This window comes from Cobetia sp. cqz5-12 (assembly GCF_016495405.1).
In the GTDB taxonomy this organism is placed as follows: Bacteria; Pseudomonadota; Gammaproteobacteria; order Pseudomonadales; family Halomonadaceae; genus Cobetia.
In genome coordinates this window covers 2,071,049-2,128,719 of the sequence record NZ_CP044522.1, presented here as the reverse complement: position 1 = coordinate 2,128,719, position 57,671 = coordinate 2,071,049, and the positions used below count along the sequence as shown (strand labels likewise).

Below are 57,671 nucleotides of genomic sequence, written 5' to 3'. Positions count from 1 at the left end.
GTCACCAATCTGACCGGGATGCGGTCGACATGAAAGCGCGGGCACATGGCGCTCTGGGTCATCTCCAGCCGCATGCCGATATCCTTGACCTCGAAGAGCTCGCCCATGGCCTCACCCAGTACACGGATATCGTCTATCAGCGCAGCCCCGGCATCCGGTGCGGGAAGGTAACGCTCCAGCGCCTCACGCAGGTCATTGATAGGCCCGCGCCAGCGCATGCGCAGCGGGTAGGCACCCGAGGACTGAGCCTTGACCGCCATTTTCAATGCCGCATCGATGCGGCGCTGCATCACGGCAAGGCTGATGTCGGGTTCGAAGATCGCCCCCAGATCCTGTGCTTCGTGCCCGATATGCCAATGGGTCGCGGGCCTTGGCGCTGATGTGTGAGCCGAAGATGACGGACTGGCTGCCAGCCGTGGCTCGGGCCGTGTGGAAAGGGGTGGGTGCAGCGCCTCGAACTGGGCCATGAAATCCTCCTGTCAGGGATGGTCGCTGGTCTACCGCCGCGACCAAGAAAGCAATAATTGTTATGTTATATCATATTGATCGCTTGTCCACGATTTCATGTCGGTCCCCACCGTGCGTTGCCTTTGAGTGACTCACGCAGCCCCGATGCCTTTGCCGGTGGCCCGTCATGGCCCATTTGCCCTAGAATAAGCATCTGGTCATTCAGGCTGCGCGCTGACGGACTTGCCCTCATCGCGCTTGACGCCTTTTGACATCCGGGATTCACGACACTCAGGATTCTTCATGCCAGAGCCACTTTCGCTGATCGACCAGGCTGAACGTCAATGTCTGGCGCGCGGTGTGCGATTTACGCCGATTCGGCGACGTGTACTGGAAATGATCGCGACCAGTCATGGCGCACTCAAGGCGTATGACCTGCTGGATCAGCTCGCCAAGGAACATGGCGCTGCCCGCCCTCCCACGATCTATCGTGCGCTGGACTTCCTGCTCGAACAGGGGCTCGTCCATCGCATCGAATCACTCAATGCCTACCTTGCCTGCCACTGCCCGGAACATCAGCACGGATTTCAGCTGTTGATCTGCCGCGGCTGCGGTCGTGTCGAGGAAATGCATGATGACGATCTCGGCACCCGGCTCGTCGCCAGCGCCGATCGCCATGGTTTCTCGATCGAACGCCAGACCATCGAACTCGAGGGGCGTTGCCAGGATTGCATCTCTCAAGCAGCTGTCATGGCAGAAAACGCTCAGTGAACGGCGCTTGCGAGCGCTTTTGATACGATATAACATTTGCTTCCCACGGAGGACGTCACATGCTGGACATCCGCATCTCACAGGCGCAAGTCGTCAATGAAGGCACCATTTCCACTCAGGATGTGGGCATCAAGGACGGGCGTATTCACGCCATCGGCAGCGACCTGTCTCACCTCGATGCACGTGAAGTGATTGATGCCGCTGGCCGCCATCTGCTGCCGGGCATGATCGATGATCAGGTGCACTTCCGTGAGCCGGGCCTGACCGCCAAGGGCAACATCGCCACCGAGTCTGCTGCCGCCGTAGCCGGGGGGATTACCACCTTCTTCGACATGCCCAACGTCAAGCCGGCGACTCTGGACAGCGATGCACTGGAGGCCAAGTTCGCCGTGGCGGCCGGTCGTGCCCATGCCAACCACGCCTTCTATCTGGGTGCCAGCAACGATAACCTGGAAGCGATCAAGACGCTGGATCCGAATCAGACCTGCGGCATCAAAATCTTCATGGGCGCCTCTACCGGCAACATGCTGGTCGATGACCCGGAGATTCTCGAAGGCATCTTCAAGCATGCCCCGACGCCCATCGTCACGCATTGCGAAGACACGCCGATGATTCTCGAGAACGAGGCGCGCTGGCGTGAGCGTTTCGGGGAAGATGTGCCCTTCTCCGAACACGGTCTGATCCGCTCGCGCGAAGCCTGCATCAAGAGCTCGCGTCTGGCGATCGACCTGGCGACCCGCAACGGTACCCAGCTGCATGTCCTGCACCTGACCACCGCCGAGGAAATGGCGCTGTTCAAGGCCGGCCCGATGAAGGGCAAGCAGATCACCGCCGAAGTCTGCGCGCATCACCTGTGGTTCAGCGACGCCGATTACGACACCCGTGGCAGCCTGATCAAGTGCAACCCGGCAGTAAAGACCGCCGAAGACCGCGCCGCCCTGCGCGCTGCCGTGATGGATGGCCGTATTGATATCATCGCCACCGATCACGCGCCGCATACCTGGGAAGAGAAGCAGAACCCGTACTTCAAGGCGCCTTCCGGCCTGCCGCTGGTGCAGCATGCCCTGCTGTCACTGCTCGATCAGGTCCAGGACGGCATCTACGACCTGGAAACTCTGGTGCAGAAGACCAGCCACAACGTGGCGGATCGCTTCTCCATCGTCGATCGCGGCTATATCCGTGAAGGGGCCTTCGCTGACCTCGTGCTGGTCGATCTGAATGGCGAGACCAGCGTCACGCGTGACAACGTGCTCTACAAGTGTGGCTGGAGCCCCTTCGATGGCGTGACCTTCAAGGCGCGTATCGATGCGACCTTCGTCAACGGCGTGAAAGCCTATGACGGCAAGACCGTCAACCCGGTGGCCAACGGCCAGCGTCTCTCGTTCAACCGCGGCTGATGGCGGTCATGGCGTGTCGATTCTCGGCACGCCTTGCCCGCATCATGCCGTGATCACTAACAAAGGAAGTGGTGTCATGAGTATGCATGCGGGCTCTCCCCTGGCCTCTCGCCAGGTATTCTGCGAAAAGCTGCTGTCCCGGGTCCAGCGCACGCTGGGTTCGCGGGCCGCGCGTAGCCTGCCCCTGAGCGTGCTGGGTGCGCTTGCCGTTCTGGCGGCCCCCAACGCGCAAGCCGAAGACAGTGCGCCACTGCATGTCGCCGTCAGCGTGCCACCCGTCGAGTGGATGGTCGATCAGCTGGCCGGGGATCATGTCGCGATCACCACGCTGGTCAAGCCGGGCAACAGCCCGCACACCTATGACCCGACCCCCCGCCAGGTGGCCGAGTTGTCGACGGTTCCCCTCTATCTCGCCATCGGCGTACCCTTCGAGCAGGTCTGGTTGCCGCGTCTCGAGAAGAACAATGCCGAGATGCAGGTGGTGCATCTTGAGGAGGGCCTCAACACACGCCACTTCGGCAGTGGCGAGGCACATGATCATGGTCATGATGAAGCGCATGCTCATAAGCAAGAGCATGATGAGCATCACGACGCGCATCATGATGATGATCACTCCGACGATCATGCCGATCATGCCGATCATGCCGATCATGCCGATCATGCCGATCATGCCGATCATGCCGATCATGATGAGCATGCCGATCATGATGAGCATGAAGATCACGACGAGCACCACCACGATGAGCACGAAGGTCACGAAGAGCATCATGACGAGCACGCAGGTCATGACGCCCATCATGACGAGGATGAGGGTCTCGGCGAAGCCGATCCTCACCTCTGGCTGGATCCGCAGCGCATGCAGACCGTCGTCGAGCGTGCCGCCGAGGTGCTCGAGGCTCGCCTTCCGCAGCATGCCAGCGAGATCGATGCCAATGAGCAGCGTCTGCTCAAGACCTTGAGTGAGCTGGATGAGCAGATCGCTCAGACGCTGGCCCCCTACAAGGGCCGTAACTTCCTGATCTTCCATCCCAGTTTCGGCTACTTCGCGGACCGCTACTCGCTCGAGCAGCATGCCATTGAAGTCAGTGGCCGAGAGCCCACGCCGCGCGAGATGGCCATGCTGATCACGCGTGCCAAGGATGAGAACATCGGCACCATCTTCGTCTCTGGACAGTTCTCCCAGACGGCGGCCAAGCGGATCGCAAGCTCTCTGGAGGCCGAAGTGGCAGTGCTGGACCCGCTGGCAGAGGACTATCTCGACAACCTGAAGCACGCCACCGAAGCGCTGAAGGCAGGTTTCGAGCTGACTGACAGCCAGTAATTGCCGGCCGGGTATTGCGCATGGCGTCTGATCTTGCACAATGCCTGCCCCATCGAAAAGTCAGACGGGCGCTCATGCGCCCGTCTGCGTTGCAACGAGGTACCTTACGTCATGGTCAGCCCCATCTCCGTCGCGCGCCCGCGCACGGACAGCCATCCGGAGGCGTCAGCCACCGGGCGCAGTGTCGGACCGGTCTTTCGCCCGGTGCCGGCAGATGCACCGGATGCCATTGATATTCGCGGCGTGACCTTCCGGTATGGCGAGCAGGTCATTCTCGACGATGTCGACTTTCAGGTCGGCGCGCGCGAGATCGTGGGACTGATCGGGCCCAACGGTGGTGGCAAGAGCACTTTGCTCAAGCTGATACTCGGTCTTCACAAGCCAGCGGCTGGCTGTGTCCGGGTGCTGGGGCGCACGCCTCAGACTGCTGCGCGCCATATCGGCTATGTGCCGCAGTTTGCCAACTTCGTGAAGCGCTTCCCCATCCGTGTGGAAGATGTCGTGCTGATGGGGCGTCAAGGGCGTCGTCGCCAGTGGGGCCCGTGGCCACGCGCGGACCGTGAGGCGATCGGTGCAGTGCTGGAAGAAGTCGGCATCAGTCACCTGCGCCGTCGACATATCGATGCCCTCTCCGGCGGTCAGTTGCAGCGTGTGCTGATCGCTCGCGCCCTGGCGGCCGAGCCTCAGTTGCTGCTGCTGGATGAGCCCACCGCGAGTGTCGACAGCGACGGCGAGCGCTCGCTGTTCGAGCTGTTCAATCGTCTGGCCAACCGCATGAGCGTGGTGGTGATCAGTCACGATCTCGGCTTCATCAGTGACTACGTCGATCGAGTGGCCTGCCTCAACCGCAAGATGATCGTCCATGACACCGAGACGCTCACCGCCGAATCGATCGAGCGGCTCTATGGCGAACACGTCCAGATGATCCATCACCATCACTGATGTCGCGGCCGGTGACTGCTCGTCTGGCCTGTTTCACTTCCTTCACGTCGCCCGCTCTGCGCTCTAGGCTTACACTACATGAATTTCATCACCGCCCTGGGCAGCCAGGATTTTCTCCAGAACGCCCTCTTCGCCGGTCTGCTGGCCAGTCTTGCGGCCGGTCTGGTCGGCCCCTATGTCGTGGTACGCCGCATCGGCTATCTGGCCGGGGGGATCGCCCATACCGTGCTTGCCGGCATGGGGATCGCCTACTTCATGGGCGCAAGCCCTTTGGTCGGCGCCTTCATCAGTGCCATCCTCGCCGCCTTGCTGATCGGCTACATCAGTCTCAAGGGTTTTGATCAGGAAGACACCGTCATCGGTGCGCTGTGGGCAATTGGCATGGCTACCGGCATTCTGTTCATCAGTCAGACCCCGGGTTACAAGGTCGACCTGATGAGCTACCTGTTCGGCAACCTGCTGCTGGTGCCCGCGGATGCCATCGGTACCCTTGCCTGGATGGTGGGAGGTCTGGCGCTGGTGTTGTTGCTGGTACATCGCCCGCTGACTGCGGTGATCTTCGATGAAGAGTTCGCGCGTCTGCGGGGCGTGCCGGTCAAGACGCTCTATCTGCTGCTGCTGGTGATGGTGGCGATCACCGTCGTGTTGCTGCTGCAGGCCGTGGGCTTGATCATGGTGTTGGCCTTGTTGTCCTTGCCTGCCGCGCTTGCCGGCCATCATGCCCGCTCACTTGGCATGATGATCGTGATCGCGAGCCTGGCGGCCATGGCCTTCACTACAGGTGGGCTGGCGCTCTCGTGGCAGTTCGACCTGCCTGCCGGTGCGACCATCGTGCTGGTGGCCGGTGTCGCCTACCTGCTGTCGCTCATCTGGCGCAGTGCCCGTGGCGGGCTGCGTCGCTGATTCGCGGCTTGTGATACTGAATACTGCGTGAGCCCCTGCCAGCGTGACATGACACTGGCAGGGGCTTCGATATGGACTCTGCAAGGAAACACCCTCAATGGCACAGGATGGACTACTCAAGTCGCTGGAGACTGCCGATGTCGGCGAGAAGGTTGCGCTGGATGCGCTGATCGCCGCCTTGCCCTGGAATGGCGACGGCCTGATTCCCGCCATCGCGCAACAGCACGACAGTGGTGAGGTATTGATGATGGCGTGGATGAACGCCGAAGCCCTGCACGAGACGCTCTCCACTGGTCGCGTGTGCTACTTCTCACGCTCACGCAGCAAGCTGTGGCGCAAGGGCGAGAGTTCGGGCCAACAGCAGAGGCTGGTCAGTACGCATCTGGACTGCGATGGCGACACCCTGCTGGTCAAGGTCGATCAGACAGGCCCTGCCTGCCATACCGGCCGCAAGAGCTGCTTCTACTGGCGCCTGGATGCTGAAGGTGCCGAGATTACCGATGCACCGATCATTGATCCGAACACCCTGTATGGCAACGCCTGAACATCGCCACTCTCTCAGGCGCGGCGTGACGTCGGTCATGACGCGCCTGCTGACCGGTTTGCTGCGCGGCTATCAGCTGGTGCTCAGCCCGCTGCTGGGGCCGCGTTGTCGCTTCTACCCTTCCTGCTCCAGTTATGGACTTGAGGCCATCAAGGTGCATGGGCCCCTCAAGGGGTGCTGGCTCACGGCCAGGCGTCTGTCGCGCTGCCACCCACTGGGTGGGCCGGGTGGCGTGGACCCCGTGCCACCGCGCAAGAATCACGCCTCGTCTGCCAGCTGCTGTGATGCGCATGATAAGGACGACGCGCCCAGGTCTTGATGACGCATGACAGCGTCTTGCATCGTGGACGCTCGTACGCATGTGAAGAAATTATGTGCTATCATTCACATGTATATGGTGTCAGCTGTGACGCCATCGTCAGTCAGCAGGAGAATGTCATGTCCACCGCAGCCGCCCTCGATCGTGTGTCCCCGACCAGCCCCAGTGCGGGCCGCGTTGCCCTCAAGTCCTTCTTCAACATCATGGAGAAGTGGCAGTGCAGCGCGGCGGATCAGCGCGTGCTGCTGGGGGGTATCGGCACCACCACCTACCACAAGTACCGCAAGCTGCCGGAAGTGCGCCTGCCCAACGACACCCTGGAGCGTATCTCCTACGTGATGGGGATTCACAAGGCCCTGCGCATCCTGTTCAGCAATACGCCTGAGATGGCCCATGAATGGGTGCGTCGCCCCAATCGTGCGGCGCCCTTCAATGGCCAGAGTGCGCTGGACTACATGCTGGCCGGTCAGGTGGTCTCGCTGGCCGACACTCGCCGTTATCTCGACGGAGTGCGTGGATGAGCGAATGGACGAGCGAAGGCAAGCATGTCGATGACTCCGCCCTGCCCGCGCTGACGCTGCCGGACTGGCAGAACGCCTGGCGTGTGATCTCCAGCGCCTTCCCGCCCATTTCGGTATTCGAGGATATTCTCGAGCCTGATGAGCTGGAAATGGCGTTTGCCATCGAGGCGCTGACCAATGATCGCCTGCGCGAAGAAGCCGGCGAGCTGAATCGCGTCGCACCGCAAGACCGCATCAGCGGGCCGGGTTCCACGCCGGTGATGGCCGCCTTCACGCACATCGGGCGCGCCTCGCGCTTTACCGATGGCAGTTTCGGGGTCTATTACTGCGCCAGTACGCTGGACACCGCGATCAGCGAGACCCGCTTCCACATGGCGCGCTTTCTGGCCGATACCGCGCAGCCCAGTCAGGAAATGACCATGCGCAGCTACGTCAATCGCGTGACGCAGCCACTGCATGACATTCGCGAGGGTCATGACGCCCTCTGTCAGCCAGACATGGCCAGCTACCCTGCCGGCCAGGCCTTTGCCGCCAGGTTGCGAGAGGCTGGCAGCTTTGGCCTGCTCTATCCGAGCGTGCGCCACGCCCAGGTGGATGCAGGCGCCGAGTGCGCCGCCATTCTGCGTCCGCCGGCGGTCAGCATCCCCATTCAGGGGCCGCACCTGCGTTATGTCTGGGATGGGCAGCATCAGGCGATGACGCATGTGCTGGAGGTGCGCGAGCATCGCTGAGGGTGTGAAAACGCCCTGCTGAACGACCTGAGAAAGCCCTGAGAAATTCTTGAGAAAAACCCAAAAAAGACGCCCGCCATTCCAGTCTCGAGATTTCGAGCGGAATGGCGGGCGTCTTGCGTTACTCGGGTCGGCTCAGACCTGAATCATCAGGTCTGAAGCCTCAGAGCGAAAACGCCAGGCCTCAGGCGTTGGCGTGAAGCTCGGCTACGCCGTAGATACGCTTGAGCATCGCATGCAAGCCGTTGGAGCGCGTCGGCGACAGGTGCTTGTCGAGGCCAAGCTCATTGAGGAAGGTCGGCTGGGTGGCGACGATTTCCTGCGGCGTCCGGTCGTTGTAGATGCGTAGCACCACGGCGATCAGGCCAGCCACGATGGCGGCGTCCGAGGTCGCCTGGAAATGCAGGCGCTGCTCGCTGCCTTCGCCACGCACTTCGGGATGGATCCAGACGTTGGACTGGCAGCCATCGATCTTGGTCTCAGGGCCTTTGAGTGCCTCCGGGTATTCCGGCAGCGCCTTGCCCATGTCGATGATGTACTGATAGCGGTCCATCCAGTTGTCGAAGAAGCTGAATTCCTCGACCAGTTCCGCCTGCGCTTGTTGCGCGTCGCTCATGCTGACTCCCGATGATGTCGCTACAAAGTGTCTGAAGATACGCTGTCGCCATGATAACGCCTGACTCAGGCGGACGCACGGTGCCTTCGGCCTGAGCGCCCAGGACAACGCTCATTGGTCGTGTTCTGACGCCTCAGGGGGATAGCCTGGCGTCGCCAGCGAATGCCTGGCCATCTGCTGTTGCCACTCGCTGTCCTCGGCGTGCAGATAGCGCGATGTCGTATCCAGTCGCGAGTGTCTGGCGGAGCGTGACAGAAAGCGCAGCTCTACCCCGGCCTGTGCCTGATGGGTGATCGCGGTGTGGCGCAGCCAGTGAGGGCTTGCCTGGTCGAGGGTGCGTGCCATCAGCTCGCTGGCATCGCCGGGGCGCTGGATGCGCTGGCGCATGTCGTTGGCGGCTCGGGCAAAAGTCTGCTTGATCAAGCGGTAGAGCTGGTTGTCGCCGAGCGGTGTCGTGCCATCCAGGCGCGCCAGTAGCGGCAGCGACTCATCGGTGGGCAGTGCCTGCGGCAGATCACTGAGCCCGCGCAGGCGTCGCCAGCGAACCAGCGCCTCGAGCATCGGCGGCGGCAGCGGAATCTCGGCCAGCTTGGCGCCCTTGCCTATCACGCGCCACCACAACTGGCCTTCTCGCTTGACGATATCCCCCATCCTTGCGGCTGCCATTTCCGCAATGCGGGGCGCCATCAGATAGGCGAACGCGAACAGAAAGCGCTGGCGCTCGGCCACGAAGCGCTCGCGGGACACCTCGTCTTCAGGTGAAGCACGGACCGGTGTCAACTCCTCGCAATGCGCTTCGATACGCCTCCACAACCAGTCCCATAGCGGGCGCTCAAGATAGCGTTCGATGCGCAGCGTGCGGTTGTCCATGCGGCGCTTGTCGCGCATCAGACGGAACGGATTGCGTGACAGGTAGCCGGCCTCGATCAGCCATGCATACATGCCCTGCAGGATCACCAGGCTCTGACGGCGGCTGGCGGGGGCCAGCGGGCCGCGAAAGGGTCGCCACTGCGGATGCTTGCGGGCGCGCACGCTGCCGATCCAGACCTCTGCAGGCTGAGGGTCGGCCAGAAACGCCTCGAAGTGCGCGAGTCGTTCGCGATCCAGGCTGGCCAGGGCGGATGCTCTGCCCTGCTCTCCCTCGGCCTTGAGCCATAGCAGCAGGCGCTCCGCCTCCTTGCGATAGGCACGCAGCGTCTGAGCGCTGTGGCGATATTCGTTGAGCCAGGCGGCCACGGCCTCGACATCCGTGTGGGCGCGAATCAGTGAGCGATCATCAGCGGCCGTCAGCTGAGCATGTTGCTGCACTCTTGATAGCTCGCCCTCCAGATGCCCGACCAGCGCGGTGATGCCGTCATGCGTGCTTTCTTCCACCGATCAACTCCCGTTGCTGCTCATGGCTGTATATCGCCCGTCTGGCGCGTCATATCAGGCGTGCGCCGCGCTATGGCGCCCCTGGCATTCACTTGTCTGCCCTTTCCTGCTCTACCCATCCCTGCTCTGTCCTTGCCTGTTCTGCCCTACCCTATTCTCTCCAGCCTTGGCCTGTCCTCGGGGCTGATTGTGACGTTATGATCAAGATAATTCAAGATAAGGCGCGTAATCATGAATTTATAGAGTACAATGTATCGTAAATTACGTATTACGTAATATGTAATTATCTTTATCTTGTGAGAAAACATCGCTAAGATGGGCACCAGACTGGCGGCAGGCCGATGGCACAATAGGGTGAGTGACATCACGGCAATGCTCTCGTCAGATGGCGTGGCCCATCAGCTGTCAGCACGTGCTTGTAGAGTGCACGTTTGAGAGTGGTAGTTGGTCGCGCTTCGTGGCGTAATGGCGGCCAGGCAGCAAAGACTTGCGACGAATCAATGACAGACCATGTATCAATGACGGACTACGGACGGAGATTCCCATGGCGCGCACTGGCGTCCAGTACGAGGATGTACAACGAGCCATCGAGTCACTGATGGCACGGGGCGAGGCCCCGAGCGTGCAGAAGATTCGTGAAGTGCTGGGGACCGGCAGCTTCACCACTATCAGCGATCACCTGCGTGATTGGCGCCAGCGGCGCGCCGAGAAGCGTGATGAGCCACTGAGTCAGGCCATGCCTGACAGTCTCACCGAGACCCTGGCCACGGTCTGGAAGGAGGCGCAGTCATTGGCCAATGAAAGCTTGGTGCACTATCGCCAGGAAGCGGACAAGCAGACCGTCGAGGCGCGTGAGGCCCAAGCGCAGGCACAGCGCCGCGCGGAAGATGCCGAACAGCGTCTCAGCGCCCTGTCCGAGCAATTGGCCCAGGTGCAGGCGCGCCTCGAAGAGCGCGTGCAGGCATTGGCGACATTGACCAATGAGCAGGAACATTGGCAGCAGCTGCAGGACAAGCTCGAAAAGCGTCTGACCTTGGCCCAGGAAGACATCGCGGCCATGGAGCGCACGCGCGAAGTAGACCATGAGCGCCATCAGCAGGCGATTCAGGCGCAGGAAAGCGAGTGGAAGGAGCGCCTCGCGCAGGAAGAGGCGCGTCATGAAGCCAGTGAAACGCGCCTGATGAAGATGCTGGATGATGCACGTCTCGAGAAAAGCGAGCTCGACAAACAGCATCGACGTCGTCAGGAGCAGCTCGAGAAGCGCGTCGAGCGTCTCGATGCCCAGGCGGCCGAGCAACGCAAGCAGCTGCAGGAAGAAGAGCGTCGCCGCTTTGAGGAGGCCTCGGCTCGCCAGCAGCGCGAGACGGAGCTCAAGGACATGCGCGCGCAGCTGGAGCACTCCTCGGCGGAATACTCACGCCTGGAGGCTCAGCTTGGGCAGCTGACGCATGAAAACAAGTTGCTCAAGGAGCGTCTGGCCTTTGCGCCCTTGCCGCCTTTCGTATGCTGAAGGCCTGTTCGAGTGATCACCACGCACTTGCGGTGTGATCACCGTGACCGACATGACGCAGTGCACACGAAAACGCCGCCCAGATGGGCGGCGTTTTTTGTCAGTGCTGTCGTGTTCTCTATCTCGTGATGCCAAGCTCGTGATTTCAGAGCCGTCAGTGTCGTGATGGCGACGCCATCGAGTGGATAGCAAGTTGTCGAAGATGCAGCGAATACCTCACAGCAGCTCTTCCGCGACCAGCGCCAGGCGTGAGCGCTCGACGCACTTGAGTGTCACGTGACTGGCATGCGGCCACGAGCTGAAGCGCTGCACTGCCACCGCAAGACCACAGGTGTTGGCGGTCAGATAGGGAGTGTCTATCTGGCCGACGTTGCCCAGCAGTACCACCTTGGTGTTGGCGCCCGCCCGTGTCAGCAACCCCTTGAGCTGCTTGGGTGTCAGGTTCTGGGCTTCATCGATGATCAGGAAGGTATCGCTCAACGTGCGGCCACGCATGAAGGACGGGGAGCGAATCTGGACACGATTACCGATCCAGGCGCGCGTGGCCTCCTCGTTCCAGGCGCTGGTGCCTTCTCCCTCCTTGCGTAGCAGGTTGTCCATGTTGTCGTGGAAGGCGCCCATCCACGGCGACATCTTCTCTTCTTCGGTACCGGGCAGAAAGCCGATCTCTTCGCCCATCGCGATCGGCGCGCGGGTGAAGATGATGCGTTCGAAACGCTTCTTCTCCAGTGTCTGCTCGAACGCGGCAGCCAACGTCATGTAGGTCTTGCCGGTACCGGCACTGCCCGCGATCGACACCATGTCGACGCTGTCGTCCATCAGCAGATTGAGTGCAAAGTTCTGGCGACTGTCATGGGCGTTCACTCCCCAGGCGCTGCGCTCGTTGCGATAGTTCTGCAGCACTTCCAGACGTGCATAGTCGTGCTCCAGCTCGCGCACGATGGCCTCGAAGCTGGCGCCATCATCCCCATCGCAATCCGCGATCAGCATGCCAGGGTACCAGTCCTTGGGCATCTGGCCTGACAGCTCATAGAAGGTGCGATGGTGCTCGCGCGTGACGGTGACATCGACCTGCATGTCGTCCCAGACGCCCTGGCCGTCGTGGCCGGCCTCGTGAAAGAGCTTGACGCCCTCGATCATGACGTCGCTGTCGGTGAAGGCGCGGTCCGTCAGATAGTCTTCCACCGCCATGCCCAGGGCGGCGGCCTTGATACGTAGATTGATGTCCTTGGTCACCAGGATGACCGAGGCGTCCTGACAGCGTGCAGACAGGCTGCGAGTCTCGGCAAGAATGCGATTGTCGGCGCAGGCGTCGCTCTGATCGACATGGCCGGAGAGGAAGTGAAGGTTGCCCGCGCCATTCATGGAGGGCGGGAGCGGAATTCCACGCAGGATTTCCTGAGGTGTGACGTCCGCGGTGAGATCGGACAACGTACGGCTGATCTGGCGGGCGGTATGGGCAATCTCCTTGTTGCCATTCTTGTGCTTGTCCAGCTCCTCCAGCACCGTCATCGGAATGACGACATCATGCTCGTCAAACTGGAACAGGGCTGAGGGGTCGTGAATCAGCACGTTGGTATCGAGGACATACAGACGACGGGACTGCTTCTCGACTCTTACCATTGGCGACATGCCTTCCGTTGGAGTGTGCCCCTTGAAGCTAGCATGATGAATATGTCGATCGTGTTGCAAAAACGCGTTCAGATTTCACGCAAGCCTTGCAGACAGGTCACGCAAGGCAGGCGCATACTGTTGCTCCCTCATGAAATGCCCTCTTGCCAGGAGCCTGACAGCATCATGCTGAGCAGCCCCAACTAGTAGCAAAGAGAGCCAATCGCGCCGCACGCAAAGTCAGCGCCGCACGCATGAAAAAGCCGCCCACCGATAATCTCGGGGGCGGCTTTTGTTTACCCCCTCACGGCATCAGCCGTGAGGATTGGCGCTCAAACGCTATCTTGTCGAGTGGATAGCGCTTAGGCGTCAGGCAACGGCGGGTTGCTGACGACGTCGACGTACCTGCAGGAAGCCGATCAACCACAGCAACGCCAGTGCCGGCAGCATGGCGATTTCCTTCGGCGGACGCTCAGCCGTCTGCTGGATGCCATCGATGGTGAAGTCGAAGTCGATGCCGGCCTGCTGTGCCACGCTGCCGTACTCGATCATGCTGACCAGCACCTGCTCGTCGCTGATGTCCAGCGTCAGGCCGACATCGGTCAGACGGGCTTCGCCACTCTCGGCGTCAGAGACCGGCAGCAACACGGTCTTGGAAACCTCGTCGCCATCCAGGTTGATGCCCGAGACGTGAATCGGCAGCTTGCTGTCCACCGGCGCTTCGGCGATCAGCGTCTCGATCTGCTGCGGTGCGGCCATGGTGGTGGGCGGATAGATCATGTCCCACCAGTAGCCCGGACGGAACAGCGTAAAGGTGATCAGCAGCAGACCGATGGTCTCGTACCAGCGCGTGCGGGTCAGCCAGTAGCCTTGGGTCGCCGCTGCGAAGACCAGCATCGCCGCGACGGCCGAGGCCACCGTGATCGCCAGGTGCCAGTAGCTGTCGATGTTCATCAGCAGCAGGTTGGTATTGAAGATGAACATGAACGGCAGGATCGCGGTGCGGATATCGTAGGTGAAGCCCTGGATACCGGTCTTGATCGGGTCTGCCTTGGCAATCGCGGCCGCCGCGAAGGCGGCTAGACCCACCGGTGGCGTGTCATCAGCCAATATCCCGAAGTAGAACACGAACAGGTGCACGGCGATCAGCGGCACGATCAGGCCGTTTTCCGCGCCCAGATTGACGATGACCGGTGCCATCAGCGTCGAGACGACGATGTAGTTGGCGGTCGTCGGCAGGCCCATGCCCAGGATCAGGCTGATCACGGCGGTGAAGAGCAGGATCAGCATCAGGTTGCCGGCCGAGATGAACTCGACGAAGGCAGTCATCTTGAGGCCCAGTCCGGTCAGGGTCACGGTGCCAACGACGATACCTGCCGCCGCAGTCGCCACGCCGATACCGATCATGTTCTTGGCGCCGATCACCAGGCCATGGAAGAGGTCTTCGCCACCGCGTTGTGCGGCGCCGCCGACATTGCCTTCCTTGCGGAAGATGGCCACCAGCGGACGCTGGGTCACGGTGATGAAGATCATGAACAGTACGGCCCAGAAAGCCGATAGCCCCGGTGACATGCGTTCAACCGTCAGGCACCACACCAGTACCACGACCGGCAGCAGGAAGTAGAGACCGACCTTGACGGTCGGACCGACCGGCGGCAGTTCATCGATATCGCCTTCCCCAAGCTCCGGGAAGCGTGCCGAGTAGGCGATCAGTGCCACATAGGAGGCCAGCAGCAGCGGCAGCACGATCCAGGCCGCGCCGTCACCCGCCAGGGTCTTGATCCAGCCGATGCCGTAGTAGACGACCAGAGTGAGTATCCCCATGCCGATGAAGACGGTCAGGAAGGTCAGCAAGGTCGCGATCATGCTGGTCTTCTGGGTGCGCTTGAGGCCTTCCATGCCGGCCTTGCACGCTTCCAGGTGCACGATGTAGATCAGGGCGATGTAGGAAATCAATGCCGGCAGCAAGGCATGCTTGATGACGTCAAGGTAAGGAATGCCGACGTATTCGACCATCAGGAAGGCTGCGGCACCCATGATCGGCGGCGTCAGCTGACCATTGGTGGACGCTGCCACTTCCACGGCGCCCGCCTTGGTGGCCGGGAAGCCGACCTTCTTCATCAGCGGGATGGTGAAGGTGCCGGTAGTGACGACGTTGGCGATGGAGGAGCCGGAGATGATGCCGGACAGGCCAGAGGCGACGACGGCGGCCTTGGCCGGTCCGCCACGCATATGGCCGAGCATGGAGAAGGCCATGCGGATGAAGTAGTTACCGGCGCCTGCGCGTTCCAGCAAGGCACCAAACAGCACGAACAGGAATACGAAGTCGGTGGAAACACCGAGCGCGACCCCGAACACCCCTTCCGTGGTCAGCCACTGGTGGCCGAGCAGCTTGTTGAGGCTGGCCCCGGCATGCGCGATGACATCGGGCATGTAGGCGCCGAACAGACTGTAGAGCAGAAAGACGCTGGCGACGACCGCAAGTGGCGGCCCGAGTGCGCGGCGCGTGGCTTCCAGCAGCAGGACCAGGCCGATCCCCGAGAACACCAGGTCCACGGTGGTATAGGCGCCAGCGCGGCGTGCCAGCTCATCACTGAAGATCAGCACATAGGCGACACCCGCCACGGCGAAGATCGCCAATGCCCAGTCATAGAGAGGAATGCGGTTGGCGGGGGCACCCTTGTAGGCCGGGTACGCCACGAAGGCCAGCGAAATGGCAAAACAGAGATGCACGGCGCGCGCGGTGTCGGAATTGAGCAGTGACAGCGGCGAGGCGTGGTAAAGCTGAAACAACGACCATGCCAGTGGAATCAGCCACATGAAGTGGCGGCCCACGAAGCCCACGGGATGACGGCCGCCGGTTTCCGACTCCAGCATCTCGAGGACTTCAGCATCATGATGCGTCTCGGCGTCTGGCGCCTGAGACGTTGCTGCAGTTTGGGTTTTGGTCATTTTTTGTGATCCGGTACGCGAGTCAGGCGATGGCTGACAGGTCACCTTCCTGCTCGACCAGAAGGTCCTGCTCAACCACATGCTTATCAAGCTGGTTACGTCTTCAGTATGTCCGGCCTGACAGATGTTTCCATTGATTCACCCAATCAGGGCGCAAATTAACTGAACGCTTTCCTGAACGGGCAGCGAGCTAGGCTCGTGACGAGCGTGAGACCTTGCCTGGTCACGCTTGTCCATGCTGCGGCTGCCGTTACGCCACTTGCCACTCGCAGGCAAGTCTTGATTGCGCAATGACAGCGGGTGTCTCTGCTGCGCTATCCCTGCTCGGCCTTTTCTTGCTTGGCCCTTTCCTGCACGACCTAAGTGGCCGCCCGGGAATGCAGACTTTCCACAAGCACGGAGACCGCAACGAGTGCGGTCTCCGGGAATTCCCTGTGCTCCCTATGCTCGGGTCCTTGAGCACAGGGTGAGCGTTCATGCACGGCGCCTCGCAGGCGAGGCACACAGGGCATATCACTCGCTCAGCAGGCCAGCTTCCTTGTAGTACTGCTTGGCGCCATCGTGCAGCGGCGCCGTCAGGGAAGCATTGACCATCTCTTCCTTCTTCAGAACCTGGAACGCCGGGTGCAGGCGCTGGAACTGATCGAAGTTGTCGAACACGGCCTTGACCACTTCGTAGGCGACGCGGTCTTCGACTTCCGCGCTGGACACGATGGTCGCGCGGACACCGAAGGTGGTCACGTCGTCATCGTTGCCGCGGTACATGCCACCCGGGATGGTCGCGACGGAGAAGTAAGGCTTCTCTTCGACCAGCTTGGTGACGGCGTCGCCGGTGACATTGACGATGTTTGCGTCACAGGTGGTGGTCGCTTCCTTGATGGAACCGGACGGGTGACCCACGACGTAGACGTAACCGTCGATCTTGTTGTCACACAGCGCGGAAGACATCTCGGAGGCCTTGAGCTCGGAGGCCACGGAATACACGCTGGTGTCCTTGCCCTGAGAGGACAGCAGAGTGTCAATGGTCGAGCGCTGACCGGAACCCGGGTTACCGATATTCATGCGCTTGCCTTCCAGCTGGTCGAACTCGGTCACGCCGCTGTCCTTGCGAGCGACGACAGTGAACGGTTCCGGGTGCAGGGAGAACAGTGAACGCAGGTCCTTGTTCGGGCCGAAGTCTTCGAAGTCGCCCTTGCCTTCATAGGCATTGTAATGCGCGTCAGACTGGGCAACGCCCATGTCCAGCTCGCCGGTACGGATGCTGTTCAGGTTGTAGCCGGAACCGCCCGTGGATTCGACGCTGCAGCGAATGCCGTGTTCGGCCTTGCCACGATTGACCAAGCGGCAGATTGCACCACCAGCCGGATAGTAAACGCCTGTTACACCGCCGGTGCCGATGGTTACGAAGGTCTGCTCGGCGGCGCTGGCGCCTCCGGAGATCCCCATCAGGCCAAGACCTGCGGTCGCGACCGCCGCTGTCAGCGACTTCTTGATCATGGTCATGTTGAAACTCCCTTTGCTGGCTTGTTATTGGTCTTGCCGTCGTGCACCTCGGTACCGGCCAGGCCCTTGCTTTTATCGCGTGTGAAACAAGCCGATTTTCAGGCTTATCCACTGCCACATGGCTGATATTTCAGTAATTTGAGGTGCATAACGCTGCACTGAGACTAGCATAGCTGAAGTGTGCGAGTACCAGCTTGTCATGCTTTATGCTACGAAAGGTGTAGGTGTTGGCAGTGAACTGCGCAGGCAACGACTTGTCCCTCGCCACGCGAGGATTGCCGCTTCCTCATTGCGTGCAACTTTCAGCGCGGATTCAGGTGGTCGCTGCAGCTGACTGTGTAACCTGCACCGTTACTCAGTAACCATGCCCCCCCTTTCGCAGTCAATTTGCGCCTGGGAGCCCGCAGAAGACGCATGCAAGAACGCCCCACGGCAAGGCCGTGGGGCGTTTTATTTCGACGTTCAGTCTTTCAAAGCTCAGTCTTTTCGACGCGCTGTCTTGGCGACTGGCTTGTCAGGTGCGCGTGACACTGCGCATGGTGACGAATTCTTCCGCTGCCGTCGGGTGAATGCCCACGGTCAGGTCAAAGTCGGCCTTGGTCAGGCCGGCACGCACGGCGATGCCGATGCCCTGCATGATCTCACCGGCTTCATCACCGACCATGTGTACGCCGACGACCTTGTCGCTGGCATCATCGACGATCAGTTTCATCAGGCTGCGCTCATCGCTGCCGGACAGGGTGTGCTTGAGCGGACGGAAGTCGGCGGTGTAGACGCGGATGCTGTCGAACTTCTCGCGGGCCGCTTCCTCGCTGAGGCCGACGGTACCGATATTCGGATGACAGAATACTGCCGTCGCGATGGTGTCGTAATCCAGACCACCCACGACGCCGTCGCCGAAGTGCGCACGCACCAGGTGCATGGCTTCTTCAAGTGCCACCGGCGTCAGTTCCGGGCCACCGATGATGTCACCCAGCGCGAGGATGGACGGGGTGGTGGTCTCGAAGCGCTCGTTGACGCGCACGGTGCCATCGACATTCAGCGCCACATCGACATTCTCGAGCCCCAGGCCTTCGATGTTCGGCTTGCGGCCGGTGGCGGCGAGGATGCAATCCACTTCCAGCGCCTGGCCATCGCTGAGACGCACGCTGTAGACGTCGCCCTGCTTGTCGATGGACTCGACCGTGGTGTTGAAGTGTAGATTGACGCCCTTCTTGGACATCTCGTCACGCGTGAACTCGCGTACTTCGTTGTCAAAGCCACGCAGGAACAGATCGCCGCGATAGCTCAGGTGCGTCTCGGCCCCCAGGCCATTGAAGATACTGGCGAACTCGACGGCGATATAGCCGCCACCAATGACGAAGAAGCGCTTCGGGAAGCTTTCCAGGTCGAAGATGCGGTTGGAATCCAGCGCATGTTCACGACCCGGGAAGTCCGGCAGGAACGGCCAGCCACCGGTGGCAACCAGAATCTTGGCCGCGGTGTGGCGCTCGCCATTGACGACGACGGTGTTGGCATCGGCGATGCTGGCACGGCCTTCGATCAGCGTGGCACCGGAGTTGTTGAGCAGATTGCGATAGATGCCGTTCAGACGAGAGATCTCGGCGGTCTTGCGATCGCGCAGGGTCGCCCAGTCAAAGCGAGGGGTGTCCCCCAGATCCCAACCAAAGCCGGCGCTGTCCTTGAAGGAATCATGGTAATGGGCAGCGTAGGAGTAGAGCTTCTTGGGCACGCAACCGACATTGACACAGGTACCGCCGAGGTAGCGGTCTTCTGCCACGGCAACGCGGGCGCCGGTCGCGGCGGCGGTACGGGCAGCGCGAACGCCGCCGGAGCCGGCACCAATGACGAACAGGTCGAAGTCAAACTGGCCTGTCGCAGGCTGATGGGTCTGATCGGTCACGGGAATCTCCTTGATGAATTGGCCACATGGTATCAGGACTCGCGCGCCCTCGGGAGTCCCGTGACGATGGGCACGGTTACCCGCGTATCGGCCTTCAGGTTGACCCTGTGGCCTCTGACACGGTAAATATGTGCAACAAGCATGTTAGACAAAAGTTACAACGTGCTGGCACAGGGGCTAGCACCGTCATTGGCGAAGCGCTCTACGGGCGCGTAACATCGTCACTCTGTCTCGAGGGCCTGAGCCCGGAAGGTCTGCGCCCGAGAGGCATCACGGCCAACGCCTCTGTGTGAGAACCATCCCCTGCCCCCGTCATTTGAAAAAGTGGTCTCCCTGCCATGAGCAATATCGAAAAGCTGCTTGAGCAAAACAAGGTCTGGGCTGAATCCATGACCGAGCGCGACCCTGAGTTCTTCAAGCGCCTCTCGGACCAGCAGAATCCTGACTTTCTGTGGATCGGCTGCTCGGATTCCCGCGTACCGGCCAACCAGATCATCGACCTGCCGCCCGGTGAAGTCTTCGTTCATCGCAATGTCGCCAACCTGATCCACTACAACGACATGAACGCGTTGTCGGTGATCCAGTACGCCGTCGATGTCCTGAAGGTCGAGCACATCATGATCGTCGGCCATTACGGTTGTGGTGGCGTGCGTGCCTCGATCACCGGCGGTGACAATGGCATGGTCGACTACTGGCTGCACACCCTGCGTGAGCTCTACAATCTGCACTATGACGAGCTCAAGGACCTGCCGCTGGATGAGCAGGTCGACCGCATGTGCGAACTCAATGTCCGCTCTCAGGTGCAGAACCTGGCCAGAACCAAGATCCTGCAACGCGCCTGGGAGCGCGGTCAGAAGCTGGAAGTGCACGGCTGGGTCTACGGCCTGTCCGATGGTCGAGTGAACAACCTCGATTGCACCATCAGCAACCTGTCACAGGTGCCGCAGCTGTATCGTGTGGACCGCATCGAGCCGTTACCGCAGCAGGACTGAGCAAGCCGCCCTGATCCAGCTGCCGGTGCCACAGGGTGCCGGTGGCGTTATCGTCAGTGCCCTCCTGAACGCGCCTCCCACTCGGGAGGCGCGTTGCGTTTCAGGACTCCCTCTTATCGAGACTGGCCCTCAGTCGCCTTACCTCAGCCGCCTTACCTCAGACGCTCCTCCCTCCTCAAACGCTCCTCCCTTCTGCCAGTGCATAGCCGCGAGTGCTTGCCAGCGGCGACTGCCTTGTCGCCTATCTGCCTGACCTCCAATGTGCTGACTTGCAATGTTCTGATCACCTATGGCTTGGCGTCTATTGAGTGGGGACGGGGCTCGTGATCATCTACGCTGGAAAGTCTTTCACGTGCTTTCAGCGCAGCGTTTGTGAATTTTACAGCGCAATAGCGACCTTGCAGGGCTTCGTGAAAGGCCTCAGAGGCGCAACTTTGGTCGCAGAACGCCACGCGCACCAATCAAGTGCAGAGGCTGCACTCATCAAAAAATCACCACGTATCCTGTCGGCTTTTCTACCGCTGATGGCGTCTGCTGATCGCCAGGTGACGTGACGCTTGATTGTCGCCATACGGCGTACGCAATGTCTCTCGAGCAGGCGCTGTCGACTGACGGGACGCACACACAACACGGCCACACCGCGGCCGGGAATCTTCCCGAGGCCCGACCATCATTATTCATTCAAATTATTGATTATATTGGTATTTTCTTGTCGCGAAGGCTTGCGGTGTGAGAGAGGAAGACCAGTGTCACGGTGGTTTTCTCGACAGGAGGCAGGACTGAGTCTCTCCGCGTTGCCTCGACAGGAGGCGCGTGCAGCTCGCAGCTTGATTGATGTGAAAGATGGTGTTGCCGTGTGACATCCGGGGTGTCGCTTCGCCCCTCCCGCACCCTGCACCAGCCTGGATGACGTTGCGTCGTGAGGAAAAGGCTATTCACCACCTGAATCCGGCTACTCAACATTTCGATTGTCCCGCGACCAAGTGACTCTCTACTGTTAGAACGCATCCTGCGTGTCTACCTCGATAGCCGTGCAGGATCGCCACAACAACAATCAAACTACACAAGCAAAGGGATGCTCATGACCCGTCAGAATGCCCTCCAGTCTTTCTTGCCCAAGAAGACCCTGTGTGCGCTGATCGGCAGCGCGACATTGGCCATGGCGGCTCCGGCAATGGCCGAAGACGTCACCCTGCGCATGGCCTACGACGCTGACCCCGTGACCCTCGATATCCACGAACAGCTCTCCGGCGGCACCCTGCAGCTGTCGCACATGGTCTACGACCCGCTGATTCGCTGGAACAAGGACCTCGGCTTCGATGGTCGCCTGGCCAAGAGCTGGGAGCGTGTCGACGACAACACCATGCGCTTCCATCTGCGCGAAGGCGTCAAGTTCCACTCCGGCAATGACTTCTCCGCCAAGGATGTGGTCTGGACTATTGAGCGCCTCAAGAAGAGTGCCGACTTCAAGGCCATCTTCGCACCCTTCACTGACGTCAAGGCCGTCGATGACTACACCGTGGACCTGGTGACCGACAAGCCGTTCCCGCTGGTGCTGAATGCCGCCACCTACATCTTCCCGATGGACAGCGCGTTCTATTCCGGTGAGACCGAAGACGGCAAGGCCAAGGATGAGATCGCCAAGGCCGCCAACACCTTCGCCTCACGCAACGAGTCCGGCACCGGCCCCTACAAGGTCACCGACCGTCAGCAAGGCGTGAAGATCAGTTTCGAACGCTTCGAGGATTACTGGGACACCGAATCCCCGGGTAACGTCGATGACATCGTGCTGACGCCGATCAAGGAAAACGCCACCCGTGTCGCGGCGCTGCTTTCCGGCGACATGGACTTCATCGCGCCGGTACCGCCGACCGATCTGGAACGTATTCGCAAGCAGGATGGCGTGCACCTGGTCGAGATGGGCGGCACACGCATCATCACCTTCCAGATGAACCAGGAACGTGTCGAAGCCTTCAAGGACAAGCGTGTCCGTCAGGCCGTCAACTACGCCATCAACCAGGAAGGCATCGCCCAGAAGCTGATGAAAGGCTTCGCGACTCCCGCCGCCCAGATGTCGCCGGATGGCTATCAGGGCCACAATCCTGAGCTGACGCCGCGCTATGACGTGGCCAAGGCCAAGGAGCTGATGAAGGAAGCCGGATACGAGGATGGTTTCGAGATCAGCATGATGGCGCCCAACAACCGCTATGTGAACGACGCCAAGATCGCCCAGGCGGTCGCCTCGATGCTGGCCAAGATCAACATCACGGTAGATCTCAAGACCCTGCCCAAGGCCCAGTACTGGCCGGAATATGATGCGCGTGCGGCTGACATGATGATGATCGGCTGGCACTCGGATACCGAAGACAGTGCCAACTTCTTCGAATTCCTGACCTTCTGCCCTGATGCCGACAGCGGTGTCGGCCAGTACAACTCAGGCAACTACTGCAACCCGGACGTCGACAAGATGGTCACCGAGGCCAACCTGGAGACCGACACCGAGAAGCGCGCCAAGATGCTGCAGGCCGCCGAGAAAGCCGTCTACGACGATGCCGGTTTCGTGCCGCTGCACTGGCAGAACCTGGCCTGGGGCGCGCGTGATGGCGTCAACATCGAGCCGGTGTTGAACGTGATGAACTTCCCGTATCTGGGGGATCTGGTCATCGACCAGGACTGACCCCACGCCGTGAGTGAGTGACAGGCACTGAACCACTTTGCCTCGTTCAGTGCCATGTTTCTGGCCACGCCCCCCTCGCGACAGGCAAGTCAGGCAACCGGAGTTAGCCAAAGTGAACTCTCTGGTTGCCCTGCTGACCTGAACGCGACGACGTACCCCCGCCTGTTCCTTCCCTTTTGTCATCGCCTCTCGGTGATGGGTTGGGGAGCCTGTGCCCGATGACAGCGCAACGACAGGCGGGACTCCTGACACCCCGCGTGATCGGCCGACATCAAGATGGCCGACTCGCACCAGATCGTGATGCTCACGAGGAAGGTGGCGATCCATGATTGCCTTTCTGATCAAACGCCTGATGCACGCCGTACTGGTCATGTTCGTGATCAGCATCATCAGCTTCGCCATCCAGGACAATCTGGGCGACCCGCTGCGCGAGATGACCGGCCAGGCCGTGTCGGAAGCCCAGCGAGAAGTCATGCGCGATGAACTGGGCCTCAACGACCCCTTCATCACCCAATATCTGCGTTTTGCCGGCAACGCCCTGCAAGGTGATCTCGGCACCTCGTATTTCTACAAGCAGCCGGCGACCGAGGTGATTCTCAAGCACCTGCCCGCCACGCTGGAGCTGGTGATGGCCTCGAGCCTGATCATCATCCTGCTCTCGGCCCCCATCGGGGTATTCGCGGCGATCCGACCGCGAAACTGGCTGTCACGCCTGTTCATGGGCACCTCGATCATCGGTATCTCGGTGCCGGTCTTCCTGACGGCCATCGTGTTGATCCAGCTGTTCGCCATCGGCGTGACGGTGGACTGGTTCCCCAGCGATACCACCTGGGGCAGTGTGCTGAACGGCATGCTGTCCACCGATGGCGGCATGCCCTCCTACGGACGTGGTGAGCTGGTACACGTCGCGGGCACCTGGTCCAGCGGCTTCTTCACCGCCGACGGCCTGTGGCACCTGGTACTGCCGGCCATCTCGCTGGCCTCGATCATGCTGCCGCTGTTCATCCGCCTGATTCGTGCCGAGATGATGGAAGTGCTGCAGTCGGACTACATCAAGTTCGCACGCGCCAAGGGTATCGGTCTCAAGCGTATCTACTTCCTGCACGCACTGAAGAACACCATGCTGCCGGTGATCACCGTCGGCGGTGTGCAGATCGGCACCATGGTGGCCTACACCATCCTGACCGAGACCGTCTTCCAGTGGCCGGGCATGGGTCTGATGTTCCTCGAGGCCATCACCCGCTCCGACATCCCGCTGATCGTGGCCTATCTGATGATGGTCGGCGTGATCTTCGTGATCACCAACACCCTCGTCGATCTGATCTACGGACTGGTCAACCCCACCGTCAAGCTTGCGGGGAAACCGGCATGAGCCAATCCAATACCCAATCGAGCAACACGCCCGTCACCCCGAAGACCAGCTCCATCGCGGTCCCCGGCCGCTGGCAGCGTTTCCGTGAGTCCTACCTGGTCTACAGCTTCAAGCGTGACTGGATGGCTCAGGCCTGTCTGCTGGTGTTCATCGCCATGGTGCTCGGGGCCTTCCTCGCGCCGTGGATCGCCCCGGCCGACCCCTATGACCTGGCCAGCATCGACATCATGAACTCGGAGCTGCCGCCGGCATGGATGGCAGGCGGTGACCCCGCCTTCTTGCTGGGCACGGATGCCCAGGGGCGTGATCTGCTCTCCACCATTCTCTACGGCACACGCGTGTCGCTGTTGATCGGCTTCGGCGCGGTCATCCTGCAGGCACTGCTCGGCGTGACCTTCGGGCTGCTGGCGGGTTACCTGGGCGGGCGCATCGATGCCTTCCTGATGCGCATGGCCGATATCCAGCTGTCGTTCTCGACCCTGATGGTGGCCATCGTGGTGGGCGCCATCATCAAGGCGACCTTCGGCGGTGCCGCCTTCTCGGACTACGCGCTGATCCTGTTGATCCTGATCATCGGGCTGGCGGAATGGCCACAGTATGCGCGTACCGTCCGTGCCTCGGTGCTGGCGGAGAAGAACAAGGAATACGTCGATGCCGCGCGGGTGATGGGCTTCCGCTCCCGCCGCATCATGTTCCGTCATATCCTGCCCAACACCTTGTCGCCGATCTTCGTCATCTCCACGGTGCAGATCGCCAACGCGATCATCTCGGAGGCGGCGTTGTCCTTCCTCGGTCTCGGCATGCCGGAGACCCAGCCATCACTAGGGTCACTGATCAAATCCGGCTTCGACTACCTGCAGTCAGGCAGCTGGTGGATCACGCTGATCCCCGGTGGTGTGCTGATCGTGCTGGTACTGGTCATCAACCTGCTGGGCGACTGGCTGCGTGATGTCATGAACCCGCGTCTCTACAAGGGCTGAAGCCGAGAGGAGTCAAGACAATGGCACTACTTGAAGTCAACCACCTCGACGTGCGCTTCGCCATGCGAGGCGGTGAGGTCCGCGCCCTGCGCGATGTCAGTTTTACCCTAGAGCGCGGTGAGCGACTGGGGATTGTCGGTGAATCGGGGGCCGGCAAGTCGGTCGCGGCCTTCACCATCCTGAATCTGATCGCCAAGCCCGGCTACATCGCCGGCGGCGAGATCAAATTCGATGGCGAGGTGCTCAACACCCTCAAGCCCAAGGCGATGCAGTCGATTCGCGGCAACCGTATCTCGATGATCTTCCAGGACCCGATGATGACGCTCAATCCGGTGCTGACCATCGGCGAGCAGATGATCGAGTGCCTGAAGGCGCACCGCCGCATCTCCCGCAAGGATGCGCGCGCCATCGCCCTGCACAAGCTCAATCAGGTCTTCATTCCCTCACCGGAAAAGCGCCTGGAGCAGTACCCTCATGAGCTGTCCGGCGGCATGCGTCAGCGCATCATCATCGCCATCGCGCTGCTGCTGGACCCTGACATCATCGTCGCCGATGAGCCGACCACCGCGCTGGATGTGACCATCCAGGCCGAGATCATGGAGCTCTTGCTGCTGCTGTGCGAGAAGCACAACGTCGGGCTGATCCTGATCACACACGACCTCGGCGTGGTCAGCCAGGTCACCCAGCGCACCCTGGTGATGTATGCCGGGCGTGTCATTGAACAGGGGCCGACCCGCGAGATCATCAATGATGCCCAGCACCCCTACACCCAGGGGCTGATCAACGCCCTGCCCCAGATGGCCACACCCGGCAGCCGTCTGAACCAGATTCGTGGCTCGATGCCGACCCTGACCAAGATTCCGGCCGGCTGCGCCTTCAACCCGCGCTGTGACTTCGCGGCGAGTATCTGCCTCGAGAAGGTGCCGGCCTTTGCCCACTCCGGCAACTGCAAGGTGGCCTGTCATATGGTTGATGCCATGGTCGCCGGCGAGCGCTGGACCCCGATCATCACCGATGCCAACGGCAATGGCGCCACTCCCACTGACAGCCACCGCACGGAGGTGAACGCATGAGCGCGGCAATTCTGAAGGACGCTCAGTCCTCCTCCCAGGCCTCCACCCGTGTCGATAGCGCCGAGCTTGGCGAAACTCTGGTGGAAATCCGTGATCTCGAGAAGCGCTTCTCGTTGTCTGGCGACTTTCTCGAGCAGCTGACCTTCGAGAAGGGGCGCCTGCGTCGCAAGCAGGAATATGTGCACGCCATCAATGGCGTCACGCTGGACGTCAAACGCGGTGAGGCGCTGTGCGTGGTCGGGGAATCCGGCTGTGGCAAGTCGACGGTGGCACGTACCGTGATGGGCCTGCTCAAGCCCAGCGGTGGCGAGGTCCGTTTTGACGGTACCCGCATCGATAATATGGCCCCGCGAGACCTGCTGCCCTACCGCCGTCGCATGCAGATGATCTTCCAGAATCCCTATGCGTCGCTGAATCCGCGCATGACCATCCAGCAGACGCTGGAGGAGCCGCTGCGCTTTCATCAGCCGACGCTCAAGGATGGTGAGGTGCGCGACAAGATCGAGGAGGTGATGCGCTCGGTGGGCATCGACCCGGACTGGGGCAAGCGTTTCGCCCACGAATTCTCGGGCGGCCAGCGTCAGCGTATCTCCATCGCCCGCGCGCTGGCGGTGGACCCGGAATTCATCGTCGCCGATGAGCCGATCTCGGCGCTGGACGTGTCGATCCAGGCGCAGGTGCTCAACCTGATGATGGAGGCCCAGGAGCAGCGCAATCTGACGTATCTGTTCATCACTCACGACCTGGCCGTGGTCGAGCACTTCGGCACCCGCGTCGCGGTCATGTACCTGGGCACGCTGTGCGAGCTGGCGGATACCCGCTCGCTATTTGCCCGCCCACGTCACCCCTATACCCAGGCGTTGATGTCGGCGATACCGCGGCTGCACGATGACAAGCCCAATCACATTCGTCTCGAGGGCGAGGTGCCGACGCCGGTCAATCTGCCTTCGGGCTGTGTCTTCCATGGCCGTTGTCCGCATGCCAATCAGCGTTGCCGTACGGAGATTCCGCGCCTGATCGCCACGGACACCGGTCAGGTCGCCTGCCACGCCGTGGAAGAAGGCCGCATCGACTGAACGTGTCGACCGTTCATATCGATGAGGCGTCATGCAATGGCGTCAGTGGGAAGTTGCAGAGCCCTGTTCGCTGAGCAATGTTCGTTGAGCACAGTTCGATAAGTACAGTTGGCAGGTTAGCCGGTCGCTAGCCTGTCAACCGTGCTTTGCTCTCCTGGTCCTGCTCATGGCCCTGATCATGCCCTTGATCAAGTGTCCCTGTTATCAAGTGTCCCTGCTCAGGCGCCCTTGTGTTGCGGCCCTGGAAGATACAGGCCGCGGGCAAGGGTTTGCATCTCTCGGCTCGGGTAAGGCAACATCTCTTCACTATACAAACTGACTGGATAGTCAGATAAAGAGCGCCCCCACAAGGCCCACGTCTCTGCCCCGAGTTCTGCACCAGCAACTTCAACCAGTACGCTTGCAGATACTGTTTCAGGTGCTGGAAGCAGTTGCGGTCCAGAGTTCTGCCCCGATCTCCTGACATGGCCGGTTGACCGGCTTTCGAGGCACCTTCACTACATGGAAATTCGCTGGCTCGAAGATTTCATCGTTCTGGCTCAGACCCGGCATTTCTCGCGGGCGGCCGACGCACAGAATGTCTCTCAGCCCACCTTCTCCCGCCGCATCAAGTTGCTGGAAGAGGAGATGGGCACCACCTTGATCAACCGTCAGACCCTGCCGCTGTCGCTCACTCCCGCCGGAGACGAGTTTCTCCAGCTGTGCGAGCAGATCACCGAGCGCGTGCGTATCACACGTGAACGTCTGCAGGACATGGCCCAGCAGCAAGCCAGCAAGATATCGCTGGGGGCACCGCAGTCGCTGGTGTCGCACTTCCTGCCTGATTGGCTTGATCAGCTTCAGCTGCGTGAACAGGTGCTGCCCTATCTGCGGGCCACCGGTTGGCTGGCGGCCGACTATTTCCATGGGCTGGATCGCGGCGAATGTGATCTGGCACTGTGTTACTGGCCCCAGGCACGTGTCGATCTCGGTTTTGAGCTGGACAGCTACCAATACCTGGTGGTCGGCGAAGAATCCTTCATTCCGCTATGCGCACCCGGCGCGGACGGCAATCCCCGCCACCAGTTGCCGGGCACGCGGCGCAATCCGCTACCGTTCATCAGCCCGCATCCGCGCGCCGTCATCGCCACCTCGCTGATGGCCCATCTCGCTCAGGTGCCGATTCAGGCGCATCTGGTCACCATGAACGAGAATATCCAGGCGGCCAACATCAAGGCGCTGGTGTTGCAAGGCTATGGCATCGGCTGGTTGCCGCAGCGTCTGGCCGCAGAGGAAATCGCCAGTGGCAAGCTGGTGCGTGCCGGTGACCCACGTTGGGACCTGAGTCTGCATATCCGTCTGTATCGCCCGCGCGTGCCGCGCCATGACAGTGTCAGTGAACTCTGGCACCAGCTGGAAGCACACTTCTCGTGAGTCATCCGGACTGGAGGGGCGACGGCGCTGATTCAGCGGCGCTCTTCTCTCCCCTTCATTTCTTCATCCTCCATCACCTCACGCCATTGACGTTCACACCTCCAGGTCAGGCGTGCCGACCGTTTTCAAGGAAACATGATGTCTGACAGCCAGCTCAACGACCCGACTATCACCCACGCTGCAGCACACCGCGAGCATCTTGCGGCGCTGCAATCAGGCTACGAAGTTGCCATGCAGCAGCATGATCTGGATGCCATCGTGCTGCACAGTGGCAAGCCGAAGCGGCATTTCGCCGATGATCAGGATGCCAGCTTCAAGTCGCATGCCCACTTCCTGCACTGGGTGCCGATGGCGGGTCTCAGCGATAGCTGGCTGGTGATTCGTCCGGGCCAGCAACCGACGCTTTACCTCTACGCCCCCGATGACTTCTGGCATCTGTCACCCAGCCTGCCGACGCCGGACACTGCGCCCTGGGCCGAGCAGTTCGAGATCATCCATCTGCGCAAGCCGGCACTGCCAGAGCGTCCCGAGGGTCGCGTGGCGCTGCTGGGCGAGATCGCCGAGCTTCAGCCGCAGGTGGTCAGCGAACTTGAGGCGCTACCCAACCCGGTCGGCCTGGTGCGCCAGCTAGACGAGGGACGCGTCTGCAAGAGCGACTTCGAGATCGCCTGTCTGCAGGAAGCCAGCCTGCGTGCCGCGCGTGGCCATCTGGCTGCCCGGCGCAGCTTCATGGAAGGCGGCGCGGAGCTCGATATCCAGCTGGCCTATCTTGGCGCGTCTCGGCAACGGGAATTGGATGTGCCCTACGGCAACATCGTCGGTCTCAACGGACACGCCGCCGTTCTGCATTACCAGCACTATGCTTTGCAGGCCCCCGCTACCCGTCACAGCCTGCTGGTGGATGCTGGAGCCAAGGTGCACGGCTATGCCTCGGACATCACGCGCAGCTGGGCAGGCGATGATGCCCTGCCGCTCTATCGCGCGCTGATCGAAGGCGTGGAGGCGCTGCAGAAGCGTCTGATGGCAAGACTCGCGCCCGGGGTGGACTACGTCGACCTGCACCTCGAGATGCATCGCGAGCTGGGTGAGCTGCTGCGGGAACTTGGCGTGGTGTCCCTGCCCGCCGAGGATCAGGTCGCACAAGGCATCACGGCAGCCTTCTGCCCGCATGGCCTCGGGCACCTTCTGGGGTTGCAGGTCCATGATGTGGCGGGTCGCATTTCTGATCACACCACCGGCGACATCCGTCATCCACCGCAAGGTCACCCGATGCTGCGCCTGACGCGTGTGCTCGAACCCGGCATGGCCATCACCATCGAACCGGGCTGCTACATCATCCCCATGCTGCTGGAGCCGCTGCGCAACGATGCACGCGGTGAGCATATCGACTGGAAGCTGGTCGAGGCGCTGGCACCGCACGGTGGTGTGCGTATCGAGGACAACCTGGTCATCACCGCAGATGGTGCTCTCAATCTGACACGTAGCCCGGCGACGGGCCTGTAATCAGACCTGTCACAACACCGTCTAGGTCTGTCGCTGTGACGCTTGCCGTCACGCGCCTGCCTCACGCCGCCATGGGCCCTGTGCCGATGGCGGCTTTTTTGTTGCATGAAGTGAGCCGGCGTATTCGATGCACTGGATCAAGCACTTGATCCAGAACCGAGCGATAGCCATTGGCGTCGATGCGTATGCTGCACTGCGACTAGCGATTGGCGTCGCCAAGTGAAATGATGCCAACGACATCCATGCAGAAATTCCTGTCAGATCTTGCTGCAGGCCACCGCCATCAAGGGCATGTTCATCACCCGATCACCAACGTCATCGCCCTGGCCAGCCACTGGAGCTACCTCACATGCCGCACTCCATCTTCACGTCAGAGTTTCGCCCTGCCCTTGGCCTGCGCAATCGCCATGTCCAGACCTTGTTACCGAGATTACTGCCCCGCGCGCCCCTGAGTCGTCGTACCGAGATTCTCAATCTCCCCGATGGTGACTTCGTCGAGCTCGCCTGGGTCATCAGTGACGGGCATGAGAAGCGGGAGCGTACGACGGCCCTGAGCGACGATGCGCCTCTGTTCGTGCTGTTTCATGGCCTTGAGGGTGACTTGAGCTCGCCCTACGCCCGTGAGCTGCTCAATGCAGCCGCCCGGATGGGCTGGCGACCGGTCATGATGCATTTCCGTGGCTGCGGGCAATCTCCCAACCGGCTGCCACGCGCCTATCACAGCGGGGATACCGCAGACGCCTATTGGGTGCTTGGCGAGCTGGGGCGACGCTATTCGCACGCCATCAAGGTCGCCTGTGGCGTATCGCTGGGCGCCAACATGCTGCTCAAGCTGGTGGCCGAGCAAGGCGGTGATGGTCTGGATCTGGCCGGCGCGATCGCCATCAGCGCCCCGCTGGATCTGGCAGCCAGCGCGGACGTGCTCAATCAGGGCTTCTCACGCCTCTACCAGCGCCATCTGCTCAAGGGCTTGAAGGCCAAGGTGGCGGCGAAGCTTGCCAATGGGCCGCTACCCATCTCGATCGGAGCGCATCAACTGACGCAGCTCAACAGTTTCTGGGCCTATGACAACGAAGTCACCGCACCGCTGCATGGCTTCACCTCGGCGAGTGATTACTACACGCGCTCCTCGGCGGGCCGTCTGCTGAGCGAGATCGAACTGCCGACGCTGATTCTGCAATCGCTGGATGACCCCTTCATGCCACGCGATCTGTTTGCACGTTTCCACCAACCCTCCGAGGCCGTGCGTATCGAGCTCAGTGAGCGTGGTGGGCATGTTGGCTTCGTTGAGTGGCGCCGTGGACGACTGAATTCCTGGCTGGCTCGCCGTGTCAGCCAGCAACTGGATGCCTGGAGCGGACTGCCCAAGCCACAAGCGCAGGCAGAGGTGCAGAGCGAAGCGCACTGAGCTGCCTGCATTGAACTGTCGTGCATCGAACTGGCTGCATTAACCGCCACTCAGGCGCCAACACGCTTACCCTCTTTGGCTTTCTTGTCCTTGGGGCATTCATTGCCTCTTTTTGTTTCTTCCCCCCTTGCTCGCCTTCCCACCCTCAGATCCGGTGGGAAGCCCTGAGCCCGACTACGACCGTATACGTTGTTGAGATGGCTAAATTTAGAGCAACAAAAACGATAACGGTATACAGGATGAGGGTGTGAAGGGTGACACGGATCACTGTCACGATTCAGGGAGAATGATAGACTGCGCGCCCATCCTATGTTCAAGACTCTACTGGCCTGATAATGAACCTGATTTTTCGCCTGGTGCTCGGCATCGTGGCTGGCATACTGCTGGGGCAATGGGCTCCCGAATCGCTGATACGCGCCCTGCTGACCTTCAAGGTACTGTTCGGTGAACTGCTGGAATACGCCATTCCGCTGATCATCCTGTTCTTCATCATGAGCGGGATCGCACGTCTCGAGCGTTCCTCGGGCCGTCTGCTGACTCTTACCATCGTGCTGGCCTATGCCTCGACGACGTTGGCAGGACTGTTTGCGGGCATCGTCGGGCTGGAGGTCGTGCCGCATATCGTGCAACAGGACCAGCTGCCGGTCAGTCATGCCATCAAGCACTTGAGCCCCTACTTCACTCTGGATATTCCGCCGCTGACCGATATCAGTACCGCCCTGGTGACGGCCTTCCTGTTCGGTATCGGCATTTCCGCCACCGACCATGACGGCATGCGCCAGCTGGCCGACGGCGGCCGCGACATCGTCGAGCGCTTCATCGCCAAGGCGCTGATTCCTGCCCTGCCGTTCTATATCGCCGGTCTGTTCTGCGAGATGACGATCGCCGGCACGGTAGCCAATACCCTCAAGAGCTTCGGCATGATTCTGCTGCTGGCACTGACATTGCACTGGCTGTGGCTGAGCTTGCTCTACGTTACCAGCGGCACCAGCACCGGCCGCTCGCCCATGAAGGCGCTGGCCCACATGCTGCCTGCCTACTTCACCGCCGCCGGTACCATGTCTTCCGCGGCCACGATTCCGGTTACCGTACGCCAGATGCACCTCAATCACATTTCTCCGTCCGTGGCGAGCTTTGCGGTGCCGTTGCTGGCCACCATCCACATGTGCGGCAGTGCCATCACGCTGACCGTGTGCGCCATTGGCGTGATGCTGGTCACTCCCTCACTGGCAACGCCCGAGCTCACCACCCTGCTGCCGTTCATCGCCGCACTGGGCGTGACCATCATTGCCGCGCCCGGTTCGCCCGGCGGCGCCGCGATGACCTCGGTGGGCGTATTGCAGAGCCTGCTGGGCTTCGATGCCGCTGCCGTTGGCCTGATGATGGCGCTCTATCTGGCGCAGGACAGCTTCGGCACCGCGTGCAACGTCACCGGCGATGGTGCCCTGGTGCAGTGGATCGATCGCTTTGCGGAAGCCGAGCAGGATCGACAGCGCTACCGCTGACACTGTGCCTTGCAGCGCCTGACCTAAGGCTGCTCCAGACAGAAAAAAGCCTCATGGCGGCCGTGAACTTCGCGGCGATCATGAGGCTTTCGTGTCTCTCAGCGGCAATCTGTCACCAACAGTCTCATGACAGCGATGTCATGGCAGGCAGGACATGACTGCCGGGCTGTCAGCCGATGGGGCAGCTGATTCCCGTGCCTTTCAGGCCGCAGTAGCCACCCGGATTCTTGGCCAGATACTGCTGGTGGTATTCCTCGGCGTAGTAGAACTCGCGCAGCGGTGCGACCTCGGTGGTGATGCGGCCGAGACCGGACTGGTCCAGCGCCTGCTGGTAGTCGGCCATGCTTTTCTCGACGATGGCGCGCTGGTCTTCGCGGGTGTAATAGATCGCGCTGCGGTACTGGTTGCCGATGTCATTGCCCTGACGCATGCCCTGGGTCGGGTCATGGGCCTCGAAGCTGGCCCGCAGGATCTCCGGCAGGCCGATCACCGTCGGGTCAAAGATCACACGCACGACCTCGGTGTGGCCTGTCTTGCCGGTGCAGGTCTCTTCATAGCTCGGATTCGGCGTATGGCCGCCGGCATAACCGACCGCCGTCACCTTGACGCCCGGCAGCTGCCAGAAGAGGCGCTCGGCTCCCCAGAAGCAACCCAGCCCCAGCACGATCTCCTCACACTCACTGTCGAACGGCGGTACAATCGAGCGGCCATTGACGTGATGAACGCCGCTGATGCGAACCGCTTCACTGCGCCCTGGCAAGCTGTCCTGCGCTGAAGGAATGGTCTGCTTATCTTCCGTTATCCACATGGCGGACTCTCTCCTGTGTCGCGTCGTGCAATCGTGTATAGGTTCAATGATGTCATCTCTGCCCCCCAAGATCTGCCCCTGCCAGCCCAACAGCGCAAAGGCGCAACGCTACGTCGATTGCTGTCAGCCGATTCATGCTGACATCACCCGCGCTGAACGCCCCGAGCAATTGATGCGCGCCCGCTACAGCGCCTTCTGCCTGTCGCTGAGCGACTTTCTGATCGACAGCTGGGACCCGGCCCATTGCCCGGCACGCGCCGATCTCGAAGGTGCTGGCCCGCAGTGGCTGGCATTGGAGATTCTGGACAGCGGACAAGACGCCGATACCGGCATGGTACGCTTTCACGCCACCTTCTTCGAGCAGGGAAAGTTCCAGCAATTGCAGGAACTTAGTCGCTTTCATCACGATGGCCATCACTGGCGTTATGTCGACGGTGATGCCGATTGGCAAACATTGACGCCGGGGCGCAACAGCCTGTGTCCCTGTGGCAGCGGCAAGAAGATCAAGCGCTGCTGCACTGCGTGACCGTCCGCGCCTGGTACTGATGCGCTTGAGCTTGAGCTCTCGAGCATAAGCGATACGAGCACCTCTGAAACGTCCCTCCCTCAAACGAGACAGCCCCCACCGAACCTGTCGATGGGGGCTGACCCCGGTGCAATCAATTGGCCTGGCGCGTCATCTGTCCTTGCCGACTCTGGGCGCCAGCTCACTGCGACCCAGCGAGAAGCTGTAGAGCAGATCCACGGCTTGCGCCGTGCCGGACACCGCTTCGGCATACAGATTGCGGAACAGCTTGTAGCGCAGCGTCAGCTCCGCGATCGGCGAGAACAGCCCGACGCCGTAGCTGAGCTTCAGGTCCGGGGCGATATAGCCGCTGACCACCACCTGGCTGTCATCGCCGCTGCCGGAGCTGTCCAGACTCAGGTCACGCACGCCGAAGGTTTCCCCGATCTGGCCGACCACCTGTCCGCTTTGCGCCAGTGACATGCCGATCAGGGCGGACGTGACCGCACTGTCACTGCTGGTATCGCTGTCCAGGCCTTCACCGCGCAGCAGATAACTCAGTGCCGAGGACTCATCCATCGACGGGTCCGAGAAGATCTCGACGCTGGGTGACGAGGCAAGTCCGGTTACACGCACCCCTGCAGTCACGTCGTCCTCGGTGTTGTCAGGATCACGGATCGCCTCGATATTCAGACGCGGGCTCGAGGGCGGTCCGGCCAGCAAGACCTGCCCCTTGCTGATCTGCAGGTCCTGCCCGAAGCTCTTGTAGGTCCCGTCGACCAGATTGACCTCACCGAAGACCTGCACGCCGCCCTTGGACTGGCGCACATCGAGATCGCCTCTGAGCTTGGTCTTGAGCCCCATCGCCTCCAGACGCGCATCTGGCCCGATATGGATGCCGATACGCACATCCAGCGCCATGCCCGCCTCATTGAGCGCCTTGGCGGTGTCGCTGCCATCGGCAAGCTCGGCCGGGTTGGAGGTGTCATCATCACTGGGACGCTCGATGATGATGGTGTCACTGGAGGGTGACACGGCAGACGGTGGCACCTGGTCCACTTCGATGCGTGTCCACGGCACCTTGACGTCACCTCGCAGCTTGAGAAGCGTGGGACTGGCATTGATCTGCAGATCCGGCGCGACGCGCATGCGCCCGATCCCGGCGATATGCAGTTCGAGCGGATTCTTCTCGCCGTCGAGGTTCAATGACGCCGTCCAGTCCTCAAGCGTCGGCCACGCCGCCTCACCATCGATACCCCAGCGCGCATCATTGCCCACCAGATAGCCATCGATATCGGCACTGTTGCCATCGAAGTCGACGGTGAACTGGGCATCCGACAGCGATACCGGCAGCCCATCGCCCTGCACCTTGACGCCGGTCAGCGCGATCGGGCCGGTCAACGACGGCAGGCTGAGATTGCCGCCGACCTCGACGTCACCCGCCAGCTTGCCTTCCAGCTGAGTCATGCCCGCCACCAGCGGACGATACGGTGAGAGGTCGATATCGCGGATGGCTAGCGAGCCATCCAGCTGTCCTGCGCCGGCCGGGTCGAGGACCGACACGGTGAGACCAATGCCGCCAGCGCTGTCGAGACGAATCTGGGTATCGAGATCGGCCTTGTCGGGTGTGGCTTCCAGCGCCAGTTGCAAGGTGGTCTCGGGCAGTGACCAGGCGTTGCCGTCAGCGTCTTCGCCGGCCAGCGTCAACTTGCCCGCCAGCTCCGCGTCAGCATTCCAGCGTTGGCCGCCCTGCTTCCAGCTTGCCGTGATCTTGCCACCCGTGGCACCGCCGATGGTCCAGCTCTCCGGCATGGCGCTCTGGGCCATGTCCAGGGGAATCCCCTCGAGCGTCACCACGGCTTGACCGTCATTGCCCGCGCTCAAGGGCTCGGCGACACAGATCTGGCCGCCCTGTTCGCGGCTCAAGCAGAACGGCTGCACCAGCACGCTGCCCTTGGCGAGATTGGCATCGAAGCTCGCCGGCGTGTCGAAGGTGAAGTCCCCGAAATCGGTATTCGCCGTCAGCGGAGACAGCGCGCCGCGATAATGCTCACGCGCCTTGTCGAGTCCACCCTTGAGGGTCAGTCCCAGACGAGAAAGCGGCATCTCTCCGGCCATCTCGGTATCGAACTGCAGGGTGTGATCGCTCAGGAAGCCTCCCAGCGTCAGTGCGACGGTCGCGATCTGCTGTCCGCCAGCTCTGACATCATCGGCATTCAGGGCGATATCCAGTGCCGGGTCATCAATGCCCCGCTTGCGGGCATCGACCCCGGCCGACAGCGCCATGTCGGAGATACGGTTCTCCCCGATCTGCAGGCGTCGTGCGGTGAAGTTGCTGGCCAGCTGAGGCTTGTCGAGCGTGCCCGAGGCATCGATCTTGCCCTTGAGCTCACCCGCGATATCCGGCATCAGGGTCGAGAGCGCCGGAAAATCGATGTTGGCCGCCAGAGTGATGGTCTTGGCAATCTTGCCATTGGCGCTCAGCCGGTTCTGCCCCTGGCGCAGTTCCAGCGCGTCGACGTTCCACTGCATGTCGGCATTGCCGGCAAGCTTGCCGGTCAGCGTGAGCGGACGCTCGAGCAAGGTGCCATGGATATCCAGCTTGCTGACATCGACGGCCCACGGACCTTGCTGAGGCTGATGGAAGCTGGCCACGAGATTGCCGCTCAGCTCACCACGCACGGCTTTCTGTCCGCCCCCGGTCGGGGCCGGCAGCAAGTCTTCGGGATGCAGCTTGTCGAGCGCCAGCTCGGCGGCGACCTTGATCCCTTCCTGCCAATGAATCTCGCCACGGGTGATCGCGGAGCCACGTTTGAGCGCGATCTTAAGCGGCTGCCAGCGGTAATGCGCGAGATCGCCGTCGCCAGCCAATGACAAGGTGGCGCGCGGAATGTCACGCCCCTCGATAATGGCGTCCAGTGTGGTCGTATACCCCGACAATGAGCCCTTGGCGACCAGCGCCAGATTCTCGACGCTATAGTCAGGCGTGAAAGAGGTAGCGCCAGCGGAGGCCGTCTTGTTCTTGCCAGCGTTGGCTTGCGTCGCTGTCTGAGCGCCTTTCTGCGCATCCGCGGAGGCGTTATCAGAGGCATCAGCGACGGCAGCAAAGGGCCAGGTGATCCGCTTTGAGCTCAGGCGCGCCTCGAAGGGCAGATCACTGTCCAGCACATCTGCGCTGGCCACAAGCTCAGCAGCAAGTGGGCCGTCGGCCTTGAGAGAGGCTTCAAGATCCGCCAGCGAGCCTTCCAGAGACAGGCGCAGCTTTTCATGACGCACGGGATCGATCAGGGTCTCGGCATTGAGCGTGGCGCTCAGCGGATACTCGTCCTTCAAGGTGACCTGCGCTACGAGATCGGCGTTCACGTCACGCGAGTCGACCTCGAGACGCGAGAGCGTGATGTCATGCCCTTCCGCCTTGAGCGCCAACGAAAGGCGACTGACCTCATACGGGCTTGGCCCCTCGAGCGCAAAGTCTTCAATGGCGAGATCGGGAACCTCGATGGTCAGCGGAATATAGACTTCCGGCAAGGCGATGCGCCCAGCCTGTGGTGTCTGATCCGTGGTTTCAGCGGCAGTCTTGCCAGACACTTCTGCGGCGTCATCCGTGACGGTCTCATCCGTGATGGTCTTGTTCGAGATGGTCTTGTTCGCGATAACCCTGGCGGCGCTCTCGGCTTGAGACGCCACGACCTGAGCATTGACCACTGCACTCGCCGCTTGCTGCGCCTCAGGCGTGATGCTCATTCCCTCGAGGCTGACAAAGTCTGAAGTCGCTTCCGTCGCGGCGACATCGGCCGGAATGAAACGACTGGTGATCAGGCGTGTCTCGCCCAGGGTCAGCGTACTCACCGACAGCGCGGCCGAGGTATGGAAGTGATCGAAGGTGACGCGACTGCCATCCGCCAGCGCCAGGGCGAAGTCATCAATGGCGACCTTGCGCACTTCGATGGGAATCGGCACCACGATGGGCACGTTGAGACTCTCGCCGCTCTCTGGCTCAGGCTCCTCGCTGGCACCGCCATCACTCAGGGTGATCGCGAGGCCACTGGATTCCAGCGACTCGAGACACAGCTTGCCCTTGAGCAGACAGTCCTCGCCCCAGGCCAGCGACAGCGAGTCGGCATTGATGGCCAGCCCCGGCAGGTCCAGCGAGACGTCCTTGAGCGACAGCGCTTCCAGAGGGGAGCCGGAGGCCTGTGAATAATCGATGAAGCCACGTGAGCGCGCCTGATCGAGCACCAGCCCGGTGCCCCACGGGGACAGCACGCCCCCGACCAGCAGCATCGTCAGCCCGATCAGGAACACGAGCAGCCATATCAGCAACCGGATGACCAGGCCGCCCCGACGTACATAGGGATTAGACAATTCCAACATCTCCATAGCTTTTTATCAGCTCACCCGCTCAGCTGATGGTCCTTTGCTGGCGCTTGATCAGCACGACACTCGTTTTAGAGACACGAGCTGATCAGAATTCCGGCCCGATCGAGAAGTGAATACGGTAATCGTTGTCTTCATCATCGAAGGGATGGGCGATATCGAGACGAATCGGCCCCACCGGCGAGATCCAGCGAATCCCCATGCCGGCCGCCGTCTTGAGCTCGAGTGCGTCCCAGCCATTGAAGGCGTTGCCGGCGTCGTAGAAGGTCGCGCCCCACCAGTCGCCGGTCAGGCGGTAATCGTATTCCAGGCTGCTGGTGAGCAACGAGCTACCGCCTTCCAGATCGCCATCGTCGTCTTCCGGGGCGAGTGTCTCGTAGGAATAGCCACGCACACTGTTGTCGCCCCCCGTGAAGAAGCGCATCGAGGGCGGCATGTCATCAAAGTTGTCGGTATCGACGTGGCCGACGCCCATGCGCGCCACGAAACGATGGTTGTCGCCGATGGAGCGTATCCAGTTGGTGTTGAACTGGGAACGCAGGAAGGTCACGTCCGAGCCCCACATCTGATCGCCATATTCGAAGGTCAGCTGTTGGCGGTCGCCCCACATCGGGAAGGTCTTGGGGCGTGTGCGGGTGCGGTTCCAGCTCACACCGGGATACAGCAGCAGCACGGCTCCGGATTCATCCGCCTGGGTGTAGTCCTCATAGGTGGAACCGAAGAACACGCGCTGGGTCCAGCCATTGTCGAACTTCCACTCGCGGGTGAAGCGCACGGTGGTCTCGAGACTCTCGGTATCTTCATCGTCGGTATTCGACATCCCGTACTCGAGGACATAGCTATCCTTGAGCGGGTCTTCGAGCGGCATGCGGTATTCGCCCTCGAAGGTCTGTTCCGGCGAGGACAGGAACAGGCTGTTGGTCAGGCTATGGCCATAGCGATTGACCCACGGCATCTCCCAGCTGAACTGCAGGCGTGGCCCGACATCCGTCGCATAGCCGATACCGGTCTCGAACTTGTGGCGGTCGGCGGGAATCAGGCTGATGTCCACGGGAATGATGGGACCGTTGGCCGTCTTGACCGCGGCCTCCAGCGCATCGCCCGTCAGTACCGGCGTGTCACTACCGGCGGCCAGAGACGTTTGATCTTCTGTCGCCGACCCCGCAGCCTGCGCGGCAGGCACCGTCGAGTACGGGCGGGGCGAGGCGTCAGCGCGGCGGCTCTCAACCCCCGTCTGCTCGCTCCCAGTCCCCTTGACTTCAGCCCCCTTTACCTCAGTCCGCTCGACATCGGCAATCCATGATCCCTCATAGCCCTGTGCCTCGGCATAGGGGGTCTTTATCTCGCTGTCGGGGCTGGTGGTCTTGAGTTCGGCGCCCGAATTGAGCTGTGGCTTGATCGCGGCCGAGCGGAACCAGCCAGCCTCACTCAGCCGCTGATTGAATTGGGTCAGTTTGCCGGCTTCGTAATAATCGCCCGTCTCGAACGGCTGCATGGCCTTGACGCGATCCAGCTCTATCTGACTGTTGAGATAGGTGATATCGCCGAAGCGGTAGCGCTGACCGCTCTGCATGACCAGATAGATGCGTGCCGAGTGCAGCCAGGGGCGTACCTCGATGCGCTGCTGGGAGAAGGAGGTGTCGAAATAGCCGCGCTCGAGACTGAGTGACGTCAGAGTCGACTTGAGGCTGTCATAGCGAGAGTGACGCAGCACATCGCCTTCCTCGAGGTCGGCGTCGGCCAGCACCTTCTTCATGACCTTGTCACGCGCAGCGTCGCCTTCAAGTCGCAGCTCCAGCGTCTCGATGGTGACCGGCGCACCGGCATCCACCGTCACGACCACATCATCGCCGCCCAGCAACCCCTTCTCGGGATAGCTGAGCGTGATCTGGGCATCGTAGTAACCGAAGGCCTGCAGCGCTTCCTGGGTGCGCCGGATGATCTCATCCTCATAGCGCTCGGCCGGAGCATCGCCCTCGAGCGTCATCCCGGCCAGGAAGTTGACCACATTGGTGGCCGTCGCGCCCTTGACTCCCTTGACGGCGGCATCGATCGCCAGTGCCTGCGGCGCGAAGCACAGACCGCCACACACGATCAGCGGCGTCAGATAGCGATGCGGCAAACCGCGCGGCCTGGTCGCTCGAGCAGGCTCTTTGTTGTCGCCACTCATGATTCGTCCTTTGTTGAGTGCTGGGGGAAAGCACTGTCCATCGTTCCCGTTCATCATGTCGTGCGGCGCTCGGTCATCACGGGGCGTTTCACATGGCCTGCCTGGATGGCGGGCCACGCCATATCGTCGTTACTTGTATCCCTGCTGCGCAGACTCAGCGGCGTTCCAGTCGATTGACGCGCTGTTCCAGTTCAGACACCTGACCCAGCAGCGACGCGACACGGCCACTCAGCTGTCGGCGGCTGGCATCCAGCGAGCGCAACTGGTCGCGCGTGTCCTCTGACGCACCCTGAGAACTGGCTTCCAGGCCGGCGCTGAGCGCTGTCTGCTGACGGCGCAGTTCACCCAGCTGGGTGGCCAGTGAGCGTTGCGCGGTCTCAAGCGCTGCCAGCTCGTCAAGCGGCGCGAAGCGGCCCTTGAGCTTGCTGGCCAGTTCATCGCCATCAGCGGCGGCTGCAGGCTCCGGCAGTGCCTTAAGCGTCTCGCTCAGTTGCTGCTGGGATTGCTGCAAGTCACGAGTCTGGGCCTGTTGCGTGGCCAGCTCCGTCTGGAGTGCCGTGAGGCGAGTCTCGAGCGAGGCCAACTGCTCGGCGCTAGTGTTCTCGACAGCGCGCTCAATATCGCTCTGCAAGGTCTCGACGCGGGAAGTCAGCGTGTCCAGGGAGCTGGAGGTCTTGTCCACCAGCGGCTCGAGGTGCTCAAGCGTGGCCGACTGGGCATCCAGACGCGCGCCCAGCGCTGCACGGCCATCACGGCTGAGGGATTCCAGCGCCGCCATCGAGCCTTGCAGCGCCGTGATCAGGGTCGCGTGATTGTCACCTGTCTGGGCAAGCGTCGTGACGCGACCATCCAGACGATCAAGCACCTCGTCCATGGCGGTCAGACGCTCTTGAGCGCCATCCGCATCCTTTGCCACCTTGTCTTCCAGCGCCTCGAGGCGTGCGACAGCCTCGCTGGACAGGGATGCCTTGTCCTTCTGCAGGGTGGTCAGCGCCGGCAGGACAGTGTCATTCAACTGGCTGTCCAGGGCGCTGAGTTGCTCACCCAGTGCATCACGCAATTCGTTCAGGCGCTCATTCCCCTGCTGCTCAAGCTGGACCACGGAACGTTCGAGCTGACTGACACGCGCGCCGAGCTGATCGCGTTGATCGCCCCCGAGGGTCTGCAGGTCATTCAGCTGCCACTGTTGCCAGCCCACCACGCCCCCCAGGGCAAGGAGGCAAAGCCACGTCGGCCAGCGTCTGGGCGCGGGAGGACGGGTGTGATGCACGCCAAGCGCATCATCGGGACGCGCGACCAGCGCATCGTCCGGTGAGTCATTGAGAGACGGTTCAGCATTGTGCGGCCGCATTCTGGCTCCAGTTCCGGCAGACGATCAGCAGCGAAAGGGTCAGCGCAGCATCTTCGGGCATGTCAGTGGGCTCACTGTCCCATCGCACCAGAGGCAAGGCGACCGAAAGTGCGCTTTTTCGCGCTGCTGTATAGAAATACAGTAATGCAGGTTCTGCAAAAGATAAGTCACGGTTCACGTACAGGAAATCGAGTCTAACAGCTGACCTCGGTCATCTCATCAGGTTCCCGCGATGGCCCGTCATCGAGGCCAGAGTGGCAGGAATGTGGCGAAAGCTCGACAATGAACGCGAGCCTTGCAAGAGGCTTGAGAGGATCCCGCGGTCAGTGCCCACCAGCGTTGGCCTGTCGGTGTCTGGGTGCTATAGTGCCAGACACTGCGATACGCGCAGCCTCTGTCTTCGTAGCTATCTGGATTCACAAGGTTTTTCACGCTGATTGCACATTTCATGCGCGTAGCCACGGCATGAAGGATGCACGGCGAGTCATGCACTTTCGCCCTTGCCCGCTGCCTGAGCGGGTGGCCAGTCTCGGGGCCGGGAGTGATGCTGGTCGCGGAGCTTGAGTCTGTGCTTGTCTGATCCTCTTCCATCATGCGATGGAGGGTCAGGCATTGAAATACTCAGCCCCAAGCCCCACGAAGGCAGAGTACGACCCAATTGGTGAGGAAAAGGAGCTGATCCCCATGGCATTTGAACTTCCAGCACTGCCGTACGAAAAGAACGCACTCGAGCCGACCATCTCTGCCGAGACCCTTGAGTACCATTACGGCAAGCATCACCAAGCCTATGTCACCAAGCTGAACAGCATGGTCGAAGGCACTGCTGACGCAGAAAAATCTCTCGAAGAGATCATCCAGAGCGCTCAGGGTGGTCTGTTCAACCAGGCGGCTCAGGTGTGGAACCACACCTTCTACTGGCACTGCCTGTCCCCGAATGGTGGTGGCGAGCCGTCCGGTCCGCTGGCAGACGCCATCGTGGCCAAGTGGGGCTCCGTTGCTGACTTCAAGGAAGCCTTCAACACTTCCGCCGCTGGCAACTTCGGTTCCGGTTGGACCTGGCTGGTCAAGAACACCCAGGGCGAGCTGGAAATCGTCAACACTGACGATGCTGACACCCCGATCGCCAAGTCTGGTCAGACTCCGCTGCTGACCGTCGACGTCTGGGAGCACGCCTACTACGTCGACTACCGCAACGCGCGTCCGAAGTACCTGGAAAGCATCTGGAACATCATCAACTGGGAATTCGCTGCGCAGAACTTCGCAGCCTGAGCTTTTCCAGATTGAGTCTGGCTAGGCCGTGCTTTGCAAGACCGAGATTCGCTAGCCTCAGGAAGCCGAGTCGTTTACCGCTCGGAACTCCAGCTGAGCCAAGGCATTCAACGTCACCCTGATATGACGCTTGGATGCCCTGCTCTGAAAACCCCGCCACCTGGCGGGGTTTTTTTCGTTCAAGACAACGTCACCCAGCCGCGAGCCTGCTACACGCAAGGCTTGGCTACGCTTGGGTATGCACCACCAGGAGAAGAATCTCGTCTCTCGACTTGCAAATGACGGCGGCGCCCCTATCTAATGACTGATAAGTAGAACGTATGCTCTACCTCGTTGCGTCCCCTTGCACGCTCACAGGGACTCGACGACAAGAGACTCGACGACATTGTTGGCACACACTGCTTGAAATGCATTCTTTGACTGCGCGAAATACCTACTTTGGAAAAAGGAATACCGATGCCCACTGACACCTCGACCTCCTCTCTGCCCGACTCCATGCTGGCGATCGTGACCACCGGCCATGGGGGTTATGAATGCCTCGAGACGCAGCAGCGCCCGGTGCCGACACCCGGTGAAGGCGAGGTGCTGATCAAGGTGCTGGCGGCTGGCATGAACAACACCGAGATCAATACGCGTCTGGGCTGGTATTCCTCCACGATCACCACCGCGACCCAACAAGCGAGCAGCGTGCATGACAACGCGGACGCAGATGCGGCGACTGACAAGCCGGCGCCGCCGGAAGGTGGCTGGAAGGGAGAGACGCCCTTCCCCCTGATACAGGGCACGGATTGCTGTGGCGAGGTGGTGGCATTGGGCCCGAATGCGGATGCCAGCCTGCTGGGCAAGCGCGTGCTGGTACGCTCCTGCATGCGCAGCGAGGGCTGGGACTCACTGGAAAATGAATGGATGGGCTCGGACTTCGACGGCGCCTTCGCGCAATTCGTCAGCGTGCGCGCCAGTGAAGTGTTCGCGGTGGACTGTGACTGGAGCGATGTCGAGCTTGGCTCCCTGCCCTGCGCCTACGGCACGGCGGAAAACATGCTCGAACAGGCAGAGCTCAAGGCGGGCGAGCGTGTGCTGATTCTGGGCGCCTCGGGCGGGGTCGGTTCCGCTGCATTGCAGCTTGCCAAGCGCCGTGGCGCGACGGTGTATGCCGTGGCGGGCGTTGCCAAGCATGAGGCCCTGGCAGAACTGGGTGCCGACAGACTTCTGGACCGCAAGGCCGACCTGCTCGAGCTGCTAGGCCACGAAAGCGTCGACCTGGTGGTCGACAATGTCGCTGGCGACAACTTCCCGATCATGATGAAGCTGCTTTCACGTGGCGGCCGTCTGGTGACCACCGGCGCCATCGCCGGCCCGATGGTGACACTGGATCTGCGCGACCTGTACCTCAAGAACCTGCGCCTGCTCGGCACCACTGCCTGGTGTGAAGCCACCTTCCCCAATCTGATCCGCTATGTGGAGCAAGGCGAGATTCGCCCGCTGATCGCGGCCAGCTTCCCGTTGACCGAAATTGTAAGCGCGCAACAGCAGTTTCTCAGCAAGGGCCACGTGGGCAAGTTCGTGCTCGAGCCCTGGGCCTGAAGACAGCTCGGCGATCTGCAGGAATAGCCTGGCGCTCATGATGTAAAAACTGAGGCCAGGACAAAAAGCCCTCATCCGGAACCGGATGAGGGCTTTTACGTACCGAGCACGAAAGGGTCAACCTGAAAGAGAGCGCGTCAGCCTGACCCACAAAAATGCCCGTCAGGGGCTGGCACGGCGGCCGATGCCGCGATAGACCAGTCCCTGGCTTGCCACATAACGCGGGTCGAAGATGTTGCGGCCATCGAGCACCAGACCCGCACCCAGCTCACGCTTCAGACGCTGCCAGTCCGGGTTCCAGTAGCACTTCCACTCGGTGACCAGCATCAGGGCATCAGCACCCTCCAGAGCGTCATACATGTTGCCATCGACCAGCTCCAGCAACGGATGCGCACCACAGGCCTCACCCAGCGCCGACAAGGCCGCGGGATCATGCACGCGTACGCGCACGCCCTGGGCCCACAGCGCCTCGAGCAGGGTCAAGACCGGCGCATGATCGATACGCGCGGTACCGGGCTTGAAGGCCGCGCCCCATATCGCCACGGTACGGCCGCGCAATTCACCATCGAAGTGCTGCCACAGCTTGCGGAACAGCGTCTCCTTCTTGGCCTCGTTGATGTCGAGCACATGCTCGAGCAGCATCGATTCACGCCCTGTCTGGTGCTGGACATCGGCCAGACGCATCAGGTCACGCGAGAAGTTCGGGCCGCCGAACCCACAGCCCGGATAGAGATAGCCAAAGCCGATACGCGGGTCGGCGCCCATGCCCTGACGCACATATTCCACATCGACGCCCAGGGAGTCGGAGAGACCCGCCACCTCGTTCATGTAGCTGATACGCGTCGCGAGCATGCCATTGATGGCGAGCTTGGTCAGTTCGGCGGCACGGCGCGGCATGATCTGGAAGACATCTTCACGCCGATTGAAGGCACGCAGCAGCTCCTGCACCCGCAGGGTGGCAGGTTCCGCCTCGCTGCCCAGCAACCAGCGGGCCGGACGCTCGAAGGTGGCCAGTGAACGGCCCTCTTCCAGCATGTCCGGCAAGGCGACGGCGTACTGGTCGTCACGCGGCAACAACGCCTCGAAACGCTCGGTCGTGCCCACCGGGAAAGTCGAGTTGTTGACCAGCACCAGCGGCTCATCCAGGGTCGCCACCAGCTGCTCGACACGGCTCAGCGCGCTTTCCCGCTGATCCGGCGAGACGGCGATCCAGTGGATATCGATGCGCCGCAGTGACGCGAGGTCCTCGACCAGGGTGAGATCGCCGCGCTCCCGGTGGCGATCAAGACGTTCGCGCAGGCCTGGCTCACTGTTCAACCAGTCGACGCGTTCCAAGGCAGCCCAGTCCATGTCCTCATGCGGCCACCACCAGACGCGGTGACCCACGCTCGCCAGAGCGGCGCTGGCCGTTGCCGCCGCCAGTTCGCTTCCGTGCACCAGCACCTGCATGGCTTATTTCTCCTGGTAGCGAGTCAGCAGCTCGCGGAAGCCTTCACCGAAGGTCGGGTGACGCTTGGCAAAGGAAAGCGTCGCTTCAAGATAGCCCAGCTGATGGCCGCAATCGTAGGTATCACCGGCCATGCGGTAGGCCGCGACGGCCTTGTCGTCACGCAGGGTGTCGATGGCATCGGTCAGCTGGATCTCACCACCCGCGCCCGGCGGAGTGTTCTCCAGAAGCTCGAAGATACGGCCCGGCAACAGATAACGGCCGATGACCGCCAGGGTCGACGGCTCGGTGCCCGGGGCCGGTTTTTCGACCATGCCATTGATCAGGGCGGACTTGCCGGCTTCCGGCGTGTCACCGTCGATCGCGACGATACCGTACTTGTAGGCCATGTCCTGCGGGACATTCTCGACCATGATCTGGGCGGCATTGGTGGCTTCATAGGCCTCCATCATGCGCGCCAGGTCATTCTTCTCTAGCCCTTCGCCATCGACCAGCACGTCCGGCAGCATGACGATGAACGGCTCATCACCGACGATCGGCTTGGCACAAAGCACGGCGTGGCCCAGACCCAGCGGCTCCGGCTGGCGCACGCTGATGATCTTGACGTCATCAGGAATGATGTTTCGCAGCTGTTCGAGCAGCTCGAGCTTGCCCTTGGCTTCCAGGGTGGTTTCCAGCTCGAAGTGCTTGTCGAAGTGGTTCTCGATGGCATTCTTGCTGGAATGGGTAACCAGCACGATTTCCTTGATACCGGCTGCGACCGCTTCTTCCACCACATATTGGATCACCGGCTTGTCGACGATGGTGATCATTTCCTTGGGGATGGCCTTGGAGGCCGGGAGGCAACGTGTGCCGAGACCGGCAACAGGCAGAACAGCCTTGCGTATCATGTAGCGTCTTCCTTGTGTCTATGTCGTGGTGAGGCCCGTCGAAGGACCTCTACCGGGTTACTGCCGTCGAAGACAATCAACGACCATCCTTCATCATAGGCAGAGATTATGCCAGTTTGATCAAGGAGTGCGAAATTCCTGCACTATCCGAGGCTTGCCAAGCGCTACACCCTCTGAAATGCCATCAGCGGCGCATGGCGCGCCCGAGCAGCGCACCCACACTGTCGCTATCAGGCGACTCTACCACGCCATGTTCCGTGACGATGGCATCAATATACTCATGCGGCGTGACATCAAAGACCGGGTTGAAGACATCGATGTCCTGCGGCGCGATCTGACGTCCGCCCGCCTCGCGCAGCTCGGCGGCGTCGCGCGTCTCGATGGGAATGTCCGCGCCACTGGCCAGGGTGCCGTCGAACGTGGCCAGCGGAGCCACCACCATGACCTTGATGCCGTGGGCGCGGGCCTGAACGGCCAGCGAGAAGGTACCGATCTTGTTGGCGGTATCGCCGTTGGCCGCGATGCGGTCCGCGCCGACGATCAACCAGCGCACCCCTTCCGGCGTCCGGGCACCCTGCTGCATGATCAGCGAGGCTGCTCCTTCCACGGCCAGACGCGCGGGTATCTTCTCCTGCACCAGCTCCCACGCCGTCAGGCGAGAACCTTGCCACCAGGGGCGTGTCTCGTTGACATGCACGCGGCCAACAATGCCCTGGGCGTAGGCGGTACGGATCACGCCCAACGCCGTGCCGTGACCGCCGGTGGCCAGCGCGCCGGTATTGCAGTGGGTCATGACCTCGCACCGCGTCTCGCCTTGCGCGAGGGAGGCCGCGATCACCTGGGCGCCAAACTCAGCCATGCGAAGGTTATCGTCCAGATCCTGCTCATGAATGCGCACGGCCTCCTTCAGCAGCGCCTCATACGGGGCCTGCGACCGGGTGGCGTGTGCGGCAATCACCTTGCGCATGCGATCCAGCGCCCAGAACAGGTTGACCGCTGTCGGGCGCGAGGCAGCCAGCACATCACAGGCGCTGGCCAGGCGTGACTGCCAGTCGCCGCCCTCGCGGTTGATGACGAAAGCCTCCAGCGCCACGCCATAGGCGGCGGCGATCCCGATGGCCGGTGCACCGCGGACGACCATGTCGGTAATGGCAGTCGCGACCCCGCGTGCATCCTCGAGCAGCACCTCGCGGGTCTCACCCGGCAGCAGACGCTGGTCGAGCAGCGCAAGCTTCACCGCCGGCTGAGCGACATCAGACGTGACATCACGAGTGACGTCAGCGCTGGCATCGGGCGGGGTGCCTGCCGTGTCTTCTTCCCGCGACGCACACTCTTGCTGGCTTACCCAGCGAATCGGAACCAGGCTCATGACCACTCCCCGTTGCTACATGACAATAATGACGACTGGTCATCGCGCGTGGCGCGACGCCCCGCCCCATCGTAACGCAAGTGCCCGTCATGATGAGTTTTTTGCGCTGGACGCTGACCCGCGACGGTAGTCGGATTAGAATGGTGGAATCGTGCCCGAGGGTAAGGTGCCTGTACAGGCCTGCCACTTCCCGAACAGCACTTCCGTAACGGTAAGGATGCAAAGATGAGCGATAACGACACCCAGCAAGATGCCCAGCCCCAGGACCATCTGGGCAATGTCGATGCCAGCGAGATCGCCAAGTTCTCGGCATTGGCCAGTCGCTGGTGGGACCGTGATAGTGAATTCAAGCCGCTGCATGACATCAATCCGTTGCGGGTCGACTATATCGACACCCATGCTGGCCTGGCAGGCAAGCGCGTGATCGACGTCGGCTGCGGCGGCGGCATTCTCTCCGAAGCCATGGCGCATCGTGGCGCCCAGGTGACGGGTATCGACATGGGTGATGCGCCGCTTTCCGTTGCCCGCCTGCATCAGCTGGAGTCCGGTGTCGAGGTGGACTACCGCCAGACCACCGCCGAAGCTGCCGCAGAAGAGATGGCCGGCCAGTTCGACGTCGTCACCTGTCTGGAAATGCTCGAGCACGTGCCGGACCCATCCTCGGTGATCGCGGCCTGCGCACGGTTGGTCAAGCCCGGGGGGACGGTGTTCTTCTCGACCATCAACCGCAATCCCAAGGCGTATGCCTTCGCGATTCTCGGCGCGGAATATGTGCTGCAGATGCTGCCGCGTGGCACCCACGAGTATCGCAAGTTCATCCGTCCGGCCGAGCTGGGGCGCTGGACACGCGATGCTGGCCTCAAGATGGAAGGCTCCACCGGCATGACCTACAACCCGCTGACGCGCAAATATCGCCTGAATTCCTCCGACCTGTCGGTCAACTACCTGATGCACACTCGTCGTCCCACCGAGGAAGAGCTTGCGTGAGCCTGCCGGCAGCACTACCTCGTCCCGCCGCCTTGATCTTCGATCTCGATGGCACCCTGGTGGACACCGCGCCGGACCTGGCGCGCGCCACCAATGAGCTGCGTCGGCACCACACTCTGCCAGCACTGGACTATGACGTGATTCGCGCCGAGGTCTCGCATGGTGGCAGCGCTCTGGTGACGTTGGCCCTGGGCCATGAGCTCGATCATCCCGAGCATGCCACCGAACGCACTCGTCTGCTGGAATTCTATGCCCGCGATGTCGCGGCTCATAGTGTGCTGTTCCCGGGCTATGACGCACTTATCGAGGTCTGTCAACGCGCAGGCCTGCCGTGGGGCATCGTGACCAACAAGCCCCGTCAGTTCGCCGAGCCGCTGATCGCCGCGCTCAAGCTCACGCCCGGCTGCCTGCTGTGTGCCGATGACCTGCCGGTCAAGAAGCCGCATCCAGAGCCCCTGTGGGAGGCGGCGCGCTGCCTCGGCGTCAATGCCTCCGAGTGCTGGTACCTGGGGGATCATGACCGTGACATGCAGGCGGCGCGTGCAGCGGGCATGCTGGCGGTCGCGGTGCGCTACGGCTATGTCCGCGAGGGCGACGATGTGGATGCCTGGCCTGCCGATGTGTGGTTTGACACATCGGAAGAGGTCATCAATGCCGCACTGCGGGCAGCGGACCTGCGCTGACCGAGCGACACACGCGAAGCTCGCACGAAGCTCACACAAGCCGGCCCTCGCAAGCAGGTGATCCGCAGATGAGCATCAGAAGATAGACACAAGCAGCTAGACACAAACAGTTAGACACAAGAACGCCGACGGCCATGGCCGTCGGCGTTCTTGTTGTGAGGCGTGGCGATTGGCCCGCCTGGCGGCGTCACTCGCCGGCCAGCGAGATGACAGCCGACAATGGCTCAACTTTGATGGCTCAGGCTTTCGGCGGTTGGGCGTCGAACATCTCGCCGGTATGACCACGGCTGTCCGGCCCCATCAACCATAGATAGGTCGGCATGATGTCGGCGGGCGTACGCAGGGTATCGGGGTCTTCGGCCGGAAACGCCGACTTGCGCATCGGGGTCCGCGTCCCACCGGGATTGAGCGTATTGACGCGCACCTGACTGGTATTCTCCAGTTCCTGCGCCAGCATCTGCGAGAAGCCTTCAGTGGCGAACTTCGAGACACTGTAGGCGCCCCAGAAGGCACGCCCCTTGCGCCCGACACTGGAGCTTGTCAGCACGACGGAGGCATCCTTCGACGCCTTGAGCAACGGCAGCAATGCCTGGACCATCCAGATGGGGCCATTGATATTGACCTGCATGACCTGCTCCCACAGCGCCGGATCATACTGTTCGAACGGAGTGATCTTTCCCAACAGGCTCGCGTTGTGCAGCAGGCCATCCAGACGACCGAACTCGGTATTCAGGGTATCAGCCATCTGCTGATAATCCTTGAGCGAGGCCCCTTCGAAGTTGAGCGGATAGATGGCCGGCTGTGGTGCCCCCAAGGCCTCGATCTCGTCGTAGACTTCTTCCAGTTTGGCAATGGTCCTGCCCAGCAATATCACCGTCGCCCCATGCCGCGCATACTCGACTGCCGCTTCACGGCCAATGCCGGACCCCGCCCCGGTCACCAGAATGATTCGCCCTTTCAGCATGTCGTCCGGGGCCTGATAGTCGATCTTGCACTCTGCCATGGTGATATCCCTGTCTGAGATCTGTCGTCAACGGCCGATGAATGTCACTGCTTCTTCACCGGTAGTACTTGCTTTGCCACATGAATCAAATGAAGCGCCCCAGAGCCGCCTGTCGATGGCATGACCTACTGAGCGCATAACACAAAGCCCGCACCTGGTAGAATACCAAGCGCGGGCTTTGGGGAATACTGGTGACCAATCGCCACGGGCACTCAGGCGCCGGAGGACAGAAAGTCCTTGGCCATGGTGCCAGCCTTGCTGTCCGGATACTGCTGGACCAGCTTCTCGAGCAGGGAGCGACTTTCCTGCGCCTTGCCTTGACGCGCCTTGACCAGGCCCAGCTTGTACATCGCATCCGGCACCTTGTTGGATTGCGAGAATTCGCTGATCACGGTATCGAAGGCCTGGGCTGAAGCATCCAGCTGGTTCTTGGCCGAGTACAGCTCACCCAGCCAGTAATGGGCATTGGCTGCGAGATTGGAATCCCCATGGTCCACCACGAAGGCTTCAAAGGCGACAATGGCACCGTCGAAATCGCGAGACTGAACCTTGGCGAAGGCATTCTCGTAATCCTTCTGGGCAGCTGCACCACTGTCGGCATTGCTGGTGCCATTGGTGCTAGCTGCACCACCGGCACTTGCGCCGCCAGTGACTGCCGCCGCTGCCTGTGAATCGACAACCTGACCGTTCTCCCCGGCGGAACCGCCGCCAGAAACCCGCTGTTCCAGATCCAGGTAGCGTTGCTGTGACATCTCGGTCAGACGCTTGAACTGGTATTCCAGTTCATCGATCCGGCCGCGAAGTCGGGCAATTTCCTGTGCCTGTTCGTCGAGTTGATTGAGAAGGGTCAGGGTGCCGCCGCCACTCAAACGAGTATTGGCCTGCTGATAGAGCGAGTTTGATTGCCCAGTGAGGTCCTCGACCGTCGGTGCGGCCAAAACGGACAACGGGAGCAACAAGGCTCCCGCACCGAACAACCCTTTCAGGCTGTGTTTCATGCTGTCGGCTCCGCCGAATCATCATGGTATCGCGCAAGCAAGCCCGGGGTTCAAGGACACGCCTCTTGCCCGGGCCAGCTCAACACAAGTTTCTAGCGTCTCCGCGCCTCCTGAGGGAGCCGAGGAGATGAACCGTTCTTAGTAGTCGAAGACCACACGACGGTTCTTGGCGTAGGAAGACTCGCCGTGGCCCTGGACAGCCGGACGCTCTTCACCGTAGGAGACGATCTCGATCTGTGACGGAGACACGCCCTGGACAGTCAGGAAGCGTGCGACAGACTTGGCACGACGCTCGCCCAGACCCAGGTTGTATTCACGAGTACCGCGCTCATCAGCGTGACCTTCCAGAACGACATTGGCGCTGGAGTTGGCTTTCAGATACTGAGCGTGACCCATCAGGACGCTTTCGAACTCAGGACGGATGGTGTCCTTGTTGAAGGCGAAGTAGATGGTACGCACGTCAGGCATGGCGGCGTTGCTCATCTGGTTGGCGTTGCTGTTGGCACCAGTGTTCATGCCGGCAGTGTTCGCACCGCTGTTGGCTGAATCCATGTCGCCGTCCTGAGCGCCGCCGCTGCTGGAACAACCTGCCATGACGCTCAGGGACAGGGCAACCAACAGACCTTTTGCATACGGGGTGAACTGCATTGTAAAACTCCTTGCTCTAATGGGTACGAATGCCAAGCCTTTCTTGGTGGCTCGGATGCATTCTAGTGGTTTAGTTCAGGAACGGCGACCACGCAGGTTCACGCACGTCGCCTTGTGCTGACGGCAGGGAGAATTGTGCCCTTCCGTCTGCCGACACCTGGCCCAGGACCCCGCGGGTTCCTTGCTGAGTGGCATATATCACCATAGTGCCATTCGGTGCAACACTTGGTGATTCATCCCACTGAGTATCGGTCAGGGAGGTAACCCGACCGCTCTTCAGATCTTGCTTGGCAACCTGATAACCGTTGCCTGCGCGGTTGATCATGAACAGGTTCTCTCCATCGGGTGAGATGCGCCCGCGGGAGTTGTAATTGCCGGTATACGTCACTCGTTCCGTGCCGCCGGACAGATCAAGACGATAGATCTGTGGGGAGCCTGCACGATCAGAAGTGAACAGCATACCACTGCCATCCGGCAACCAATCCGGTTCGGTATCGATCGCAGGATTGTTGGTCAGACGCTGGAACTGGCGGCTGGCAATATCCATCACATAGATTTCCGGCTGGCCATCCTTTGACAGTGCCATCGCCAGTTTACGTCCATCCGGCGACCAGGCCGGGGCACCATTGATGCCACGGAAACCTGTCAGTTTTGCACGACGACCACTACCCAATTCCTGCACATAGATAGCGGGACGTTCGGCTTCAAAACTGACATAGGCCAGCTTCTTGCCATCCGGCGACCATGCCGGTGACATGATCGGCTCATCGGACGCCAGAATCTCCTGACTATTGTGGCCATCTGAATCCGCCACGTACAGAGCAAAACGAATATTGTCGCCAACACCATTGGCGGTAATGTATGCGATTTTTGTCGAGAAAGCACCGCGAATTCCAGTGATTTCCTCAAATATTTCATCGCTCATATAATGGCCACGCGCGCGCAGCTCACCATTGCTCCCGGTGATGACTTCGCCAAGCATGCGCTTGTTGCCCAGCACATCCATCAGCTCATACTGGATGCTATAACCGCCATTGCTGGCCGTCTTTACCTGACCCACTACGAGGTAACTGGCCCCCAGGCGCTTCCAGTCATTGACGAAGACGTCCTGCGTCGTGCCCGGCAACGCGATCAGATTATCGCGTTTGATCGGGTCGAACTGGCCACTGCGCGCCAGGTCATCGGAGATGATGCGTGCGAGGTCCTGCGGAAGACTCCCCCCGGTCAGATTCTCGAACGGCACGACGGCGATAGGTGTAGCGCTGTCATTGCCCTTGGTAATCTCGATGGTCAGGTCAGCTCTTGCCAGGCTGGTCACTGCCAGCAAGGCGGCTGCCATCATCCATGCGGTCAATCGTCTCATCGGCCCAGGTCCTCTGGATTGAAGTACAGGTTGAAGTTTCGGAACTGGCTCTTGGCACCAGCTGGCAGATCCTGCATCTCGGTAAACGGTGCCGCTTTCTGGATCGCCTGAATCGCGGAACGATCAAAGGCGGCATTCCCACTGCTCTTGCTGACCGCTGCCGATACCAATTCACCTGTCGGCAACAATGACACTCTCAGCGTGACCGTCATACCGGGAACGGAGCCCGAGGGTCGATTCCAATTCTGTCCGACATACTTCTTGAGCAGGTTCTCGAAGCCATTGGCTGCCTGAGCGGCCTGTTTGGCGCCACTGATGGCGTCACTTTCATTGTCTATCAGGCTATCAAGCGAGCCGGCAGAGGCTTGAGCCGCTTTCTCGGCGAGTGCCTTCTGGCGTGCAGCTTCAGCAGCCGCTTTCTTGCGCGCTTCTTCCGCCGCCTTGGCCTTGGCTGCCTTTTCCTTGGCGGCCTTGTCCGCTGCCGCCTTGGCCGCTTTTTCCTTCTCGGCCTTTTCGGCTTCCGCCTTGGCCTTGGCTGCCTTCTCGGCTTCCGCCTTCTTGGCTTCAGCATCGGCCTTGGCCTTGGCCGCCTTCTCCGCTTCGGCTTTCTTGCGGGCTTCTTCTGCGGCTTTTTCCTTGGCGGCCTTTTCGGCTTCCGCCTTGGCCTTGGCTGCCTTCTCGGCTTCCGCCTTCTTCAAGGCATCGGCCTTGGCCTGCTTTTCCGCCTCGGCTTTCTTGCGATCGAGTGCAATCGCCTTGGCTTCCTCTGCACGCCTGGCCGCTTCTGCCTTGGCCTTCTCGGCCGCCGCTGCCGCCGCCTGCTCAGCCTTCAACTGCTCCGCTGCCTTGGCCTGTTCAGCCGCCTTTTGCTGTTGAGCCTTCTGGGCAGCCGCCTTCTCCTCGGCGGCGCTACGTTGCTGCTCCGCTGCAAGCTCTGCCTCTCTGGCCGCTTCTTCCTTGGCGCTCTGGCGCTGATCGGATTCTTCGGCCGCATCACGCGCCTTGCTCGACTTCGCCTGCTGGGCCTGATTGGTCGTGGTCTCGGTACTGACCAGTGTCGCGTTGACGATGGTGGTGTTGGTCTTTTCCGGCTCGGATTCCGGCCAGCTCACCAGAGTCAGAATCAGGATGCCCAGGTGCAGGCCAACGGCCAGCACCACAGGCAATCCCAACCCGACCCGCTGTTCTATCTCTGGCTGACTCATCCATCAGCCCTCGGTCGGTGGTTCTGAAATCAGCCCGACATTGGGAACACCTGCACCCTGCAGCGTGCTCATCAGCCCCATGACATCGCCATAGGGGGCTGTCTTGGCACCTTTCACCAACACGGGCGTCTTGGGCTTCTCGGCCACGATGGACGCGACCTTGCTACCCAGTTCGTCCAATGCCACCGGGGTGCGCTTGTCTTCATCCGACCCCAGGTCGATGTAGTAATTGCCGCTATCGTCCAACGAGACGATCAATGGCGTCACGTCATCGGGATTGTCGATCGGCTTTGAGGTGACCTTGGGCAATTCGACCTGGACCCCCTGCGTCATCATCGGCGCGGTGATCATGAAGATGACCAGCAACACCAACATGACGTCGATGAAGGGCACCACATTGATCTCGGAGGACAGCTTGCGCTTGTGACCTCTGCTATACGGTCCTTTCATTGACTCGCCTCCCTTCAAGCGTCGTTGCTGCCACGACCGTGCAGATTACGATGCAGAATGGAGTGAAGTTCTTCGGCGAAGTCTTCATAGCGACCCAGCAGCTGGTCAGCACGGCTAGCCAGACGGTTGTAGAAGATGACGGCCGGGATAGCCGCAAACAGGCCCATTGCGGTCGCGACCAGTGCCTCGGCAATCCAGGGAGCAACGGTGGTCAGAGTTGCCTGTTGAGCCGTGCCCAGCGCCTGGAAGGAGCCCATGATGCCCCACACGGTGCCGAACAGACCGACATAGGGGCTGACGGAGCTGACCGTGGCCAGAAACGGCAGGTGAACGTTCAGACGCTCTTCTTCACGTGACAACGTGACGCGCATGCTGCGCTGCACACCATCCATCACTGCATCGGCATTGCTGGACTTTGGCTTGAGGCGACTGTACTCGCGGAAACCGGCACGAAAGACGCCAGACGCGCCCGGCGTGGATTCTTCATCTGTCGGCAACTCACGATAGAGGTGATTGAGGTCGACCCCGGACCAGAAACGCTTTTCAAAGGCCGCGTAGGCCTGCTTGGCACGGGACAATGCCATCCCGCGCTGAAAGATCACCACCCAGGATGCAATGGAAGCTGCCAGCAACAGCAACATGACTGCCTGAACGACCAGACTGGCGTTCACGAACAGCGAAATGATCGACATCGAATCTTCCACGGAAATCCCTCTTTACTTGGTTCAGTCTGTGCCACCGTCAATCAGTGACACGATAAATAATCTGTTCATCAACCTGACGTCTCAGCGCCTGGCTGACCGCGGCCTCATCTGCGCCTCGTGATCTCAGACCTCAAGTGCCGCAAGCAATTCCCCGGGCCAGCGTCTGGGACGCAAGGTCGTGGCATCGACACAGGCAATCACGACTTCGGCTTCGCTCAAGATCTGCTCACCGCGCAGCGCCTTCTGGGTGAACGTCAAGCGTGCACCGCGCAATGCGCCTGCCGTTGCCGTCACGGTCAGCAGGTCATCCAGATACGCCGGACGAAGATAACGATTTGTTACACTGTGTACTACCAACTGAATGCCTTTTTCAAGCAAGGCTTGCTGCGTGAAGCCCTTCGCCCGCAACCATTCACTGCGGGCGCGCTCCATGAAGCGCAGATAATTCACGTAGTAGACAATGCCACCGGCATCAGTATCCTCGATATAGACGCGC

48 protein-coding genes (2 of these 48 running past the window's edge) are annotated in these 57,671 nt (G+C 61.2%); 26 read left to right on the top strand and 22 right to left on the bottom strand.

All coding sequences use genetic code 11. The features are described from left to right. Positions 1 to 467: the 5' portion of a DUF1826 domain-containing protein gene (locus F8A90_RS09000; RefSeq protein ID WP_200016758.1), read on the bottom strand. Its footprint begins 247 nt before the window's first position; 467 of the gene's 714 nt are visible here — the first part of the coding sequence; the start codon lies at positions 465 to 467; its stop codon lies beyond the left edge, outside the window. 283 nt (positions 468 to 750) lie between these two features. On the opposite strand from F8A90_RS09000, the gene F8A90_RS08995 reads away from it, so the two are divergent. The 9 genes from F8A90_RS08995 (at position 751) to F8A90_RS08955 (ending at position 7,896) form a co-directional block, all read left to right on the top strand. Then, complete coding sequence (locus F8A90_RS08995; RefSeq protein ID WP_200016757.1) at positions 751 to 1,218, top strand: Fur family transcriptional regulator; 468 nt, start codon at positions 751 to 753, stop codon at positions 1,216 to 1,218. Between the two features lie 59 nt (positions 1,219 to 1,277). Beyond that, complete coding sequence (locus tag F8A90_RS08990) at positions 1,278 to 2,615, top strand: dihydroorotase (protein ID WP_166017984.1); 1,338 nt, start codon at positions 1,278 to 1,280, stop codon at positions 2,613 to 2,615. Further along, positions 2,554 to 3,936, top strand: coding sequence for a metal ABC transporter solute-binding protein, Zn/Mn family (locus F8A90_RS08985; protein ID WP_325096904.1), 1,383 nt, complete (start codon positions 2,554 to 2,556; stop codon positions 3,934 to 3,936). Before F8A90_RS08990 ends, F8A90_RS08985 begins: the two co-directional genes overlap by 62 nt. A 111-nt stretch (positions 3,937 to 4,047) precedes the next feature. Beyond that, positions 4,048 to 4,878, top strand: a complete 831-nt coding sequence (locus tag F8A90_RS08980; RefSeq protein WP_166017980.1) for a metal ABC transporter ATP-binding protein — start codon at positions 4,048 to 4,050, stop codon at positions 4,876 to 4,878. A 78-nt stretch (positions 4,879 to 4,956) separates the two neighbouring features. Beyond that, a complete protein-coding gene (locus F8A90_RS08975; RefSeq protein ID WP_043334239.1) occupies positions 4,957 to 5,781 on the top strand; it encodes a metal ABC transporter permease in 825 nt (274 codons plus the stop codon). Between the two features lie 97 nt (positions 5,782 to 5,878). Next, positions 5,879 to 6,325, top strand: a complete 447-nt coding sequence (gene hisI / locus F8A90_RS08970; RefSeq protein WP_200016755.1) for a phosphoribosyl-AMP cyclohydrolase — start codon at positions 5,879 to 5,881, stop codon at positions 6,323 to 6,325. 37 nt (positions 6,326 to 6,362) lie between these two features. Continuing rightward, positions 6,363 to 6,644, top strand: coding sequence for a membrane protein insertion efficiency factor YidD (gene yidD / locus F8A90_RS08965; protein WP_233593254.1), 282 nt, complete (start codon positions 6,363 to 6,365; stop codon positions 6,642 to 6,644). Positions 6,645 to 6,763: 119 nt separating this feature from the next. Continuing rightward, positions 6,764 to 7,165 carry an MbcA/ParS/Xre antitoxin family protein gene (locus F8A90_RS08960; RefSeq protein ID WP_052384668.1) on the top strand — a complete coding sequence of 134 codons (402 nt, stop codon included), beginning with the start codon at positions 6,764 to 6,766 and terminating at the stop codon, positions 7,163 to 7,165. After that, positions 7,162 to 7,896: an RES family NAD+ phosphorylase gene (locus tag F8A90_RS08955; protein ID WP_200016753.1), complete on the top strand. Its 735-nt coding sequence runs from the start codon at positions 7,162 to 7,164 to the stop codon at positions 7,894 to 7,896. The genes F8A90_RS08960 and F8A90_RS08955 overlap by 4 nt, the downstream gene beginning before the upstream one ends. A gap of 184 nt (positions 7,897 to 8,080) precedes the next feature. Here F8A90_RS08955 and F8A90_RS08950 read toward each other — a convergent pair whose 3' ends face one another. Together F8A90_RS08950 and F8A90_RS08945 are read right to left on the bottom strand one after the other, a co-directional pair. Next, complete coding sequence (locus F8A90_RS08950; RefSeq protein ID WP_054556665.1) at positions 8,081 to 8,512, bottom strand: SufE family protein; 432 nt, start codon at positions 8,510 to 8,512, stop codon at positions 8,081 to 8,083. A gap of 111 nt (positions 8,513 to 8,623) precedes the next feature. Next, entirely contained in the window at positions 8,624 to 9,886 is a 1,263-nt protein-coding gene (locus tag F8A90_RS08945) for a tyrosine-type recombinase/integrase (RefSeq protein WP_233593253.1), read from the bottom strand. A gap of 544 nt (positions 9,887 to 10,430) precedes the next feature. Between F8A90_RS08945 and F8A90_RS08940 the strand changes: the two genes are divergently transcribed. After that, complete coding sequence (locus F8A90_RS08940) at positions 10,431 to 11,396, top strand: DNA-binding protein (protein WP_200016752.1); 966 nt, start codon at positions 10,431 to 10,433, stop codon at positions 11,394 to 11,396. A gap of 216 nt (positions 11,397 to 11,612) precedes the next feature. Here the strand turns inward: F8A90_RS08940 and F8A90_RS08935 are convergent, their stop codons facing one another. The 4 genes from F8A90_RS08935 to gorA all read right to left on the bottom strand — a co-directional run bounded on the left by F8A90_RS08935 (position 11,613) and on the right by gorA (position 19,365). Beyond that, positions 11,613 to 13,019 (bottom strand): PhoH family protein, encoded by a 1,407-nt coding sequence (locus F8A90_RS08935; protein ID WP_200016751.1) that lies wholly within the window; start codon positions 13,017 to 13,019, stop codon positions 11,613 to 11,615. A gap of 357 nt (positions 13,020 to 13,376) precedes the next feature. Beyond that, the gene (locus tag F8A90_RS08930; protein ID WP_200016750.1) at positions 13,377 to 15,959 is read right to left on the bottom strand and encodes a TRAP transporter permease; all 2,583 of its coding nucleotides are present in this window, start codon (positions 15,957 to 15,959) and stop codon (positions 13,377 to 13,379) included. Positions 15,960 to 16,472: 513 nt separating this feature from the next. Beyond that, positions 16,473 to 17,456 (bottom strand): TAXI family TRAP transporter solute-binding subunit, encoded by a 984-nt coding sequence (locus F8A90_RS08925; RefSeq protein ID WP_217485816.1) that lies wholly within the window; start codon positions 17,454 to 17,456, stop codon positions 16,473 to 16,475. Between the two features lie 520 nt (positions 17,457 to 17,976). Beyond that, positions 17,977 to 19,365: a glutathione-disulfide reductase gene (gene gorA, locus F8A90_RS08920; protein ID WP_200016749.1), complete on the bottom strand. Its 1,389-nt coding sequence runs from the start codon at positions 19,363 to 19,365 to the stop codon at positions 17,977 to 17,979. 338 nt (positions 19,366 to 19,703) lie between these two features. Here gorA and can point away from each other — a divergent pair, with 338 nt between their 5' ends. The 11 genes from can to F8A90_RS08865 all read left to right on the top strand — a co-directional run bounded on the left by can (position 19,704) and on the right by F8A90_RS08865 (position 33,364). After that, positions 19,704 to 20,357: a carbonate dehydratase gene (gene can / locus F8A90_RS08915; protein ID WP_043334249.1), complete on the top strand. Its 654-nt coding sequence runs from the start codon at positions 19,704 to 19,706 to the stop codon at positions 20,355 to 20,357. A 323-nt stretch (positions 20,358 to 20,680) separates the two neighbouring features. Continuing rightward, the gene (locus F8A90_RS08910; RefSeq protein WP_200016748.1) at positions 20,681 to 20,911 is read left to right on the top strand and encodes a hypothetical protein; all 231 of its coding nucleotides are present in this window, start codon (positions 20,681 to 20,683) and stop codon (positions 20,909 to 20,911) included. Positions 20,912 to 21,438: 527 nt separating this feature from the next. After that, complete coding sequence (locus F8A90_RS08905) at positions 21,439 to 23,034, top strand: ABC transporter substrate-binding protein (protein ID WP_200016747.1); 1,596 nt, start codon at positions 21,439 to 21,441, stop codon at positions 23,032 to 23,034. 325 nt (positions 23,035 to 23,359) lie between these two features. Next, entirely contained in the window at positions 23,360 to 24,406 is a 1,047-nt protein-coding gene (locus tag F8A90_RS08900; protein ID WP_166017964.1) for an ABC transporter permease, read from the top strand. Further along, complete coding sequence (locus tag F8A90_RS08895) at positions 24,403 to 25,386, top strand: ABC transporter permease (RefSeq protein WP_200019804.1); 984 nt, start codon at positions 24,403 to 24,405, stop codon at positions 25,384 to 25,386. The genes F8A90_RS08900 and F8A90_RS08895 overlap by 4 nt, the downstream gene beginning before the upstream one ends. A 20-nt stretch (positions 25,387 to 25,406) precedes the next feature. Next, on the top strand, positions 25,407 to 26,459 hold the full coding sequence (locus F8A90_RS08890; RefSeq protein WP_200019803.1) for an ABC transporter ATP-binding protein: 1,053 nt from the start codon (positions 25,407 to 25,409) through the stop codon (positions 26,457 to 26,459). Next, the gene (locus F8A90_RS08885) at positions 26,456 to 27,535 is read left to right on the top strand and encodes an ABC transporter ATP-binding protein (protein ID WP_107334800.1); all 1,080 of its coding nucleotides are present in this window, start codon (positions 26,456 to 26,458) and stop codon (positions 27,533 to 27,535) included. The genes F8A90_RS08890 and F8A90_RS08885 overlap by 4 nt, the downstream gene beginning before the upstream one ends. A gap of 501 nt (positions 27,536 to 28,036) precedes the next feature. Then, positions 28,037 to 28,948 (top strand): LysR family transcriptional regulator, encoded by a 912-nt coding sequence (locus tag F8A90_RS08880; protein WP_166017956.1) that lies wholly within the window; start codon positions 28,037 to 28,039, stop codon positions 28,946 to 28,948. A gap of 138 nt (positions 28,949 to 29,086) precedes the next feature. Then, complete coding sequence (gene pepQ, locus F8A90_RS08875) at positions 29,087 to 30,451, top strand: Xaa-Pro dipeptidase (protein WP_200019802.1); 1,365 nt, start codon at positions 29,087 to 29,089, stop codon at positions 30,449 to 30,451. Positions 30,452 to 30,800: 349 nt separating this feature from the next. Beyond that, complete coding sequence (locus tag F8A90_RS08870; protein WP_200019801.1) at positions 30,801 to 31,859, top strand: hydrolase; 1,059 nt, start codon at positions 30,801 to 30,803, stop codon at positions 31,857 to 31,859. Positions 31,860 to 32,194: 335 nt separating this feature from the next. Beyond that, positions 32,195 to 33,364, top strand: a complete 1,170-nt coding sequence (locus F8A90_RS08865) for a dicarboxylate/amino acid:cation symporter (RefSeq protein WP_200019800.1) — start codon at positions 32,195 to 32,197, stop codon at positions 33,362 to 33,364. Between the two features lie 169 nt (positions 33,365 to 33,533). On the opposite strand, the gene msrA is transcribed toward F8A90_RS08865, so the two are convergent. Then, positions 33,534 to 34,172: a peptide-methionine (S)-S-oxide reductase MsrA gene (gene msrA / locus F8A90_RS08860; RefSeq protein ID WP_131432038.1), complete on the bottom strand. Its 639-nt coding sequence runs from the start codon at positions 34,170 to 34,172 to the stop codon at positions 33,534 to 33,536. A gap of 49 nt (positions 34,173 to 34,221) precedes the next feature. Here msrA and F8A90_RS08855 point away from each other — a divergent pair, with 49 nt between their 5' ends. Beyond that, positions 34,222 to 34,698 (top strand): YchJ family protein, encoded by a 477-nt coding sequence (locus F8A90_RS08855; protein WP_200019799.1) that lies wholly within the window; start codon positions 34,222 to 34,224, stop codon positions 34,696 to 34,698. Positions 34,699 to 34,848: 150 nt separating this feature from the next. Here F8A90_RS08855 and tamB read toward each other — a convergent pair whose 3' ends face one another. From tamB to F8A90_RS08840, 3 genes are all read right to left on the bottom strand, one after another. Further along, a complete protein-coding gene (gene tamB, locus F8A90_RS08850) occupies positions 34,849 to 39,042 on the bottom strand; it encodes an autotransporter assembly complex protein TamB (protein ID WP_200019798.1) in 4,194 nt (1,397 codons plus the stop codon). A 100-nt stretch (positions 39,043 to 39,142) separates the two neighbouring features. After that, positions 39,143 to 41,224: an autotransporter assembly complex protein TamA gene (gene tamA / locus F8A90_RS08845; protein WP_200019797.1), complete on the bottom strand. Its 2,082-nt coding sequence runs from the start codon at positions 41,222 to 41,224 to the stop codon at positions 39,143 to 39,145. A gap of 154 nt (positions 41,225 to 41,378) precedes the next feature. Further along, the gene (locus tag F8A90_RS08840) at positions 41,379 to 42,575 is read right to left on the bottom strand and encodes a hypothetical protein (protein WP_200019796.1); all 1,197 of its coding nucleotides are present in this window, start codon (positions 42,573 to 42,575) and stop codon (positions 41,379 to 41,381) included. Positions 42,576 to 43,259: 684 nt separating this feature from the next. On the opposite strand from F8A90_RS08840, the gene F8A90_RS08835 reads away from it, so the two are divergent. After that, on the top strand, positions 43,260 to 43,844 hold the full coding sequence (locus F8A90_RS08835; RefSeq protein ID WP_200019795.1) for a superoxide dismutase: 585 nt from the start codon (positions 43,260 to 43,262) through the stop codon (positions 43,842 to 43,844). A 456-nt stretch (positions 43,845 to 44,300) separates the two neighbouring features. Next, a complete protein-coding gene (locus F8A90_RS08830) occupies positions 44,301 to 45,428 on the top strand; it encodes an alcohol dehydrogenase family protein (RefSeq protein WP_200019794.1) in 1,128 nt (375 codons plus the stop codon). A 162-nt stretch (positions 45,429 to 45,590) separates the two neighbouring features. Here F8A90_RS08830 and F8A90_RS08825 read toward each other — a convergent pair whose 3' ends face one another. The 3 genes from F8A90_RS08825 to mtnA all read right to left on the bottom strand — a co-directional run bounded on the left by F8A90_RS08825 (position 45,591) and on the right by mtnA (position 49,134). Next, the gene (locus F8A90_RS08825) at positions 45,591 to 46,877 is read right to left on the bottom strand and encodes a nucleotide sugar dehydrogenase (protein WP_166017940.1); all 1,287 of its coding nucleotides are present in this window, start codon (positions 46,875 to 46,877) and stop codon (positions 45,591 to 45,593) included. Positions 46,878 to 46,880: 3 nt separating this feature from the next. Beyond that, positions 46,881 to 47,765 (bottom strand): UTP--glucose-1-phosphate uridylyltransferase GalU, encoded by an 885-nt coding sequence (gene galU, locus F8A90_RS08820; RefSeq protein WP_054556681.1) that lies wholly within the window; start codon positions 47,763 to 47,765, stop codon positions 46,881 to 46,883. Between the two features lie 184 nt (positions 47,766 to 47,949). After that, positions 47,950 to 49,134: an S-methyl-5-thioribose-1-phosphate isomerase gene (mtnA, locus tag F8A90_RS08815; protein ID WP_200019793.1), complete on the bottom strand. Its 1,185-nt coding sequence runs from the start codon at positions 49,132 to 49,134 to the stop codon at positions 47,950 to 47,952. A gap of 225 nt (positions 49,135 to 49,359) precedes the next feature. Between mtnA and ubiG the strand changes: the two genes are divergently transcribed. Both ubiG and F8A90_RS08805 read left to right on the top strand, forming a co-directional pair. Then, positions 49,360 to 50,121 (top strand): bifunctional 2-polyprenyl-6-hydroxyphenol methylase/3-demethylubiquinol 3-O-methyltransferase UbiG, encoded by a 762-nt coding sequence (gene ubiG / locus F8A90_RS08810; protein ID WP_200019792.1) that lies wholly within the window; start codon positions 49,360 to 49,362, stop codon positions 50,119 to 50,121. 2 nt (positions 50,122 to 50,123) lie between these two features. Further along, a complete protein-coding gene (locus F8A90_RS08805; protein ID WP_200019956.1) occupies positions 50,124 to 50,804 on the top strand; it encodes an HAD-IA family hydrolase in 681 nt (226 codons plus the stop codon). Between the two features lie 238 nt (positions 50,805 to 51,042). On the opposite strand, the gene F8A90_RS08800 is transcribed toward F8A90_RS08805, so the two are convergent. The 8 genes from F8A90_RS08800 to ybgC all read right to left on the bottom strand — a co-directional run. Then, positions 51,043 to 51,807, bottom strand: coding sequence for a YciK family oxidoreductase (locus tag F8A90_RS08800; protein ID WP_166017936.1), 765 nt, complete (start codon positions 51,805 to 51,807; stop codon positions 51,043 to 51,045). 212 nt (positions 51,808 to 52,019) lie between these two features. After that, entirely contained in the window at positions 52,020 to 52,805 is a 786-nt protein-coding gene (gene ybgF / locus F8A90_RS08795; RefSeq protein ID WP_166017934.1) for a tol-pal system protein YbgF, read from the bottom strand. 138 nt (positions 52,806 to 52,943) lie between these two features. Further along, the gene (pal, locus tag F8A90_RS08790) at positions 52,944 to 53,453 is read right to left on the bottom strand and encodes a peptidoglycan-associated lipoprotein Pal (RefSeq protein WP_166017932.1); all 510 of its coding nucleotides are present in this window, start codon (positions 53,451 to 53,453) and stop codon (positions 52,944 to 52,946) included. A gap of 70 nt (positions 53,454 to 53,523) precedes the next feature. Then, positions 53,524 to 54,816: a Tol-Pal system beta propeller repeat protein TolB gene (gene tolB / locus F8A90_RS08785; protein WP_166017930.1), complete on the bottom strand. Its 1,293-nt coding sequence runs from the start codon at positions 54,814 to 54,816 to the stop codon at positions 53,524 to 53,526. Next, the gene (gene tolA / locus F8A90_RS08780; protein WP_200019791.1) at positions 54,813 to 56,021 is read right to left on the bottom strand and encodes a cell envelope integrity protein TolA; all 1,209 of its coding nucleotides are present in this window, start codon (positions 56,019 to 56,021) and stop codon (positions 54,813 to 54,815) included. The genes tolB and tolA overlap by 4 nt, the downstream gene beginning before the upstream one ends. Positions 56,022 to 56,024: 3 nt before the next feature. Then, positions 56,025 to 56,471 (bottom strand): protein TolR, encoded by a 447-nt coding sequence (tolR, locus tag F8A90_RS08775; RefSeq protein ID WP_054556687.1) that lies wholly within the window; start codon positions 56,469 to 56,471, stop codon positions 56,025 to 56,027. A 14-nt stretch (positions 56,472 to 56,485) separates the two neighbouring features. After that, complete coding sequence (gene tolQ / locus F8A90_RS08770; RefSeq protein ID WP_107336548.1) at positions 56,486 to 57,163, bottom strand: protein TolQ; 678 nt, start codon at positions 57,161 to 57,163, stop codon at positions 56,486 to 56,488. Positions 57,164 to 57,298: 135 nt separating this feature from the next. Further along, positions 57,299 to 57,671: the 3' portion of a tol-pal system-associated acyl-CoA thioesterase gene (ybgC, locus tag F8A90_RS08765; protein WP_166017926.1), read on the bottom strand. It continues 62 nt past the right edge of the window; the window shows 373 of its 435 coding nt (coding positions 63–435); its start codon lies off the right edge, out of view; the stop codon is at positions 57,299 to 57,301.

Coding starts and splice junctions, on each gene's coding strand:
- F8A90_RS08995 (WP_200016757.1), top strand. CDS start 751: ATGCCAGAGCCACTTTCGCTGATCGACCAGGCTGAACGTCAATGTCTG.
- F8A90_RS08990 (WP_166017984.1), top strand. CDS start 1,278: ATGCTGGACATCCGCATCTCACAGGCGCAAGTCGTCAATGAAGGCACC.
- F8A90_RS08985 (WP_325096904.1), top strand. CDS start 2,554: ATGACGGCAAGACCGTCAACCCGGTGGCCAACGGCCAGCGTCTCTCGT.
- F8A90_RS08980 (WP_166017980.1), top strand. CDS start 4,048: ATGGTCAGCCCCATCTCCGTCGCGCGCCCGCGCACGGACAGCCATCCG.
- F8A90_RS08975 (WP_043334239.1), top strand. CDS start 4,957: ATGAATTTCATCACCGCCCTGGGCAGCCAGGATTTTCTCCAGAACGCC.
- hisI (WP_200016755.1), top strand. CDS start 5,879: ATGGCACAGGATGGACTACTCAAGTCGCTGGAGACTGCCGATGTCGGC.
- yidD (WP_233593254.1), top strand. CDS start 6,363: ATGACGCGCCTGCTGACCGGTTTGCTGCGCGGCTATCAGCTGGTGCTC.
- F8A90_RS08960 (WP_052384668.1), top strand. CDS start 6,764: ATGTCCACCGCAGCCGCCCTCGATCGTGTGTCCCCGACCAGCCCCAGT.
- F8A90_RS08955 (WP_200016753.1), top strand. CDS start 7,162: ATGAGCGAATGGACGAGCGAAGGCAAGCATGTCGATGACTCCGCCCTG.
- F8A90_RS08950 (WP_054556665.1), bottom strand. CDS start 8,512: ATGAGCGACGCGCAACAAGCGCAGGCGGAACTGGTCGAGGAATTCAGC.
- F8A90_RS08940 (WP_200016752.1), top strand. CDS start 10,431: ATGGCGCGCACTGGCGTCCAGTACGAGGATGTACAACGAGCCATCGAG.
- F8A90_RS08935 (WP_200016751.1), bottom strand. CDS start 13,019: ATGGTAAGAGTCGAGAAGCAGTCCCGTCGTCTGTATGTCCTCGATACC.
- F8A90_RS08930 (WP_200016750.1), bottom strand. CDS start 15,959: ATGACCAAAACCCAAACTGCAGCAACGTCTCAGGCGCCAGACGCCGAG.
- F8A90_RS08925 (WP_217485816.1), bottom strand. CDS start 17,456: ATGATCAAGAAGTCGCTGACAGCGGCGGTCGCGACCGCAGGTCTTGGC.
- can (WP_043334249.1), top strand. CDS start 19,704: ATGAGCAATATCGAAAAGCTGCTTGAGCAAAACAAGGTCTGGGCTGAA.
- F8A90_RS08905 (WP_200016747.1), top strand. CDS start 21,439: ATGACCCGTCAGAATGCCCTCCAGTCTTTCTTGCCCAAGAAGACCCTG.
- F8A90_RS08900 (WP_166017964.1), top strand. CDS start 23,360: ATGATTGCCTTTCTGATCAAACGCCTGATGCACGCCGTACTGGTCATG.
- F8A90_RS08895 (WP_200019804.1), top strand. CDS start 24,403: ATGAGCCAATCCAATACCCAATCGAGCAACACGCCCGTCACCCCGAAG.
- F8A90_RS08890 (WP_200019803.1), top strand. CDS start 25,407: ATGGCACTACTTGAAGTCAACCACCTCGACGTGCGCTTCGCCATGCGA.
- F8A90_RS08885 (WP_107334800.1), top strand. CDS start 26,456: ATGAGCGCGGCAATTCTGAAGGACGCTCAGTCCTCCTCCCAGGCCTCC.
- F8A90_RS08880 (WP_166017956.1), top strand. CDS start 28,037: ATGGAAATTCGCTGGCTCGAAGATTTCATCGTTCTGGCTCAGACCCGG.
- pepQ (WP_200019802.1), top strand. CDS start 29,087: ATGTCTGACAGCCAGCTCAACGACCCGACTATCACCCACGCTGCAGCA.
- F8A90_RS08870 (WP_200019801.1), top strand. CDS start 30,801: ATGCCGCACTCCATCTTCACGTCAGAGTTTCGCCCTGCCCTTGGCCTG.
- F8A90_RS08865 (WP_200019800.1), top strand. CDS start 32,195: ATGAACCTGATTTTTCGCCTGGTGCTCGGCATCGTGGCTGGCATACTG.
- msrA (WP_131432038.1), bottom strand. CDS start 34,172: ATGTGGATAACGGAAGATAAGCAGACCATTCCTTCAGCGCAGGACAGC.
- F8A90_RS08855 (WP_200019799.1), top strand. CDS start 34,222: ATGTCATCTCTGCCCCCCAAGATCTGCCCCTGCCAGCCCAACAGCGCA.
- tamA (WP_200019797.1), bottom strand. CDS start 41,224: ATGAGTGGCGACAACAAAGAGCCTGCTCGAGCGACCAGGCCGCGCGGT.
- F8A90_RS08840 (WP_200019796.1), bottom strand. CDS start 42,575: ATGCGGCCGCACAATGCTGAACCGTCTCTCAATGACTCACCGGACGAT.
- F8A90_RS08835 (WP_200019795.1), top strand. CDS start 43,260: ATGGCATTTGAACTTCCAGCACTGCCGTACGAAAAGAACGCACTCGAG.
- F8A90_RS08830 (WP_200019794.1), top strand. CDS start 44,301: ATGCCCACTGACACCTCGACCTCCTCTCTGCCCGACTCCATGCTGGCG.
- F8A90_RS08825 (WP_166017940.1), bottom strand. CDS start 46,877: ATGCAGGTGCTGGTGCACGGAAGCGAACTGGCGGCGGCAACGGCCAGC.
- galU (WP_054556681.1), bottom strand. CDS start 47,765: ATGATACGCAAGGCTGTTCTGCCTGTTGCCGGTCTCGGCACACGTTGC.
- mtnA (WP_200019793.1), bottom strand. CDS start 49,134: ATGAGCCTGGTTCCGATTCGCTGGGTAAGCCAGCAAGAGTGTGCGTCG.
- ubiG (WP_200019792.1), top strand. CDS start 49,360: ATGAGCGATAACGACACCCAGCAAGATGCCCAGCCCCAGGACCATCTG.
- F8A90_RS08800 (WP_166017936.1), bottom strand. CDS start 51,807: ATGGCAGAGTGCAAGATCGACTATCAGGCCCCGGACGACATGCTGAAA.
- ybgF (WP_166017934.1), bottom strand. CDS start 52,805: ATGAAACACAGCCTGAAAGGGTTGTTCGGTGCGGGAGCCTTGTTGCTC.
- pal (WP_166017932.1), bottom strand. CDS start 53,453: ATGCAGTTCACCCCGTATGCAAAAGGTCTGTTGGTTGCCCTGTCCCTG.
- tolB (WP_166017930.1), bottom strand. CDS start 54,816: ATGAGACGATTGACCGCATGGATGATGGCAGCCGCCTTGCTGGCAGTG.
- tolA (WP_200019791.1), bottom strand. CDS start 56,021: ATGAGTCAGCCAGAGATAGAACAGCGGGTCGGGTTGGGATTGCCTGTG.
- tolR (WP_054556687.1), bottom strand. CDS start 56,471: ATGAAAGGACCGTATAGCAGAGGTCACAAGCGCAAGCTGTCCTCCGAG.
- tolQ (WP_107336548.1), bottom strand. CDS start 57,163: ATGTCGATCATTTCGCTGTTCGTGAACGCCAGTCTGGTCGTTCAGGCA.